This is a genomic window from Exiguobacterium sp. B2(2022) (assembly GCF_028823655.1).
In the GTDB taxonomy this organism is placed as follows: domain Bacteria; phylum Bacillota; class Bacilli; order Exiguobacteriales; family Exiguobacteriaceae; genus Exiguobacterium; species Exiguobacterium aestuarii_A.
The window spans coordinates 1-44,994 of sequence record NZ_JAPEHX010000017.1 but is presented as its reverse complement, the minus strand read 5'-3'; the positions used below and the strand labels follow the sequence as shown (position 1 = coordinate 44,994).

Annotated in this window: 39 protein-coding genes, 1 pseudogene and 2 riboswitches; of the genes and pseudogenes, 33 read left to right on the top strand and 7 right to left on the bottom strand. The window is 49.2% G+C overall.

The window, feature by feature from the left end; all coding sequences use genetic code 11:
* The coding region (locus ON063_RS05055) for a helix-turn-helix domain-containing protein (protein WP_274664438.1) at positions 1-229 on the bottom strand (229 nt) is incomplete at its 3' end.
* 133 nt (positions 230-362) lie between these two features.
* Between ON063_RS05055 and ON063_RS05050 the strand changes: the two are divergent.
* Positions 363-1,169 (top strand): annotated as a pseudogene (locus ON063_RS05050) (RNA-guided endonuclease TnpB family protein); the annotation flags it as partial.
* A gap of 161 nt (positions 1,170-1,330) precedes the next feature.
* Here ON063_RS05050 and ON063_RS05045 read toward each other — a convergent pair.
* Positions 1,331-1,540, bottom strand: coding sequence for an NUDIX domain-containing protein (locus tag ON063_RS05045; protein ID WP_274664437.1), 210 nt, complete (start codon positions 1,538-1,540; stop codon positions 1,331-1,333).
* Between the two features lie 147 nt (positions 1,541-1,687).
* A riboswitch (purine riboswitch) is annotated at positions 1,688-1,789 on the top strand.
* Between the two features lie 69 nt (positions 1,790-1,858).
* On the opposite strand from ON063_RS05045, the gene purE reads away from it, so the two are divergent.
* The 24 genes from purE (at position 1,859) to clpB (ending at position 32,413) form a co-directional block, all read left to right on the top strand.
* Positions 1,859-2,347 (top strand): 5-(carboxyamino)imidazole ribonucleotide mutase, encoded by a 489-nt coding sequence (purE, locus tag ON063_RS05040; RefSeq protein ID WP_274664436.1) that lies wholly within the window; start codon positions 1,859-1,861, stop codon positions 2,345-2,347.
* The gene (gene purK / locus ON063_RS05035; RefSeq protein WP_214747512.1) at positions 2,347-3,441 is read left to right on the top strand and encodes a 5-(carboxyamino)imidazole ribonucleotide synthase; all 1,095 of its coding nucleotides are present in this window, start codon (positions 2,347-2,349) and stop codon (positions 3,439-3,441) included. Before purE ends, purK begins: the two co-directional genes overlap by 1 nt.
* Positions 3,438-4,730 (top strand): adenylosuccinate lyase, encoded by a 1,293-nt coding sequence (purB, locus tag ON063_RS05030; RefSeq protein ID WP_214696700.1) that lies wholly within the window; start codon positions 3,438-3,440, stop codon positions 4,728-4,730. The genes purK and purB overlap by 4 nt, the downstream gene beginning before the upstream one ends.
* Positions 4,731-4,778: 48 nt before the next feature.
* Complete coding sequence (gene purC / locus ON063_RS05025; protein ID WP_147536348.1) at positions 4,779-5,483, top strand: phosphoribosylaminoimidazolesuccinocarboxamide synthase; 705 nt, start codon at positions 4,779-4,781, stop codon at positions 5,481-5,483.
* Entirely contained in the window at positions 5,480-5,722 is a 243-nt protein-coding gene (gene purS / locus ON063_RS05020; RefSeq protein ID WP_074032936.1) for a phosphoribosylformylglycinamidine synthase subunit PurS, read from the top strand. Before purC ends, purS begins: the two co-directional genes overlap by 4 nt.
* Positions 5,719-6,399: a phosphoribosylformylglycinamidine synthase subunit PurQ gene (gene purQ, locus ON063_RS05015; protein WP_274664435.1), complete on the top strand. Its 681-nt coding sequence runs from the start codon at positions 5,719-5,721 to the stop codon at positions 6,397-6,399. Before purS ends, purQ begins: the two co-directional genes overlap by 4 nt.
* Complete coding sequence (gene purL / locus ON063_RS05010) at positions 6,383-8,602, top strand: phosphoribosylformylglycinamidine synthase subunit PurL (RefSeq protein WP_274664434.1); 2,220 nt, start codon at positions 6,383-6,385, stop codon at positions 8,600-8,602. Before purQ ends, purL begins: the two co-directional genes overlap by 17 nt.
* Positions 8,578-9,987: an amidophosphoribosyltransferase gene (purF, locus tag ON063_RS05005; protein WP_214758269.1), complete on the top strand. Its 1,410-nt coding sequence runs from the start codon at positions 8,578-8,580 to the stop codon at positions 9,985-9,987. The genes purL and purF overlap by 25 nt, the downstream gene beginning before the upstream one ends.
* 12 nt (positions 9,988-9,999) lie before the next feature.
* Positions 10,000-11,034 (top strand): phosphoribosylformylglycinamidine cyclo-ligase, encoded by a 1,035-nt coding sequence (gene purM, locus ON063_RS05000; RefSeq protein WP_274664433.1) that lies wholly within the window; start codon positions 10,000-10,002, stop codon positions 11,032-11,034.
* Positions 11,031-11,609: a phosphoribosylglycinamide formyltransferase gene (gene purN / locus ON063_RS04995; RefSeq protein ID WP_274664432.1), complete on the top strand. Its 579-nt coding sequence runs from the start codon at positions 11,031-11,033 to the stop codon at positions 11,607-11,609. Before purM ends, purN begins: the two co-directional genes overlap by 4 nt.
* Positions 11,606-13,126 carry a bifunctional phosphoribosylaminoimidazolecarboxamide formyltransferase/IMP cyclohydrolase gene (purH, locus tag ON063_RS04990; protein WP_274664431.1) on the top strand — a complete coding sequence of 507 codons (1,521 nt, stop codon included), beginning with the start codon at positions 11,606-11,608 and terminating at the stop codon, positions 13,124-13,126. Before purN ends, purH begins: the two co-directional genes overlap by 4 nt.
* 14 nt (positions 13,127-13,140) lie before the next feature.
* Positions 13,141-14,394: a phosphoribosylamine--glycine ligase gene (gene purD, locus ON063_RS04985; protein ID WP_274664430.1), complete on the top strand. Its 1,254-nt coding sequence runs from the start codon at positions 13,141-13,143 to the stop codon at positions 14,392-14,394.
* 90 nt (positions 14,395-14,484) lie between these two features.
* Positions 14,485-16,770 (top strand): bifunctional diguanylate cyclase/phosphodiesterase, encoded by a 2,286-nt coding sequence (locus tag ON063_RS04980; RefSeq protein WP_274664429.1) that lies wholly within the window; start codon positions 14,485-14,487, stop codon positions 16,768-16,770.
* 181 nt (positions 16,771-16,951) lie between these two features.
* Positions 16,952-18,694 (top strand): adenine deaminase C-terminal domain-containing protein, encoded by a 1,743-nt coding sequence (locus ON063_RS04975; protein WP_274664428.1) that lies wholly within the window; start codon positions 16,952-16,954, stop codon positions 18,692-18,694.
* A 67-nt stretch (positions 18,695-18,761) separates the two neighbouring features.
* On the top strand, positions 18,762-19,067 hold the full coding sequence (locus ON063_RS04970) for a YerC/YecD family TrpR-related protein (protein WP_026826878.1): 306 nt from the start codon (positions 18,762-18,764) through the stop codon (positions 19,065-19,067).
* 35 nt (positions 19,068-19,102) lie between these two features.
* A complete protein-coding gene (locus ON063_RS04965; RefSeq protein ID WP_214696732.1) occupies positions 19,103-20,485 on the top strand; it encodes a TrkH family potassium uptake protein in 1,383 nt (460 codons plus the stop codon).
* A 12-nt stretch (positions 20,486-20,497) separates the two neighbouring features.
* Positions 20,498-20,731 (top strand): hypothetical protein, encoded by a 234-nt coding sequence (locus ON063_RS04960; RefSeq protein ID WP_214696733.1) that lies wholly within the window; start codon positions 20,498-20,500, stop codon positions 20,729-20,731.
* An 88-nt stretch (positions 20,732-20,819) separates the two neighbouring features.
* Complete coding sequence (locus ON063_RS04955; protein ID WP_274664427.1) at positions 20,820-21,500, top strand: heptaprenylglyceryl phosphate synthase; 681 nt, start codon at positions 20,820-20,822, stop codon at positions 21,498-21,500.
* Between the two features lie 38 nt (positions 21,501-21,538).
* Positions 21,539-23,755: a DNA helicase PcrA gene (pcrA, locus tag ON063_RS04950; protein WP_214747472.1), complete on the top strand. Its 2,217-nt coding sequence runs from the start codon at positions 21,539-21,541 to the stop codon at positions 23,753-23,755.
* 9 nt (positions 23,756-23,764) lie between these two features.
* Positions 23,765-25,759: an NAD-dependent DNA ligase LigA gene (gene ligA / locus ON063_RS04945; protein WP_274664426.1), complete on the top strand. Its 1,995-nt coding sequence runs from the start codon at positions 23,765-23,767 to the stop codon at positions 25,757-25,759.
* Between the two features lie 253 nt (positions 25,760-26,012).
* A complete protein-coding gene (locus tag ON063_RS04940; protein WP_274664425.1) occupies positions 26,013-27,488 on the top strand; it encodes an LPXTG cell wall anchor domain-containing protein in 1,476 nt (491 codons plus the stop codon).
* A gap of 131 nt (positions 27,489-27,619) precedes the next feature.
* Entirely contained in the window at positions 27,620-28,792 is a 1,173-nt protein-coding gene (locus tag ON063_RS04935; RefSeq protein ID WP_214696743.1) for a CamS family sex pheromone protein, read from the top strand.
* A 140-nt stretch (positions 28,793-28,932) separates the two neighbouring features.
* The gene (locus tag ON063_RS04930) at positions 28,933-29,802 is read left to right on the top strand and encodes a DnaJ C-terminal domain-containing protein (RefSeq protein ID WP_214696751.1); all 870 of its coding nucleotides are present in this window, start codon (positions 28,933-28,935) and stop codon (positions 29,800-29,802) included.
* Between the two features lie 19 nt (positions 29,803-29,821).
* The gene (gene clpB, locus ON063_RS04925) at positions 29,822-32,413 is read left to right on the top strand and encodes an ATP-dependent chaperone ClpB (protein WP_274664424.1); all 2,592 of its coding nucleotides are present in this window, start codon (positions 29,822-29,824) and stop codon (positions 32,411-32,413) included.
* Positions 32,414-32,444: 31 nt separating this feature from the next.
* Here clpB and ON063_RS04920 read toward each other — a convergent pair whose 3' ends face one another.
* The 3 genes from ON063_RS04920 to hemG form a co-directional block, all read right to left on the bottom strand.
* Positions 32,445-32,747, bottom strand: a complete 303-nt coding sequence (locus ON063_RS04920; RefSeq protein ID WP_274664423.1) for a hypothetical protein — start codon at positions 32,745-32,747, stop codon at positions 32,445-32,447.
* A 72-nt stretch (positions 32,748-32,819) separates the two neighbouring features.
* A complete protein-coding gene (locus ON063_RS04915) occupies positions 32,820-33,902 on the bottom strand; it encodes a TIGR04053 family radical SAM/SPASM domain-containing protein (RefSeq protein ID WP_274664422.1) in 1,083 nt (360 codons plus the stop codon).
* Positions 33,899-35,263, bottom strand: coding sequence for a protoporphyrinogen oxidase (gene hemG, locus ON063_RS04910; protein WP_274664421.1), 1,365 nt, complete (start codon positions 35,261-35,263; stop codon positions 33,899-33,901). Before hemG ends, ON063_RS04915 begins: the two co-directional genes overlap by 4 nt.
* Before the next feature lie 115 nt (positions 35,264-35,378).
* On the opposite strand from hemG, the gene ON063_RS04905 reads away from it, so the two are divergent.
* Both ON063_RS04905 and glsA read left to right on the top strand, forming a co-directional pair.
* Positions 35,379-35,543, top strand: coding sequence for a hypothetical protein (locus ON063_RS04905; protein ID WP_214785764.1), 165 nt, complete (start codon positions 35,379-35,381; stop codon positions 35,541-35,543).
* A gap of 48 nt (positions 35,544-35,591) precedes the next feature.
* Entirely contained in the window at positions 35,592-36,533 is a 942-nt protein-coding gene (glsA, locus tag ON063_RS04900; RefSeq protein ID WP_074032972.1) for a glutaminase A, read from the top strand.
* On the opposite strand, the gene ON063_RS04895 is transcribed toward glsA, so the two are convergent.
* On the bottom strand, positions 36,530-37,303 hold the full coding sequence (locus tag ON063_RS04895) for a CHAD domain-containing protein (protein ID WP_274664420.1): 774 nt from the start codon (positions 37,301-37,303) through the stop codon (positions 36,530-36,532). The two genes, glsA and ON063_RS04895, sit on opposite strands and share 4 nt — an antisense overlap.
* Positions 37,304-37,342: 39 nt before the next feature.
* Between ON063_RS04895 and ON063_RS04890 the strand changes: the two genes are divergently transcribed.
* The 4 genes from ON063_RS04890 to ON063_RS04875 all read left to right on the top strand — a co-directional run bounded on the left by ON063_RS04890 (position 37,343) and on the right by ON063_RS04875 (position 42,041).
* Positions 37,343-38,761: an MATE family efflux transporter gene (locus ON063_RS04890; RefSeq protein ID WP_274664419.1), complete on the top strand. Its 1,419-nt coding sequence runs from the start codon at positions 37,343-37,345 to the stop codon at positions 38,759-38,761.
* A 116-nt stretch (positions 38,762-38,877) separates the two neighbouring features.
* Positions 38,878-40,026: an N-acetylglucosamine-6-phosphate deacetylase gene (nagA, locus tag ON063_RS04885; RefSeq protein ID WP_274664418.1), complete on the top strand. Its 1,149-nt coding sequence runs from the start codon at positions 38,878-38,880 to the stop codon at positions 40,024-40,026.
* The gene (gene nagB, locus ON063_RS04880) at positions 40,023-40,787 is read left to right on the top strand and encodes a glucosamine-6-phosphate deaminase (RefSeq protein ID WP_214747440.1); all 765 of its coding nucleotides are present in this window, start codon (positions 40,023-40,025) and stop codon (positions 40,785-40,787) included. The genes nagA and nagB overlap by 4 nt, the downstream gene beginning before the upstream one ends.
* A gap of 150 nt (positions 40,788-40,937) precedes the next feature.
* A complete protein-coding gene (locus ON063_RS04875) occupies positions 40,938-42,041 on the top strand; it encodes an LCP family protein (RefSeq protein ID WP_274664417.1) in 1,104 nt (367 codons plus the stop codon).
* Between the two features lie 217 nt (positions 42,042-42,258).
* Here ON063_RS04875 and ON063_RS04870 read toward each other — a convergent pair whose 3' ends face one another.
* Entirely contained in the window at positions 42,259-42,987 is a 729-nt protein-coding gene (locus tag ON063_RS04870; protein WP_274664416.1) for a GntR family transcriptional regulator, read from the bottom strand.
* Between the two features lie 96 nt (positions 42,988-43,083).
* On the opposite strand from ON063_RS04870, the gene ON063_RS04865 reads away from it, so the two are divergent.
* Both ON063_RS04865 and ON063_RS04860 read left to right on the top strand, forming a co-directional pair.
* Positions 43,084-44,244: an alanyl-tRNA editing protein gene (locus ON063_RS04865; protein WP_274664415.1), complete on the top strand. Its 1,161-nt coding sequence runs from the start codon at positions 43,084-43,086 to the stop codon at positions 44,242-44,244.
* Complete coding sequence (locus ON063_RS04860) at positions 44,238-44,666, top strand: GNAT family N-acetyltransferase (protein WP_083600077.1); 429 nt, start codon at positions 44,238-44,240, stop codon at positions 44,664-44,666. The genes ON063_RS04865 and ON063_RS04860 overlap by 7 nt, the downstream gene beginning before the upstream one ends.
* A 77-nt stretch (positions 44,667-44,743) precedes the next feature.
* Positions 44,744-44,923: riboswitch (Lysine riboswitch) on the top strand.
* The last annotated feature ends 71 nt before the right edge of the window (positions 44,924-44,994 follow it).

The following is a 44,994-nucleotide window of genomic DNA, read 5'->3' as shown; positions in this document are numbered from 1 at the left end:
CCCGGATGATCGGATAGTAGGCGTCAATTACGGATTCACGGTTTCTTCTATCAGGCTTTCGGTAGCCATTGAGATATTTATTGACTGTCCTGCGGTCGACCCCCATTTCTCTAGCGAGTTGGCTCTTATTGATTTTCATGTTCATCGTCTCCATCATGTCGTTGAATTTCTGTAGGTCCGTTAGTTCGTTCACCTGGAACGTCGTGTCTACGTTTAATTGAATTTGCATAGTCGTTCACCTCGTGAACAAGTATGCGAGAAGGAGACAAAATTGTACATTCTTATCCCATCACTTTAGGACACATTAAAAGTATCATTTATACCTCGACACCGCGTTCGCGAAGTTCTTCGCCGGGACGGGCGGCTTCCCGGTCTTCAAATCGAGACGGCGGTCGCGCGCCTCCTACACGACGAACAACCAGCATGGCACGATCCGCATCGAGGCGGGCAAGGTTCGTCTGCCGAAGGTCGGGTTCGTGCGGTTCACACAACATCGCCCGTTCGAGGGCGTCATCCGGTCGGCGACGGTCTCGATGACCAAGACAGGCAAGTTCTTTATCTCCATCCTCGTCAAACAGGACGATGCACCATGGATCCCAGCCGAGAACAAGGTCGGGATCGATCTCGGTCTGGAACACTTCGCCGTCATGACGAACGACGCGATGGTATCGGAGAAAATCGAAAACCCACGTTTCCTTCGTAAGTCCGAGGCGAAGGTCAAGAAGGCGCAACGGGCGCTGTCGCGAAAGAAGATCGGGAGCAAGAACCGTGAGAAGACCAGGCTGATCCTTGCCAAGAGACACGAAAAGATTGCCAACCAACGCAAGGACTTCCTTCACAAACTGTCGAGACGGATCGTTGACGAGAACCAAGTCATCGTCGTGGAGACATTGAAATCGAAGCATATGATGCAAAACCACAAGGTCGCCAAATCGATTGCAGATGTCAGTTGGTACGAGTTCGTCCGTCAACTCGAATACAAATCAAACTTCTACGGACGGACACTCATCAAGGCAGACCCTTGGTACGCATCCACTCAAATCTGCTCCACTTGCGGCGTAAAGGGCGAGAAGAAGGCGATGGATGTCCGTGAATGGACGTGTGTCTGTGGCGCGCATCATGACCGTGACATCAACGCGAGCATCAACCTGTTGATGTTGGCCGACTGACAATCCTTCAGGGCAGGGACTGCCCGACGAGCTTGGTCCATAACCGTGGCTGGTAGGAGCACGGTCTTCCCAAGAAGCTCCCCCTTCAATTTGTGAAGCAAATAAGTGGTGAGTAGTTCACAGTAACCATCTGGACCGGAAAAGACTTGAATGAATTCAAATTACTTAGCGAGAAGTCCAGTCTCTTCTTTTAATTCTCGCTTCCAACGTTTCTCGAGCTCCATCGATCCTCCTGGTAAACCCCAGTCAAGTGTATCCGATCTAAATTGCATAAGTACCTCTTGTTTTTGATTGATGACTAAAATGGTCGCTCCAACGCTGATGATTGGACGGTTGCCAATCACTTCCCGAAGACTCGATATGTAATTCATCTAACTCCCCCTTTTCTAATAGAATACAGGATATGCAAAGAAGTTTCTCATCACACCCAAAAAGCGAACGATAAATATTCAGACAATTAAAATGTTCGCAGTTTATTGACATGTTTTCAAAGAACAAGGTACGATAGGCGTGTGAGATAGGAAAAATAAATAGTGCTCCATATAATCGCAAGGAAATGGCTTGCAAGTTTCTACCTGATCACCGATTCTGATCAGACTATGGGGTGTAGCTGACGTGTATTTGTCATGCCTATACCCTAAACTGATTGCTCGGTTTAGGGATTTCTTTTTGTAAGGGGGACATTTGGAATGAACGTAGTAGTTGGAGTAATCATGGGTAGTTCATCTGACTGGGAGACGATGAAACATACATGTGACATGTTAGATGAGTTACAGATTCCATATGAAAAACAAGTCGTATCAGCTCACCGTACACCAGACCTTATGTTCGAATATGCTGAAGAGGCACGAGGCAGAGGCATTCAAGTAATCATTGCGGGTGCTGGTGGAGCAGCCCACCTCCCTGGAATGGTAGCTGCGAAAACGACACTTCCTGTCATCGGTGTCCCAGTTCAGTCTAAAGCTCTCAATGGAATGGATTCGCTACTCTCGATTGTTCAGATGCCTGCAGGAATTCCAGTAGCAACTGTTGCGATTGGTAAATCGGGAGCGACAAATGCAGGATTACTTGCTGCTCAAATTCTTAGCATTCACTCCACAGACATTACAAATCGACTTGATGCATTTCGGGAGAAGAAACAAGAGATGGCGATGCGAGGAACGGAGGAGTTGGTCTGATGAGAATCGGAATTTTAGGTGGAGGACAACTTGGACGGATGATGTCTCTTAGTGCGAGTGCAATGGGGTATACGACACTTTGTCTCGATCCAAACCCACATGCACCGACTGCTCAAGTGGCAGATTCCATTGTTGCCTCATTTGATGATGTCGACGCCGCAAAGAAACTCGCCGACCGTTCTGACATCGTGACATACGAATTTGAGAATATCGACACAGAGATGATTGCTGCGATTGAAGAAAAATGTCCACAAGGAATGGATGTATTGAAAGCGACGCAACATCGCATCTTAGAAAAACAAATGATTGAATCTGCGGGACTACGAGTCGCACCTTATGTTTCAGTCCGTACCGTTCGAGATGTTCGGGAGGCGAAAGAGAAGCTTGGGTTGCCATTTGTCGTCAAAACGTGTCGCTTTGGCTATGACGGAAAAGGGCAAACAGTCATTCGGACGGAACAGGATGTTCAGGCATTCATTGAACAGTTCACGGAACAAGAATATGTCGCTGAAGCTTGGTTGCCGTTTGAAAAAGAGATCTCGGTCATTGTGACACGTGGAGAAGAAGAAACGTCGACGTTCCCAATCAGTGAAAATATTCATCATAACAACATTCTACATCTATCCATCGTACCGGCTCGTGTCGCTGATGAGATTCAAGAAGATGCGAGACATCTCGCACTTCAACTCGCAGACCACATCGGGTTGATGGGAACACTCGCTGTCGAGTTGTTTGTCATGCCAGATGGTCGCCTTTACGTAAACGAACTCGCACCACGTCCACATAATTCTGGACATTACACGATCGATGCATGTGAGACCTCACAATTTGAACAACACATTCGAGCCGTTACAGGGATGCGTCTCGGACGAACGACACTGACCACTCCGGTCGTCATGGTCAATCTTCTCGGCGAACATATGCAACGACTCAATGTCAAAGCATTGCCATCGAATGTTAAACTACATCTGTATGGAAAAGATGAAGCGAAGACGGGTCGCAAGATGGGACACTTGAATGTTCTCGGTGACACAGTCGAGGATGCGCTTCATACCATCGAACAACTGGCAATTTGGAAGGAGACCGTTTTATGATTTCACGCTATACCCGCCCAGAGATGGCGAACATTTGGACCGATCAAAACAAGTTCGAGGCTTGGTTAAAAGTTGAGCTTTACGCGTGTGAGGCTTGGAGTGAACTTGGAATTATCCCGAAAGAAGATGTACAAGTCCTTTGGGACAAAGCATCGTTTGATGTTGATCGTATTTTAGAAATTGAACAAGAGACGCGTCACGATGTGATTGCGTTCACGCGTGCCGTTTCTGAGACACTCGGGGAAGAGAAGAAGTGGGTACACTACGGATTGACGTCGACGGATGTCGTCGATACGGCGCTCTCGTACTTAATCAAGCAGGCGAATGATATTTTAGAAGCCGATTTAGATCGCTTCATCGGCATTCTTGCAGAAAAAGCAAAAGCACATAAATATGACATCATGATGGGACGTACACACGGTGTGCACGCAGAGCCGACAACGTTCGGTTTGAAGCTTGCCCTTTGGTATGAAGAAATGAAGCGGAACAAGAAACGTTTCATGGCAGCACGCGAAACGATTGAGTTTGGGAAAATGAGCGGAGCCGTCGGGACGTTTGCGAATATCGACCCGTTCATCGAATCATATGTGTGTGACAAACTCGGTATCCAAGCTGCACCGATCTCGACACAGACGCTCCAACGGGACCGCCATGCCGAGTACATGTCGACGCTCGCATTGATTGCGACATCGATTGAAAAGATGGCTACCGAGATTCGTGGTCTCCAAAAGACAGAGACACGTGAAGTGGAAGAGTTCTTCGCAAAAGGGCAAAAAGGATCGTCGGCGATGCCGCATAAACGAAACCCAATCGGTTCTGAAAACATGACGGGTCTTGCGCGTGTCATTCGCGGTCATATGATGACGGCTTACGAAAACGTTCCGCTTTGGCATGAGCGTGACATCTCGCACTCGTCAGCAGAACGCATCATTATTCCGGATGCGACGATTCTTCTCAACTATATGTTGAATCGCTTCGGCAATATTGTGAAGAATTTGACGGTCTTCCCAGATAACATGCGTCGCAACATGGACCGTACGTTCGGGATTATCTTCTCGCAACGTATTCTGCTCGGTCTCATCGAGAAAGGCTGGTCGCGTGAAGCGGCATATGACGCGGTTCAACCGAAGGCGATGCAAGCGTGGGAAGAAGAGACGATGTTCCGAACATTGATTGAAGAGGACAAAGAAATGGGCGCACTCTTTACGAGTGAAGAGCTCGATGAATTGTTCGACCCGCGTTATCATGTACGCCGTGTCGATACAATTTTTGAACGCTGTGGTTTGTAATCGTTGAGGGGCGACATGCCCCTCTCACTTTTAAGGGGGACGGTTCAGATGAAAGCAATTTATGAAGGCAAGGCGAAAGCGTTATTTGAGACAGAAGAAGCGGGTGTGCTTCGCGTGTATTACAAAGACGATGCGACAGCATTCAATGGAGAGAAGAAAGAGTCGATTGATGGGAAGGGGATCCTGAACAACGCCATCACGACGCAGTTGTTCGAATTGATGCATGACAACAAGATTCCGACGCACTTTATCAAACGAATCTCAGAGCGAGAACAGTTGGTACGCCGTGTCGACATCATTCCATTAGAAGTAGTCGTTCGAAACGTAGCGGCTGGAAGCCTGGCGAAACGACTCGGTTGGGAAGAAGGGACACCGCTCCTTGCACCGATTGTCGAATTCTACTATAAAGATGATGCGCTCGGGGATCCGCTCCTTACAGAAGACCATATCCGTTTGTTGCAAGTCGCTACACATAAAGAAGTCGAAACATTGCGACAACTCGGCCTTTGGGTAAACGACGTATTACTCGATTTCTTCGGTCAACATGGCATTGACGTGATTGATTTCAAACTAGAATTCGGGAAAGTGGACGGAACCATCATCTTAGCGGATGAGATTTCACCAGACACGTGCCGACTGTGGGACAAAGAGACAAAACAAAAGTTGGATAAGGACGTATTCCGTCGCGATTTAGGTTCTTTGACTGAGACGTATGGACAATTGTTAACACGCATAGGGGGAAATGGACAATGAAAAAAGTAAACGTGTATGTGACATTACGTGAAAGTGTACTCGACCCACAAGGAGTAGCTGTGAAAGGCGGACTCGAGCATCTTGGATTTGCTGGAATTGAATCGGTTCGCATCGGGAAAGTCATCGAACTTCAGGTCGCTGACGAAACGACAGAAGACATGGTCAAAGAGATGTGTGAGAAATTACTCGTCAACACGGTCATTGAGAATTATGAAATCGAGATGGGGGTACTTGCATGAAGTTCGCGGTCATCGTCTTTCCAGGATCAAACTGTGACCTCGACATGTATCACGCGGTAAAAGACGTGCTCGGGGAAGAAGCGGAATACGTGTTCCATACAGAAACCTCACTTGAAGGGTTCGATGGGGTGCTCTTACCAGGTGGCTTCTCATATGGAGATTACTTGCGTTGCGGGTCAATCGCTCAATTTTCACCGATTATGGCTGAGGTAAAACGTTTCGCAGAAGAAGGACGTCCGGTGCTTGGGGTATGTAACGGATTCCAAGTACTTGTCGAAGCGGGACTCCTCCCTGGTGTGTTGATGCGAAATCGTGATTTGAAATTCATGTGTAAGACCGTCGAACTCGTCGTCGAAAATAACGAGACGATGTTCACAAGTGACTATGCGGCACAGGAAACGATTCGCGTGCCAATCGCACACGGTGAGGGCAACTACTACTGTGACGACGCGACACTCGAGACATTGAAGGCAAATGGTCAGATTGCGTTCACCTATAAAGAGAACCCGAACGGATCGGTCGAACAGATTGCCGGCATCACGAACGAAGCAGGAAACGTACTCGGCATGATGCCACACCCAGAGCGTGCGGTCGAAGCATTGCTCGGTGGAGAAGACGGTAAACGGTTATTCACGTCAATTGTAAAATGGGGGGCACGACATGTTACTTACAACTGAACCGACAGCTACGCAAATCCGCGATGAAAAGATTTATGCCACGATGGGATTATCGGACGACGAATATGCACTCGTCGTCTCACTGCTTGGCCGGGAGCCAAACTATACAGAAATCGGTCTCTTCTCGGTCATGTGGTCTGAACACTGTTCGTACAAAAACTCGAAACCTGTGCTCCGGAAGTTTCCTACAACCGGAAAGCACGTCTTACAAGGACCAGGAGAAGGGGCGGGAATCGTCGATATCGGAGACGGTCAAGCTGTCGCCTTTAAAATCGAGAGTCATAACCACCCGTCAGCGATTGAACCTTATCAAGGAGCGGCGACTGGGGTGGGCGGAATCATCCGTGACATCTTCTCGATGGGGGCCCGTCCGATTGCATTATTGAACTCACTCCGTTTCGGAGATTTGAACGAATCACGTGTGAAACATTTATTCGGTCATGTCGTATCAGGCATTGCCGGCTACGGAAACTGTGTCGGTATCCCGACTGTCGGCGGCGAAGTCGCATTTGACCCGGCCTACTCAGGAAATCCTCTCGTCAACGCGATGTGTGTTGGTTTCATCCGTCATGAAGATATTCAAAAAGGAATCGCAGAAGGTGTCGGAAACTCGGTCATGTATGTCGGAGCGACGACGGGACGCGACGGAATCCATGGTGCCACATTCGCCTCTGAAGAACTCGGGGAAGACGCGGACGAGAAACGTCCAGCCGTACAAGTCGGAGACCCGTTCATGGAGAAGTTATTGATTGAAGCGTGTCTCGAAGTCATCAAACACCCGGCGCTCGTCGGGATTCAAGACATGGGGGCAGCTGGATTGACCTCTTCTTCAGCGGAGATGGCCTCGAAAGCCGGTATGGGGATCGAGATGAACTTAGACCTCGTCCCGCAACGTGAGACAGGCATGACGCCTTACGAGATGATGCTATCGGAATCACAAGAGCGGATGCTTCTCGTTGTCAAAGCCGGACATGAAGACGAGATTGAAGCGATCGTGACGAAGTGGGGACTTCATGCGATCAAGGTCGGCGAGGTCATCGAAGAGAAAGTGCTTCGCCTCGTTCACCAAGGAGAAGTTGCAGCAGAGGTACCGGTCGACGCGCTCGCAGAAGACGCTCCTGTCTATCATAAACCTTCAAAAGTACCAGCCTACTACGAAGCTTTCCAAGCCATGAGTTCTGTAACACCAATCGTCGAAGATGTGATGGCGACTTGGAAAGACGTTCTTGCGATGCCGAGCATCGCCTCGAAACGTTGGGTGTATGAGCAATACGACCATATGGTTCAAACATCGACAGTCGTCGCACCGGGCAGTGATGCTGCAGTTATTCGCATTCGTGAGACGGAGAAGTCGCTCGCGATGACGACCGACTGTAACGCGAAATACGTCTATCTCGACCCGCGTGTCGGTGGGGCAATCGCTGTCGCCGAGGCGGCACGTAACATTGTCGCGAGTGGTGCAGAGCCTCTTGCTTTGACGGACTGTCTCAACTTCGGCAGCCCGGATAAACCGGAAGGGTTCTGGCAACTCGACCAAGCCGTTGAAGGAATGGCGGAAGCGTGCCGGACGCTCGATACACCTGTCATTGGTGGAAACGTATCGTTGTACAACGAATCGAACGGACAAGCCATTTATCCGACACCGGTCGTTGGAATGGTCGGTCTCATTGAGAAGCCAGAGCATATTACGACATCGTTTGCGAAACAAGCCGGAGACGTCGTCTTCTTACTTGGAGAGACAAAAGCAGAATTTGGTGGCAGTGCCCTTCAAATGCTTCAAGACGGAAAAGTGAGAGGACATGCGCCGACACTCGACCTTCAGGAAGAGCGTCAGACGCAGAAAGCATTACTTCAAGCGATTCGTGACGGTCTTGTCACGGCAGCACACGATGTGTCAGAAGGTGGTCTTGCGGCAGCGTTACCAGAACTCGTTTTCGGAACAGGGTTCGGTGTCGACGTCACAATCGATACAGAACTCGTCACTGCACTATTTAGTGAATCCCAGTCACGCTTCCTCGTGACAGTCGACCAAACAAAAGCAGAGGCATTCGCGAGCATGACGAACGGAACGGCAATCGGTACAGTCACAGAAGCGGCAACTGTGGTTGTTCGTGCAAGCGATCGCTTGATTGAAATGGATGTGCAAGAGTTGGAACGTGTATGGGAAGGAGCTATTCCATGTTATATGACATCCGAGGCATGAACGAGGAATGTGGCGTCTTCGGTGTGTTCGGTCACATCGAAGCGTCACACCTTGCCTACTACGGACTTCACAGTTTGCAACACCGTGGCCAAGAGGGAACGGGAATCGTAACGGCGGACGGAGAGCGTCTCCACGCGAAACGTGGACTCGGGCTCGTCACCGAAGTATTTGACGAAACGTCTCTCGACGCACTCACCGGGAATCATGCAATCGGTCACGTACGCTATTCGACAGCGGGCGGCAACACGCTCGAGAATGTTCAACCGCTCCATTTCAAGTCGTTGACAGGGGACTTGGCGATGGCGCATAACGGAAACCTTGTGAATGCGACTGAGTTGAAACATATGCTCGAAGCGGAAGGTGCGATCTTCCAAACGACGTCTGACACGGAAGTCGTGGCCCATCTCATTAAGCGGAGTCGCGGTAATTCATTGAAAGAACGCATTGCGGATAGCTTGGCTCGTCTCGTTGGAGCATTCGCCTTCTTATTTTTGACAGAAGATGCCCTATACGTCGGAGTCGACGTTCATGGGTTACGTCCCTTGTCACTCGGGCAGACGGAAGACGGTGCGTACGTTTTCGCATCAGAGACATGTGCGTTTGACGTCGTTGGAGCAACGTATGTCCGAGACGTTGAACCAGGCGAATTACTCATGATTACGAATGAGGGCATCACATCTGAACGTTTCAGTGAAGCGGCAGTTCGTGCGATGTGTTCGATGGAATACATTTACTTCTCACGTCCGGACTCGATCATCGACGGCATCAACGTGCATACGGCGCGTAAAGCCATGGGGAAAAAGATGTTCGAAGAAGCGCCGGTCGAAGCGGATGTCGTGACGGGGGTACCGGACTCGAGTATTTCCGCGGCAATCGGTTATGCCGAAGCGAGTGGAATCCCATACGAGATGGGACTTATTAAGAACCGTTACGTCGGACGGACATTCATTCAACCTTCTCAGGAATTACGGGAGCGCGGCGTGAAGATGAAACTGTCGGCGTTACGCGGTGTCGTGAATGGGAAGCGGGTCATCATGGTTGATGATTCCATCGTCCGAGGAACGACGAGCCGCCGAATCGTCACTTTGCTTCGAGAGGCAGGCGCGACGGAAGTGCATGTGCGCATCACGTCACCGCCAATCAAGCATCCATGCTATTACGGAATCGATACATCAACGAAGGAAGAGTTAATTGCGGCAACCAAATCCGTTGAAGAAATTAGAGAAGAGATTGGTGCCGATTCACTAGCGTTTCTCACATTGGATGGAACGGTCGAAGCCATCGATCGTCCATTTGAAGGAGCGCTACGCGGGCAGTGTGCTGCATGCTTCACGGGACTTTATCCGACTGAACTTGCAGAACTCGTGACAGAGACAAAGGCTTAAGGGGGAAAACCGATGAGCGTTAGATACGAACAAGCGGGTGTGAATTTAGAAGCAGGGTACGAGGCCGTATCCCGTATGAAACGTCATGTTGCCCGGACGATGCGTCCAGAAGTAATGACAGGACTCGGTAGTTTCGGGGCGATGATTGATCTCGGCTCGATGAACATGAAACATCCGATTCTCGTGAGTGGGACGGATGGGGTCGGGACGAAGCTGAAGTTGGCTTTCGCGCTCGACCAACATGACACGATTGGAATTGATTGCGTCGCGATGTGCGTCAACGATTGCCTCGTTCATGGAGCAGAACCGCTCTATTTCCTCGACTATATTGCGACAGGAAAAGCAGAACCGGCTAAACTTGAGCGCATCGTTGCCGGAGTCGCTGAAGGATGTGTCCAAGCCGGTTGTGCCCTCGTCGGAGGAGAAACTGCTGAGATGCCTGGAATGTACCCGGATGGGGAGTATGACATTGCCGGGTTTGCGGTCGGGGTCGTCGAGAAAGAGCACTTACTCGACGGTTCTACGATTCAGGATGGAGATGTCGTTCTAGGGCTTGCTTCTTCAGGTGTTCATTCAAACGGTTTTTCTCTTGTACGTCATATCGTCGAAGCGCAAGGTCTTCACTATACGGATGAAATTGCGATGCTCGATACGACACTTGGGAACGCGTTGCTTCTTCCGACACGCATTTACGCTGAAGCGGCAAAAGCAGCGATTTCGACAGGTAAAGTACAAGGAATGGCACACATCACAGGCGGTGGCTTCTATGAGAATGTCCCTCGTATGTTACCGGAAGGACTCGGGATCACGTTCGATGCATCGAGTTGGCCAAGTCTTCCTGTGTTCGATTGGCTCGAACAAGTCGGAAACATCTCGAAACAGGAAATGTTCAATGTCTTCAACATGGGCATTGGTTATATGATTACGGTACGTGCAGAAGATGTGGAACTGGTCGAAGCGGCGCTCGAACGTGTTGGTGAGACAGCGCATCGAATCGGGAAAGTCGAGAGTCGTCCAGGAATCCGAATCTCAGGAGTGGACCAATGAAACGATTTGCCATCTTTGCATCAGGGTCGGGGAGTAACGCAGAAGCCATTTGGCAGGCGATTGCCGATGGACAATTGTCAGCCGAATGCGTGCTACTCGTCACGGACAAACCAGAAGCGACGGTTCTCGACCGTGCGGAGCGTCACGGAATTCCGAGTTTTTCCTTCACACCGAAAACGTATGCGTCTAAAGAGGAGTTCGAGGAAGAAATCCTCGTCCTTCTCGATTCGCTTCGTGTGGACTATATTGTGTTAGCAGGGTATATGCGCTTGATCGGAAATGTGTTACTATCCGCATATCCGAACCGAATCATAAACATTCATCCTTCGCTCTTGCCTGCGTTTCCGGGGAAAGACGCGATTGGTCAGGCGCTTGACGCAAACGTGTCGACGAGTGGCGTGACGGTTCATTATGTGGATGCGGGGATGGACACGGGTCCGATCATCGCACAAGCGTCAGTCGAGATTGAAGGATGCGACCGAACTGAAGCGACACGACGCATTCAAGCGATTGAACATCAACTGTATCCGCGCGTATTACAACAAGTGTTGAATCAACAGGAGGTTTTCAAGTGAGAGCATTATTAAGTGTTTCTGATAAAACAGGAATTGTGGAACTAGCAACTGTCCTACATGAGGCGGGCATCGAACTCATCTCGACAGGAGGGACCGAGGCGGCACTCCAGAAAGCCGGTTTACCGGTCAAAAACATCTCTGAGGTGACATCGTTCCCAGAAATGTTAGATGGTCGTGTCAAGACGTTACACCCACTCGTTCACGGCGGATTGCTCGGACGTCGCGACCTCGATACACATGTCGCTCAAATGAAAGACCATGATATCGAACCAATCGATTACGTGGTCGTCAATCTTTATCCGTTTAAAGAGACGATTGCAAAAGAAAATACGACGTACGAAGAAGCGATTGAAAATATCGATATCGGTGGACCGAGCATGTTGCGTTCAGCTGCAAAAAACCATGCGAGCGTCACGGTCGTCGTTGATCCGAATGACTATACACTCGTTGCAGATGAAGTACGTAAAGGTGGCACATCATTTGAGACACGCCAACGTCTCGCCACGAAAGCGTTCCGTCATACGGCTGCTTATGACGCATTGATCGCCGATTATTTAGGGCGTCAAATCGGGGAAACCTTCCCAGAACAGTTGACGGTCACGTATGAAAAAGTTCAAGACCTTCGTTATGGAGAAAACCCGCACCAACAAGCAGCGTTCTATAAGACGCCATTGTATGATGGGATGACACTCGCGAATGCGACACAACTCCACGGGAAAGAGCTTTCGTATAACAACATTCAAGATACGAACGCAGCGCTTGAAGCACTCAGTGAGTTGAACGAACCGGCTGCTGTCGTCGTCAAACATATGAACCCATGTGGTGTCGCAGTAGGACGGACGATTTCTCAGGCGTTCGAACGTGCACATGCGGCTGACCCGGTCTCTATTTTTGGTGGGATCGTTGCCTTGAACCGCGAAGTCGATGTAGAAACGGCAGATGCCCTTCGTAACATCTTTTTAGAGATCATTATTGCTCCATCCTTTAGTGAGGCAGCACTTGAACGATTGAAAGAGAAAAAGAACCTTCGTCTGTTAACGTTGGATATGGGTCAAATGACAGGGATGCGCTTAACAGCTGTCGCTGGAGGATTGCTCGTACAAGATGGGGACGACATGACACTCGATGATGCGGCTTGCCAAATCGTGACGGACCGTCGCCCGACAGCATCAGAATGGGAAGATTTAAAACTCGCATGGCGCGTCGTCAAACACGTGAAATCAAACGCCATTGTCGTAGCGAAAGATGAGACGACGATTGGGATTGGAGCGGGGCAGATGAACCGCGTCGGAGCAGCAAAAATCGCTTTCGAACAAGCGGGTGAGCGTGCGACAGGCGCAGCGCTTGGAAGTGACGCGTTCTTCCCAATGGCAGACACAGTCGAAGCGGCAGCAGCGGCAGGCATTACAGCCATCATTCAACCAGGTGGGTCGATCCGCGATGCCGAATCGATTGAAGCAGCAAACCGTCACGGCATTACGATGGTATTCACATCGGTCAGACATTTCAAACACTGAGAGGGGTTCGCGTCATGAACGTAATGGTCATCGGTCGAGGAGGACGCGAGCATGCGCTCGCTTGGAAATTAAAACAAGACGGACATCACGTCTTCGTTGCACCAGGTAACGCCTTCATGGAAGGCATGACATGTGTGTCGATCAATGAGACAGACGTCGAGGCACTTGCTCAGTTCGCAGAAGAAACGAATATCGAGTGGACAATTGTCGGACCGGAATCTTCTTTGATGGCAGGGGTCGTCAATACGTTCCGTGCTAAAGGACTAAACATCTTCGGACCGACGAAAGCAGCGGCCCTACTTGAAGGAAGTAAGGCGTTCGCAAAAGAGGTCATGATGGAGGCGGGCATCCCGACAGCAGCGTATGAAGCGTTCACGGATGCAGAATCGGCGCTCTCCTATATTGAGAAGCTTGGAGCACCGCTCGTCGTTAAAGCAGACGGCCTTGCCGCTGGAAAAGGTGTCACGGTCGCGTTCACAGTGGAAGAGGCAAAAGCCGCAGTGCGTGATATTTTCACGACGGATAAATTCGGACAACAGTCACAGGTCGTCATTGAAGAGTTCCTTGACGGGGAAGAATTTTCACTCATGGCGTTCGTCTCGGGAGAGCGTGTCATTCCAATGATTACGTCACAAGATCATAAACGTGCCTATGACGGTGACAAGGGACCGAACACAGGTGGTATGGGCGCCTACAGTCCGATGCCGCATTTGTCAGAAGACGTGTATGACGAAGCGGTGAAGACGGTTCTCGAACCGCTCGCTCAAACGATGGTCAAACGAGGAACTCCGTTTGAAGGATTCTTATACGCCGGACTGATCTTGACATCGAGCGGACCAAAAGTGATTGAATTTAATGCTCGCTTCGGTGACCCGGAAACAGAAGTTATTTTGCCGAATTTGAAATCACCGCTCCTCGACGTGATTCAAACGGTCATCCGCCAAGAACCTTATTCGATTGAATGGGTCGACGGCTATACAATGGGTGTCGTCATCGCAGCGAAAGGTTATCCGGACCGACCTGTCACCGGGCAAGTACTGTCTGGTTTTGATGCGCTCCCGCAGGACGTTCTCGTCTTCCATGCTGGAACTGCACAGCAAGACGGTCAAGTCGTGGGAAGCGGTGGTCGCTTGCTCGTTGTCACCGCGACGAAACCGACGCTACTTGAAGCGAAGACAGCCGTTTATGAAGCCATCGCACAACTCGATTTGCCGGATACGTTCCACCGGACAGATATCGGGTCGCGAGCGTTCACACAGATTATTTGAAGGATGGGTCAACCCATCCTTTTTTTCATGCGAAAAAAAGGGAATCCCGATATCCTGTTCTACAATAATAAAGTAGCTTGAGGAAAGAGGGTGGTCGACCTGCGTGTTCAAACAAAACTATTCATTGCGATTGCCGTTAACATCGTACTTTTCATTGGCGTCATTCTATTTGTCATCAAACCGTATTTCGTAGAGAAGAGCATTGAACAGGACAAGGCGATGACCCACGATCAAATCGAGAGCGTGACAGAAGTATTCGCCAATCATCGAAGCATGCTCGAGCGCATCCTTGTCGATTGGTCGGTCTGGACAAACGCCTACGATTTCGTTCAAAACAAAAATGAGTCGTTTATTGAAAACAATATGGGAAAAGAAACGCTCGACAATCTTGAGGTTGGGGCGATGATTTTCCTCAACGACAATCGAGAAGTCGTCTACTCCGAATTCAATCAATTTTATGAGTTGGACAGTAAGAATGAGAAGAATGATTTCATAAATGAACTGGTGCGTTACGTAAACTCGTCTGGCGTCACACAAAGTGCGGTATATGGTACAGACTTCGGCCCCGTCGTGTTCATGAGCCATCCAATCGTAAAGAGTGATGGAACTGGGGAACCTGGGGGTACGCTCGTCCTCATTCAAAAAATTGGTCCAGACTTCATGGCGGCGATGAGCGTACAGGCAAAAACGAAACTTTCTATCAGTCCACTCTCGCATCAACGATTGACGATTGAGCAAGACAATCAGTTTGCCCGTGTCTCGTTACCACTGCAGTCGGTCTATCAAGATGCGAACTGGGAAGTCAATTTTTCGGTGAAGCGTACGTATTATTCAAACACACAGACGATGTTAGAAACGGGCATGCTTGGACTTCTCGTTCTCGGTCTCGGACTATTGTTGACCTTGTTTTGGACAGTGAATCAAATCGTCACGAAACGGTTAATGGACATCGTTAAAGAATTGAAGTGGATCACGAAAGAGCGAAACAGTCGCTTACGAATCCGATTGAATCCACGTCAACAGGATGAAATCGAAGAGATGGCAGTCAGTATAAATGAAGTGCTAGATGCACTTGAACAGACACAGAAAGAATCGTTGACGCGTGCCTTTCGAGATTCTCTGACTCGCCTTCCGAACCGCTTGGCCGTTGAAGACATGTTTATGAACTTGCCGAACACGTCCTACTCGATCGGAGTGATGGGGATTGACCTCGACAACTTCCGACGAATCAACGATCAGTTCGGTCAACGGACGGGTGATGCGATGTTATCTTTCTTTGCGTCTCGATTGATGTTTTACAAAGAGGATGGTTTTGTTGCCCGAATCGGAGCTGATGAATTCATCATGATTCACCCTGGATGGGCGACCGAAGAGTTAGTGATCGTTGCGAATCAATTGGTGAAAGATTTGAGAGAGTGGGGCTTAAAGCAAGGCATGAATCATCTGACGTTAAGTATCGGAATTGATGAGTTGGAACCTTCCCATCATTCCTATGAGGTCATGATGGCACGTCTCGATGTCGTCTTACACGAAGTTAAAGCATCAGGTAAGGACAAGATCCTCTCTTATCAGGACATCGAAGACGGGAGCCATTACTTGCAGGCGCTCGAGATGGAAAGAGATTTGCGATATGCGCTGCGTCACGACGAATTCGAATTGTATTATCAACCAATCGTCTCACCAAAACCGTTTCAAGTGAGAGGAGTAGAAGCGTTAATTCGTTGGCATCATCCTCAAAAAGGATTCGTCTCCCCAGGTGTCTTCATTCCCGTTGCCGAACAACTTGGGCTCATTTCGGATGTGGGAAGATGGGTACTTGTAAAAGCCATCACGGAGATTCAAGACTATGCGGAACGCTTTGATTTATTTTTGTCTGTCAATGTGTCGAAACGCCAGATTTTAGATGGGTCATTTTTAGAGGCACTAGAAGAAACGCTCACCAAAACGAGCTTCCCACCTCATCGATTGCATGTAGAAATTACAGAAAGCGAGGTCGGTGGGAATGTGTATGAACTCCAACAGTTCATTCAAGCGTTGAAGACGATCGGTGTCAAAATATCACTCGATGATTTCGGCGTCGGCACATCATCGCTATCTTACCTTCAATCGCTACGTCTCGATATTATTAAAATTGACCAGAACTTCGTCAAGGGGATTCCGGAGAACAAATTTGATCGAGCGTTATTAGAAGGATTGTATCAAACGTTCCACACACTCGGCCTTGATATCGTCACGGAAGGGGTCGAACGACCAGAACAACTGGCTTTCGTATTAGAATATAGTGGTTCACTCATCCAGGGATATCATTACAGTAAACCGATTCCGGTAGAACAGCTGCATCACTATTTACGCAAAACGGTCATGACTCAAATTTGATGTAGGCGACTCTTCGTGCGGAGAGCCGCCTTTTTTGTGAAAAATATATGTGAAATTTGTTACAATAGGGAACATAACTTGCGACCCTTTCAGAGAAAAGGTAAACTTGAAACAGGGAAAGAAAACGCTTTCAAAACTATTTCTTAATAGCATTGAAAGGGAAAAGGGAGGATTGGGTTCGATGCCAACAAAAAGAACGGCGCGGGCACCGTGGTCGAAAGTGATGATTCGCTCGCAACTTGAAGTCGTAGATCGAGTACGACCACCTTCGCTCGTTTTACAGAACGCGACGTATTTGAACGTATATGTGAAACAATGGAAAACAGCGAACATTTGGATTGAGGGAGACCGAATTGTCTATGTCGGTCCAGATCTACCAGAATCGGCGGTCGAAACGGTTGATGTGTCAGGGAAATATATTGTGCCTGGTTATATCGAACCACACGCTCACCCATTTCAATTGTACAATCCGGCGACGTTGTCTAAGTATGCAGGAGAGCGCGGAACGACGACGCTCGTCAATGACAACATGCTCCTTTTTTTACAAGAAAAAGAGCAAGCGTTTGCGCAGCTTGAAGCGATTCAACAGTTGCCAACGAGCACATATTGGTGGGCACGACTCGACACGCAGACCGAGCTCGACCGAGAGAGTGTCGCCGTCGATTCAGAACGAATTCATGAATGGTTCAATCATCCGGACGTCGTGATGGCCGGTGAACTGACAGCATGGCCGCGCGCTCTTAAAGGCGATGATGAGATGCTCCAGTGGATGCTTGACGCAGAGACGTGCGGTCTACCGGTCGAAGGGCACTTTCCAGGTGCCTCACCAAAGACATTGACTAAAATGGCGTTGATGGGTGTACACAGCGACCATGAGGCGATGACAGCGGAAGAGGCGCTCAACCGACTCGAATTAGGCTACACGACGACGCTTCGTCATTCCTCGATTCGACCAGACTTACCAGGGATGATTCGTGATCTGCTTACGAACGGATTAACCGCGTTCGATCATCTCATGGTGACAACGGACGGTTCGACTCCCGGCTTTTATGAAGACGGGATGCAGGACGCTCTCGTTCGCATCTTAATAGAAGAAGAGTTACCGGCAATCGAAGCGTATCGCATCGTGTCGCACAACGTGGCGCGTCATTTCGATCTCGATCATATTCTCGGTTCGATTGCACCAGGACGCATCGCACACTTGAATATTCTTGACTCAATCGAAGAACCTCGCCCGTCGGCTGTCATCGCGAAAGGACAATGGATTTACCGAGATGGTGTGTCCTTGTTCCCGAACGAATTGGTGGAAGCGGTACTCGATAAGATGCCGTCGACTGACGTCTCGATTGAATTGACACCACAAGACTTGTCATTCAGCATGCCCGTCGGTCTCGACATGGTCAACTCGGTCATCATGAAACTGTTTAAAATCAAGCACGATACAGGGCAGGACGAATTGCCACGCGATGAGGACGAGTCGTTTTTGATGTTGCTTGATAAGGAAGGGAAATGGCGACTAAACACGGTACTGAAAGGATTTGCGAAAGATTTTGGTGGTCTCGTCAGTTCGTATTCGATCAGTGGGGACTATTTGATTTTAGGAAAATGTAAACAGGATATGTTACTAGCGTTCGAGCGGATGAATGAACTCGGAGGAGGCATCGTCCTTGTCGACAGAGGAGAAATCGTTGCTGAAATCCCATTACCGCTCTGTGGCATGACGTCGACAGAGCCGCTTGAGACGCTCATCGGTCAAGAGAAACAACTGCGTAACGAACTTGTGGCACGAGGGTATCAGTTCGAAGATCCGATTTACACGTTACTGTTTTTAGCATCCACACACTTGCCGTACGTTCGGGCGACTCCACTCGGAATTTATGAAGTGATGAAAAAACAAGTACTATTTCCTGCGATTTTGCGATGAATAGTTGAGTCCGAGCCGCCCCTGCTTTAGAATGATAAAGAAGTATGAGTAGAGAGGATGCTTGCGGATGCAACTCGATAAATTACGAGGTCGAGAGCTTGATCAATTGTTTGAGGCAATTTTGAAGCTCGATACACTCGAAGACTGTTATCAATTATTCGAAGATTTAGCGACTGTTAATGAAATTCAAGCACTTGCACAACGACTAGAAGTGGCACGTCAAATACGTGAAGGCAATACGTATCATAAAATTGAGGACGCAACAGGTGCCTCAACGGCTACGATTTCTCGTGTGAAACGTTGCTTGAACTATGGGACAGGCGGATATGATCTCGCTCTTGAACGTCTACAACAAACAAAAGGTGACTCGTAAGAGTCATCTTGTTTTTGATGGAGGGGAGGGGCGAGATGCAACAAAAATTCATGAAGCGGAACTTACAATTGTTCTTTCGAAATTTAACACCAGTCCAAACACTCGTGTTGATCTATAGTGCGGCAGCCGTTTTATCCGTGTTGCTCCTCGCCTTACCGATCGCCCACAAACCGGGTGTGACGATTACGTTTACGGACCTCGTCTTCTTTGCGGTGAGCTGTGTCAGTGTCACCGGCCTCACACCGATTGTGGTCACTGATACATTTTCAACGTTTGGTTTGTTTATCATCTTGTTTATCGTTCAGGTGAGCGGTGTCGGGTTGATCAGTTTGCATGTGATCATGTGGATTTTGCTTGGAAAGCGGATTGGGTTTCGGGAACGCCAACTGATTTTACGTGACCAAAACCAGACGTCGATGTCAGGGATTGTTAAATACATCACGGAAATCGTCATCACCGTTATCGCCATCGAGGCGGTCGGTGCCGTCTTACTCGGTGTCCATTACTTAAATTATTTTGATACCGCCGGAGAAGCCTTCTTACAAGGCTTGTTCGGGTCGGTCAGTGCGACGACGAACGCCGGTTTTGATATTACCGGAAGCTCGCTCGCGCCATTCCGAGAAGATCCATTTGTCATCTTCACGCAAATCGCGCTCATGACCGGTGGTGCCATCGGATTCCCGGTTCTTGTGGAGATTCGGACCTACTTGGTGAGTCGCATCACACGGAAGCGTCATACGTTCCCGAGTCGATTCTCTTTGTTCACGAAGTTGACGGTCTCGACATTCTTTATTTTGATTGCTGTCGGAACAGTCGGCTTATTCATCTTTGAATACAACAATGCCTTCAAAGATTTGCCGCTCTGGCTGTCTCTTTCGGACTCGTTATTCCAGTCTGTGACGACACGTAACGGTGGACTATCGACAGTCGATGTCAACTTGTTCTCGGAAGCGAGCATGTTACTCTTATCAATCCTCATGTTTATCGGGGCCTCTCCATCGTCTGTCGGTGGGGGGATTCGGACGACGACGTTTGCCGTGGCCGTTCTTGGTGTCGTCGCGTTCATTCGTGGAGACTCATCGATCAAGATTTTCGGGCGTGAGATTGTCCTCGAGGATATTTGGAAAGCGTTCGTCATCATTACGGTGTCGCTTGCCGTCTTATTATCCGGAGTCATGGTCATGGCTTACTTCGAAGATGCCTCATTGACACGAATCTTATTTGAGGCCTGTTCCGCGTTCGGGACGACTGGACTATCTGTCGGTCTCTCTTCCGAGTTCAGTAACGTCGGAAAATGGGTGCTGACGATTCTCATGTTCATCGGTCGAATCGGGGTCATTGCCTTCATTCTCATCTTGCAACGGAGACAACCGAAGCGGATGTATAACTATCCGAAAGAATCAATCATCTTAGGATAAGGAGATTGTCATATGAAAGCCTTTTGGATTAATTTTGGATACGTCTTTATCGTTCCTGTCTTGCCGTTCATCGCGGTCGTCAATGGGACAGCACTCTGTTCGCCAGACTCGCCATTACTTGATATTCCAGTGCTCGGATTCTTTTTAGCGAATCCGCTCTGGTTTGTCCCAGTATATGCGCTATTCGCACTGCTTGTTGCGAAATGGTTGACGGAACGGGAACGGAATCGTACGGCACGTTCGTGACTTGCTTCGGCAAGTCTTTTTTATTGGAGAGATGCACGTCACGTAAAAAATCGATACACTAGAGAAGGATTCGATGGGAGGGGAAGAATTGAAATTTCAGTCATGGCGGCACGTATTTAAACTAGATCCGAATAAACATCTCGACGAGGATGCGCTCCAGGCGCTTATCCACTCCGGCACTGATGCCTTTCTCATAGGCGGGACGGACGGTGTTGATGCAGAAAATACATTTGCGCTTTTCGCGAGAGTCCGAGATGCCAGGTTACCGGTCGCGCTTGAAATCAGTCAACCGAGCCAGGTCATCGATGGATTCAATCACTATTTTGTACCGACCGTGCTGAACGCCGGAACGCCGGAATGGATTGTGGGACATCATGCACGCGCATTCGAGCGTTACGGACACTTCTTTGATTCCCGTCATATCACGGCACAAGGCTACCTCGTCTTAAATCCAGACGCAAAAGTGGCGCACGTGACGGAGTCAACATGCGACTTATCGTTAGAACAAGCCGTGGCGTATGCCGAGGTCGGGCATCATTTGTTCCGTCTCCCTTCCCTCTATATTGAATATAGTGGACGACTCGGCAATGTCGATGTCGTGAAAGAAATTCGATTGGCGCTACCAGACGCACACCTCTTTTATGGGGGGGGCATCGATGGGGCAGAGTCGGCTCGGTTGATGGGAGCGTACGCCGATACGGTTGTCGTCGGCAATATCATTTATGAAGACTTAGCAGGGGCACTTGCGACTGTGCAAGCACTCCGATAAAATAAGAACAAACGTTTGGAATAAGGAAGGAAACGATTATGTATAATCTTAGCGAAGAATTAGTCAAAGGTATGAACCCGGAACAAGCAGAAGCGGTCAAACATACGGATGGTCCTCTGTTGATCATGGCGGGTGCGGGGTCTGGTAAAACGCGTGTTTTGACGCACCGCGTTGCCTATTTGATGGCGGCGAAGCAAGTGGCACCGTGGAACATTTTAGCGATCACATTCACGAATAAGGCGGCACGGGAGATGAAAGACCGGATTGCGCGCCTCGTCGGTGGGGTCGCCGAAGACATTTGGATTTCCACGTTCCACTCGATGTGTGTCCGTATTTTACGACGCGATATCGATCGTATCCGATACGACCGGAGCTTTTCGATTTTAGATGCCTCGGACCAATTGACAGCCATCAAACAAGTGTTGAAAGAGTTGAATCTCGACCCGAAAAAGTATGAACCGCGTACACTTCTCGGGATGATCTCGAACCATAAGAACGAATTGCGGACGGCAAAGGACGCAGCAGCCCTTGTCGGCAACAATCCATATGAACGAATCATCTCTGATGTCTACACGGCATACGAGAAAAAATTGAAACAAAATAACGTGCTCGACTTCGATGATTTGATCATGAAGACAATCCACTTATTCCAAGAAGCACCGGATGTGTTGGCATTTTATCAAAAGAAATTCAAATACATTCACGTCGATGAGTATCAAGATACGAACCGTGCCCAGTACACGCTCGTCAAACTTCTTGCGCAGGCGCATGAAAACTTATGTGTCGTCGGGGACTCGGATCAGTCGATTTATCGTTGGCGTGGTGCTGATATCGCCAATATCTTGACGTTCGAGAAAGACTATCCGAGCGCCCACGTCATCTTACTCGAACAAAACTATCGCTCGACGAAGCGAATTTTGGAAGCAGCGAACGGCGTGATCAAAAACAACGCTTCCCGTAAAGATAAAAACTTATGGACTGAAAATGCTGAAGGGGAGAAGCTGTTGCTTCACGTCGCATCCGATGACCGTGACGAGGCATTCTTCATCATGAACCAGATGAAGGAACTGAAAATGGAAGGGATGGACTACGGTCAAATGGCGGTCCTTTACCGGACGAACGCCCAGTCACGTGGTCTCGAGGAAATGCTCCTTAAATCGAACATCCCGTATAAAATGGTCGGCGGGACAAAGTTCTATGAGCGAAAAGAAATCAAGGACGTCTTGGCATACTTGCGCTTGATCGCGAACCCAGACGAGGACATCTCATTCGTTCGTGTCGTCAATGAGCCGAAGCGAGGCATCGGTGCCGCGACGATTGATAAATTAGGCGACTTTGCGGATATGCAGGGCGTCTCGCTCATGGATGCGATTCGTGACATCGAACTGTCGGGGATTGCTCCACGTACGGCGACGAAACTTGCAGATTTCCGTCAGATGATGATGGATTTGCGACAAATGGCAGACTATCTCTCGATTTCAGAACTCGTCGAAGAAGTATTGAAGAAGACAGGGTATGAGGAGATGCTCAAAATCGAGAAGACACTCGAAGCAGAAAGTCGACTCGAGAACTTGCAGGAATTCCTGTCGGTCGCCCAAAACTTTGAGAAAGAAAGTGATGAACAGACGCTCGTCGCTTTCCTCACTGATTTGACGCTCGTATCTGATCTCGATTCGCTTGATGAAGTCGACGAGTCGCATCAAGTCACATTGATGACGTTGCACTCGGCCAAAGGGCTCGAGTTCCCGGTCGTCTTCTTGATCGGAATGGAAGAAGGTCTCTTCCCGCATAGTCGTGCATTGAACGATGAGGAAGAGATGGAAGAAGAACGTCGTCTCGCATACGTCGGGATCACACGTGCCGAGAAGCGTCTGTATTTGACGCGTGCCCAGTCACGGATGTTGTACGGTCGTTTCCAAAACAACCCGGAATCAAGGTTCTTGCATGAATTACCGGAAACATTGTTGGAGCGGTCCGGTAAGGCGAGAAAGCCGATGCCATGGAACCCTGTCGAGTCACCAGGGAAGTTGCCGGTGAACGGCTTCAGTTCAAAACCGAAACCGAAACTTGCGCAATCATCTGGTGCCGAAACAGTCGGCTGGAACGTCGGCGACAAAGCGAATCATAAAAAATGGGGACAAGGCACGGTCGTGCAAACGCGTGGAGAAGGCGACCAACTCGAAGTGGATATCGCATTCCCAGAAGTCGGGATCAAGCGTCTATTGGCCAAGTTTGCCCCAATCGAAAAAGCGTGAGGTGAAGACATGGAGATGGCAGAGCGTGTAGAAGAACTACGCAAATCGTTAAATCAATATGGATATGAATATTATGTACTTGACCGTCCGAGTGTACCAGACTCAGAGTACGACCGATTGATGAACGAGTTGATTCAAATCGAAACAGACTATCCTGAACTTCGGACTCCGGACTCTCCGACGCAACGCGTCGGAGGCGCTCCGCTCGACGCGTTCGTCAAAGTAACGCATGACACACCGATGCTTTCACTCGGCAACGTCTTCTCGAAAGAGGAACTCGTGGAGTGGGTGGAGCGTATCGAGAAAGACCTTGGCTACACACCAACTTTCGTAGCTGAATTGAAATTTGATGGGCTTGCCGTCTCTTTGAAATATGAGGACGGTCGTCTCGTACGTGGCGCGACACGTGGAGACGGTACGACCGGTGAAGACATCACCCAAAACTTGAAAACGATTCGTGCCATCCCCCTTCGTCTACAGGAGGACGTGACGTTTGAAGTACGGGGCGAGGCATATATGCCGAAGCGTTCATTCGAACAATTGAATGACGAACGGGAGCGAGTCGGTGAACCATTGTTCGCCAACCCGAGAAACGCGGCGGCCGGGTCACTTCGACAACTCGACTCCAAAATTGCCGCATCGAGAAACTTGGCATTTTTCGCCTACGGTTTGGTGTCGCAAGACGATCTCGTCGCCTCACACGATGAGTCACTCGATTATTTGAAGCGACTCGGCGTCGCTGTAAGTGGAGACTATACGACGTGCAAGACGGCGGATGAACTATGGGACTACATCGAGACATCCGTGACGAAGCGCAGCGAACTCCCGTATGAAATCGATGGGATCGTCATCAAAGTGGCAGGGTACGAAGAACAAGAACAACTCGGCTTTACAGCGAAAAGTCCGCGCTGGGCCGTCGCGTATAAGTTCCCGGCAGAAGAAGTCGTGACGACAATCGAGGACGTCGACTTCAGTGTCGGTCGCACCGGAAAAGTCACACCGCGGGCGCGATTTGCCCCAGTTTCTGTTGCGGGGTCTACCGTGACGTATGCGACGCTTCACAATGAAGATTTTATAAAAGAAAAAGACCTTCATATCGGTGACCGCGTCGTGATCAAAAAAGCAGGGGATGTCATCCCAGCCGTCGTCTCGGCGCTCGCGAGTGAACGTAGCGGGGAAGAACGGGCAATCGAGTTCCCGACCCATTGTCCGGCGTGCGGTTCTGAATTGATTCGACTAGAAGGTGAGGCTGATCATCGCTGTGTCAACCCGGAGTGTCCGGCCCAACTGCTCGAAGGTCTGATTCATTTCGTCTCACGTCAAGCGATGAACATCGACGGACTCGGTGAGAAGGTGATCACGCAACTCCATGAAGCGGGACTCGTCCATAACGTGGCCGACTTGTATCGCCTGAACCGAGACGATTTACTCGGACTCGAGCGTATGGGCGAGACGTCGGTGACGAACTTGCTTTCGGCGATTGAACAGTCGAAGCAAAATTCGCTCGAACGCGTGCTCTTCGCCCTAGGGATTCGTCTTGTCGGGCAAAAGGCCGCCTCTTTGATTGCGGAGCGCTTTGAGACGATGGAAGCCATCATCGAGGCGACGGTGGAAGAGTTGACGTCAATCGATGGCATCGGAACGAAGATGGCCGAGTCGATCGTCCTTTACTTCGAAAAACCGGAAGCACGTGAACTCGTCAAAGAACTTTCGGAATCGGGTGTGAATCTTTCCTTCAAAGGAACGAAACGACCAACAACGGAAGGGGCACCGCTCTCTGGTAAAACGGTCGTATTGACTGGGAAATTACATGAGATGACCCGCGGTGAGGCCGGGAAGCAGCTTGAACTTCTCGGTGCAAGTGTGACGGGGAGTGTGAGTAAAAATACAGACTTACTCGTGGCTGGTGAAAAGGCTGGTTCAAAACTGACGAAAGCCGAATCGTTAGGCATCGAAGTTTGGGATGAGGCGAAACTTCTCGATTTTTTAAATGAACACGCATAAGACGTTCCGCTTCGGCGAACGTCTTTTTTTCACGTTCGTTTTGTAAAATTTTATGAGATTGAACAGGTTCGCACAAGCGTTCGGAGGGTATAGAGTAACTAAATCAAAATGCTAATATATTTTTGCGGGAGAACCCTTTGACACCATGACTTTCACACACACATCCCTCTCATTCCTCTACGTGGTGAAATTCGTCATCGGGCCAACATCGATGCGTACGCTTATTGCTCACCTTAGAGGAGGGATTGACATCATGACACATAACATCCAACGCTTCCTTGCGCTATTCACCATCCTCATGCTTCTATCCACACTGATGCCCACCAATCTCGCACATGCAGATACGACCACGTTCCGATATATTCAACTGAACCTAACGGACGAAGAAGTCGAAACATTATATGAAGCAAGTCTCGTTTACGAAGACATCACATATTATGGGGTACGTGAATCTGCTGACATTTGGCGCTTTATGATTGATGCAGAAACGGTCGATGACTCATTAATTGACTTGGTCACTCTTTATAATGCTGAAGGTGTTCCGTACACGTTTATCCCGAATACCATCACGGAAGCGTATCCCGTCGAAGTGGAGGAACCACCTGTTGTGACTGAACCAGATGAACCAGAAGAGGTAACACCCCCAGTGGAAACAGAACCAGAGCCGGTCGTGGAAGAACCGATGACTGAACCGATGTTGCCGGTGCTCGCTTTAGAAGCACAGAACATCGCCGGGGTCGACAAGGCCGTTGTCGGAGGAGAAATATCGTATACGTTCATTGTAGAGAATACAGGAGACACGCCGATGACGGTGACAGAACTTTCTCATGAGTATGTGAGCGGAGACATCGATCATCAATCAATCGAATCGTTCAATCAACACGTATTTGATCGTTTGCATAAATTAATAGGAGAAGACGGTCTCTTGCCGGGGGAGCGGGTGGAAGTGACAGCAATCTTGTCCGTTCCGTCTGATTATTCAATCCACACACACCCTGAGATCGGCAGTCTGTTTCGTGTGACGGGAGTGGACGAATATGACCGTGTCGTCACAGCAGAAAGTCAACAAATCGTGCTCTTGCAACAACCTGCTTTTACAGTGTCAGGAACGAGCGAGTTGACGACCATTCAGCCTGGGGAACCTGTCCGATACACCTATACAGTGACGAATACCTCTAACGTCACCTTGTTCTTGTCTGATGTGACACTCACATGGCCGAGCGGCGCCTTGACATATGAGGAACAACAGATGGCAAATGAACGATTCATGAAGCAGGTTCAATCGATTCCTCAATTCCTCAACGGATTTGGACCGGAAGAAGTCGTCACGTTTTCATTTGAACTCCCGCTTCTCCCGTCCTATGACGTCCGAGCTGGAGCGGAATTGGTTCAACAGGCAACATTTAAGCTCTATGTGACCGAAGGGGTGACCGTCACTCGCTCTGTCGATGTGCCGGTTGCAGTAAAACAACCTGTTCCGATCAAAGAGGACGAACCGAAACACGTTCCTGAGAAAGAAGCGAAAATCGAGACACCAGTTGTGAAGGTTGTCGTGAAAGAGCGAGAGGCTCCCCCGGTGCAACTCGAAGATGAAGTCGACACGTATTCGCAAGATGTGCTCCCGATGACAGGAGAGACGAACGAAACGTGGCATGCGATGCTTGGACTCCTCTTGTTTGCATCTGGACTCCTCTTGATGATTCGTCGGAAGCACCCATCTACCAAATAACGATTGTGTATCCCTCCTTGTCTGATAGGAGGGATTTCTTCTGATTCCGCTTCGATACTTTTTTCGTGGAACGATTTTGTTATAATGAACAAAGTGAAATAGGAAACGATGTTCAAAGGAGCTAGACATAGATGAAATGGAAACAACTCGTCATCCCGACAATGGCCTCTGCGCTTTTGTTAAGTGGATGTTCAATGAAAATCCCGATGGGTGAAGAAGAAGCGACACCAACCGGCGAAGAAACAGCAGCAGAAGGTGTCACACAAACGATCGAAGCACGTGACTCTTATTATCAAATGGTCATTCCGTTCAAAGCGGCAGCAGCGCGAGGACTTGCCCAGCGCCAAGTGAGCTCGTCATTAGAACTTGAAGAGGTCGAACTCGGTCTCATGCGCCACTCGACAGACGCGTTTGACCCAGACAAATTCGCCTATCAGGAAGGACAGCTTCTGAATGCGGAAGATGTCTCTACTTTACTTGGACGTAAAGGTGGTAGTGACGAAGGATTAACGCCATTAAACCCGGCGTATGCGGACGGGAAGGCGGAAGTTGAGGACGACAAGTTTGTCGATGCGAACAAGAAGTCACCTCTTTATTTGGCATCAATCGTAGAACAGAACTATATGACGAAAGCGGATAGCGGATATCAGCTTGGCGGTGTGTCGTTCGCGCTCATTTTAAATCGTGAGTATGTCTTCCAGGCACCGAACTACGGACCGACCTACACGGTGAAACTCGACCAGAAGAAAGTAATCGCAGAAGGTGAACGAATGGCGAACGAACTTGTCGCCCAGTTACGGAAGCGAGAAGATTTTAAAGATTTGGATATAAACGTCGCACTCTATATGAAGTCGACCCAAGGTTCACCGACTCCGGGGAACTATATCAAATCAGCCTTTGTCGGAACGGATGATCAGGTCGCAACCGGTGACTGGAAAGCCATCGATGAGAAGTACTACTACTTCCCATCTGCGACAGCAACGAATGATGTCCGTGAGGACGCTCAGAAATTTACGCTGTTCAGTGACCGGATTGCCGACCTCTTCCCAGACTATAGCGGGATGATTGGAAAAGGCTTTTATCAAAACGGTGACTTGTCACGACTTGAAATCGATATCCCCATCCAATTCTATAGTCGCGCTGAGCTCGTCGGATTTACACAACACGTGGTCGGCTTGCTCGAAAACCGCTGGGAATATAGCCGGAACGTGCCGGTTCGCATCAACGTGACGTCGCTTGGTGGAGACCCTGAAGTGACGATTGTGTTTGAGGACGGCATGGATAGCCCGAAAGTATACTTCTAATCGAGAAGAGGTTCGTTTTTTGAAACGAATCTCTTCTTTTTTTCGTATGAAAAGTGAAAGGATTATCTTTGACCTTATTTGACCAATTGAGTAGAATAGAGTTAACAGAAACGGGAAAGGGATAGGTGAGGTGAATCCATATGGCTAAAAACTATTACGACGAGCTCGGTGTCTCAAAAGGAGCAACCGAACAAGAGATTAAACGTGCATACCGTAAATTGGCGAAACAGTACCATCCGGACGTCAATAAAGACCCTGGCGCACAAGAACGATTCAAGTCGGTCCAGGAAGCATTTGACGTATTGAGCGACCCAGAGAAAAAGGCGAATTATGATCGATACGGTAGCCCGGATGGACCGTCGTTCGGACAAGGATTCGGTGGCGGTGGAGAGACTTACGGGGAAGGCTCGTCACAATTCGAAGATCTATTCCGACAATTCGGAGGCGGATCACGTACGACCTCGCGGACTTTCGGATTTGAAGATATGTTCGGAAGCTTCTTTGACCAAGCAGTCGAGGAAGATTTGGATGAGACTGTTCGTGTCAACATCCCGCTCAGTCAATTGACGAAAGAATCAAAAGTGAGCCTTCGCCTTCAGACTGGCACGGTGAACGTCAAGATTCCACAAGGTGCCTATGAAGGTCAAAAATTGCGGTTAAAAGGAAAAGGAAGTCGTGTCGGACAATCGGGGAACCGAGGAGATGTATACGTCGAGCTTCATTTTGCGGATGACGATACGTATCGTCGTGAAGGAGAGCATATCGTGACAGTGAAACGATTGCGTCCGCTCGACTTTTTAGACGGAGCGAGTGTCATCATTGCCACGCTCGACGGAGGACGCGTGAAGTTGAAAGTGAAACCAGGAAGCCGTCCGGGACAACGGATGCGGATTCCGGGTCGCGGTGTTATGACCGGCTCGAAGGTGCGGTCGGACTTATTCGTCCAACTCGAGGTCGACCTGCCTCTTGATGAGACGTACCGTTCTGTTTATGAGCAAATCGAACGTTAATGGATAAGGAGGAATCGTGATGGACTTTAATCGTTTTACAGATAAAGCACATGAATGCATTGTCAGTTCACAGGCGTTAGCGAAACAATATCATCATAGTGAAATCAATGAGTGGCACGTCTTGGCGTCCATGATTTCACAGACGGACGGGATCGCACCGTTGCTGTTTCAAAAAATGGAAATCAACGTGTCTGAGATTGAAGGCGAAGTCGCGCTTTCTTTAAGAAATGCACCAAAACTTCAAAATCCGACGACACCGATGATTTCGGCTTCTTTGCTGAACGTACTAACGACTGCGGAGCGGGAAGCGACAGGGATGAACGATGAATACGTATCGGTCGAACATATTTTACTCGGCATCTTGTTGAACAGTAGTCAGGCACAGGCGATGCTCGAGCGAAAAGGGGTCACAGAAGACCGACTCCGTGAGGCGCTCGTCGCCGTACGAGGTAATCGTCGGATCACGTCGAAGTCGCCTGAAGCGACGTATGACGTCTTGACGAAATACGGACGAGACCTCATTCAAGAAGTGAAGACTGGGAAAATCGATCCGGTCATCGGACGCGATAGCGAGATTCGTCGCGTCATCCGGATTTTGAGTCGGAAAACGAAAAACAACCCGGTCCTCATCGGGGAACCAGGTGTCGGGAAGACGGCAATCGTCGAGGGACTCGCTCAGCGAATCGTCCGCGGTGACGTACCAGAGAGCTTGAAAGACAAAACGATTTTCAGTCTCGATATGAGCTCGCTTGTCGCTGGTGCGAAATATCGTGGTGAGTTTGAGGAACGTCTTCAAGCTGTCTTATCTGAAGTGAAAGAGGCGGAAGGTACAATCATCCTCTTCATCGATGAATTGCATACGATTGTCGGGGCAGGAAAGTCGGAAGGTTCGATGGATGCCGGGAACATGTTAAAACCGATGCTCGCCCGAGGTGAGCTGCACTGTATCGGTGCGACAACGCTAGATGAGTATCGCCAATATATCGAAAAAGACCCTGCTCTTGAGCGGCGTTTCCAACAAGTGCTCGTCGCTGAACCGGACGTTGAGGATACGGTCTCAATCTTGCGTGGCTTAAAAGAACGCTTCGAGATTCACCACGGGGTACGCATCCACGATAACGCCCTTGTCGCAGCGGCTGTCTTGTCAAATCGTTATATCACGGACCGCTTCATGCCGGACAAGGCGATTGATCTTGTCGACGAGTCGTGTGCGATGATTCGGACAGAGATGGAATCGATGCCGGCTGAACTCGATGAGTTGGTTCGTCGGGTCATGCAACTTGAAATCGAAGAGGCGGCGCTTAAGAAAGAGAGCGATGCAGCTTCCATGAAACGTCTCGAAGCACTCCAACAAGAATTGGCATCGCTCCGTGAACAGTCTGACTCGTTACGTCTCCGCTGGGAGAATGAGAAAGAGTCGACGCACCGCGTGCAGCAAATCCGTGGAGACCTTGAAAAGGTACGCCTCGAGTTACAAGAAGCAGAAAGTCGCTATGACTTGAACCGGGCTTCGGAACTGAAATATGGACGAATCCCAGAGCTCGAGCGAGAGCTAGAAGAAGCGGAACAGTTGGCGAGTTCGGTGACACGCGAACTCGTGCGGGAAGAAGTGACAGAAGAAGAAATCGCTGAGGTCGTCTCAAAATGGACCGGCATCCCGGTGACGAAACTGACAGAAGGAGAGCGAGATAAACTGCTCAACTTAGAAGCGGTTTTACACAAGCGTGTCTTCGGTCAAGATGACGCGATTCGTTTAGTCAGTGATGCGGTCATTCGTGCTCGCGCCGGAATCAAAGATCCGAACCGTCCAATCGGTTCCTTCCTCTTCCTTGGGCCGACTGGGGTCGGGAAAACGGAACTCGGGAAGGCACTCGCAGAAGCGATGTTTGATTCGGAAGACCATATCGTTCGACTCGATATGAGTGAATATATGGAGAAACATGCCGTATCACGACTTGTCGGTGCACCTCCTGGCTATATCGGATATGAGGAAGGCGGCCAGTTGACGGAAGCGGTTCGCCGTAACCCGTACTCGGTTCTCTTACTCGATGAGGTAGAGAAGGCACATCCGGACGTCTTCAACATCTTGTTGCAATTGCTCGATGACGGTCGATTGACCGATTCGCACGGGCGCATCGTCGATTTTAAAAATACAATCGTCATCATGACGTCGAACATCGGGGCAGACATTTTGCTCGAAGCAGCGAGAGATGGTGTGATTGATGAAGATGAGGAGCGTCAAGTACTCGAGAAGCTCCGCCGCCATTTCCGTCCTGAGTTCTTGAACCGGGTCGATGAAACGATTCTGTTCCATCCGCTCACGAAAGATCAAATCGGTCAAATCGTCGAGAAAGCGGTCGGACGAATGAGCGAACGACTCACGACGCGCTCGATTCAGATCGAGATCACAGACGCAGCGAAAACGTTCGTCGCCGATGAGGCGTACGAACCTCAATTTGGTGCCCGTCCAATCAACCGTTACGTACAACGGACGATTGAGACGAAACTTGCCCGAAGCATCTTAGCCGGAGATGTCGAAGATGGTCAAACGGTCGTCATCGATGTCGAGAACGGGGAATTGACGTTACGTCCATCGACGGTCAATGCATAAGGAAAGAGGAATCCAAAATCGGATTCCTCTTTTATGTACGTTGATGTTTTCGTCGCAAAAGCAGAAAACTGACACCTATAAAAATGAGATAGAGCACCGTTCCGAAAAATAAGTTGAGTACCCACGGGATTGTTCCCATAAATGTGGCGCGGGTCGCTTCCTGAAACCAGAGCAGTAACCAAAAGAATAAGCCAAGACTCGTTGCAAGTAGCGTATAAAACCCCAACAAGCCTTGTTTCGTCCATCGCTTAATTCCAAATCCCAATAAAGTCGTAACGACAAAAATCGCACCTAGCCCAATATAAAACAATCCATCGATTGGTAATGACTGCACCTACATGACTCCCTTCTCACCATCAGATTCATATAGTCTCATCTTACACTGTGAGGAAATAAATGGGAATCTTTATTGTGAAACGAGAGGACGTTCTGGCTGATAGATGCAGTACGGTTCTGCCTCCTTATAATCACCAGTAACCGCATAGGCTCTGGCCCGCGAACCACCACATAGATAACGATATTCGCAATATCCGCACTTTCCGTGATGACTATCCGGATCACGCAACGCTTTGAAGATCGGATGATGACGATAAATATCGGCGAGTGGTGTCGTTCTGACATTCCCGCAAAGAATCGGTAAAAATCCAGAAGGTTGGACGTCACCTGTGTGCGAGATAAAGACAAATCCGTTCCCGTCATTCGTTCCGCGAGGGGCCTTCGCCAAATCATCATGGGGATGTCCGATGGGAGGAAGTCCTTCTGCTTTTCGCCGCTGATTTTCTTGTCGTGCCAACCGTCGATAAAACTGGGCTTCCGTCGTCGAGATGATGAACGGCGCCGTCTCTTGTAACGAGAACGCCCACTTCAGCACCTCTTCATGTCGTTCGGGAGAGATGGGTTGTAATAGGGATCCTCGCCCGGTCGGCACAAGGAAAAAGAGCGTCCAGACTGATACGCCGAGGGACTCCACGAGTTTTGCCATCTCAGGTAAGCAATCGACGTTATATTCGGTCACCGTCGTGTTGATTTGGAACGACATGCCTTCTTCTCGGAAGTAGGAGATTCCTCGGATGGTACGGTCGAAACTGCCGCGTGTTCCTCTAAAGTAATCGTGTGTCTGTGCATCCGGACCGTCGATGGAAAACGCCCAACGTGACAACCCGGCAGCTTTTGCCCGTTTCACAGCGTCACGGGTAACGCGGGGTGTGGCAGAGGGTGTCATTGAGACACGCATCCCGAGAGATGAGGCGTACGCGGTCAATTCAAACAAATCTTCGCGCATGAGGGGGTCCCCACCTGTGAAGACGAGAATTGGATTGTTCATCGCGTGAATATCACGAATGAGTGCCTTCCCTTCTTCTGTATCGAGTTCATTTTCGTATCGGTGAAACTGAGCCTCAGCCCGGCAATGGACACAGGAGAGGGCGCAAGCACGTGTCACTTCCCAAATGACGATAAACGGGTTCTCGTTATAATCGATGTGTTTCATACTGTCACCAACTGCTTCAATTTCAGGTTGTCGACCGCTTGTTTTGCAGAATCAACACAGTCTGGTAAACCAACCCCATGGAGAATGGCGCCACACGCCTCGACTCCGTTCCACTTCGCGAGTACTTCTTCAAAGGCGCGGACATCTTGTTTATGTCCGACCTCATATTGGGGCATCGTCTGAACATGGCGTTCGACTTTCGTGAAGAGTGGTGTCCCGACTTGTTGAATACGGCGGAGCTCATGCAAAGCGAATGTCGCGATCGTATCATCCTCTTCGTGCAACAAGGATGAGACATAATCAGAACCGATGTACATCCGAATCAACGCTTTCCCTTCAGGTGCCATATGTGGCCACTTCTTATGCATCCAACTGCAAGCGGTCAAGGCGTTGCCTTCCGACTTGGCGATGACGTAACCTGTCCCGTCTAGCGCCTCGACCTCTGATTCGTCGAATGCGGCAAGAACGGTCATGGAGGACGTTCGCTTACGAGTCGACAAACGCTCGGCTTCCGGAAAACCGAGCAGCGGCCCGAGCATGTTTGGGGAAGTCGCAAGAATGATCCCGTCAAACTGCTCGACCGTTCCATCCGCCAATGTGATTTCATGCGGTCTTACGGACTTGACGATTGTCTTCAGGACGAGCCGGTCAATGGAAGGACGGAGCGCTTCGACGAGTGCACCGAGTCCTTGATTGATGGATAAAAACTTTCCGGTCTCTGACGGCTTCACCCCAGCCTGAGAAGGGGGCGTGAGTGCTTTCATACCGAGAATCAGACTGCGAGTTTTTTGTTCAATCGTGATAAACTGAGGGAAAGTAGACTCGATGCTCATATCGTCGAGCGTTCCGTTATAAATCCCGGACAGAAGAGGCTCGATCATCGTGTCGACGACTTCTGATCCGAGTCTCGTCCGAAAGAAGCGGTCGAGCGAGATGTCCTCTCCTTCATACACACGCGGAATGACAAGGTCGAGTCCGGCACGAAATTTCCCTCTCCACGTAAAGAGATCCGTTTTTACCATCGGCCAAAACTTGGTCGGAATACCCATGACCGATCCGGCTGGCATTTGTCTCAGTTGTTGACGTACGTAAATATAAGAGGTCCCGGTTTTAGAGCGAACGAGTTGGTCCTCAAGGCCGAGGTCGGTAATGAGAGACGTCAAGGTCGGCTTACGCGCCATATAACCGTCGGGGCCGGTCTCTAACGTAAATCCATCTCGATAGATGGTTTTGATTTTTCCACCGAGACGGTCTTGTGCCTCGAACAGTGTGACGTGTGCACCGGCTTCTTTAGCATAATGTGCTGCGGCCAGCCCGGCGATGCCACCTCCGATAATTGCGATCTGATTCAATCGATTCACCCATTTCTATAAAGTTCTTGTCGTATTAACGGTACCGAGAATATAGACGCAGACATAGGATAAGTGTCACGGAGTTCTAGACAAATTTGTCACGAATTCGAAAGGGGACGATGAAATGATGGTTTTCATCATTGTCGCGACGGTCATCGTGTCAGGTGTGGTTGGTTTTATTGTGACGATGAATCGGCATGGGGAAAAGTTGGTCGGGGACGAAGAAAGTCCACCGATGATTTGGGCGGACGAAGAGTGGTATAAAGAAGATGGACCGCCAGACGGGTAATATGATAAGATGACCCGGTTGAAATTTGATGGAACATGAGGTGATCGAATGAATGTACTCGAACAACAATTGAACCACTTGATTGATGAGTGTCGTCCGTATACGGCTCAGGGGAAAGTGGCGGACTACATCCCAGAACTGGCGCATGTGAAAAACGATTTACTCGGGGTGGCGATTTGTTTGCCGGACGGTACGTATATTCACGCTGGGGACGTTCATCACAAGTTTACGATTCAAAGTGTATCGAAGGCGCTGACGCTTTGTTATGTGCTGATGGAATTTGGGGAAGACTATGTGTTTTCAAAAGTGGGGATGGAACCGACGGGTGATGCGTTCAACTCGATTGCGAAACTCGAGGAAACGGTCCCGTCAAAACCACTGAATCCGATGATCAATGCAGGGGCGTTAGCGGTGACGAGTATGATTTTAGGGGAGACGGCGGACTTAAAGATTTATCAGTTCCGCCAATTTTTAGCGACCTTGTTGAATCGACCCGTAGAGGAGATTACGTACGATGAAAAAGTCGCTCGCTCTGAATACGAGACGACCGACTTGAATCGCGCACTCCTCTATTTCATGCGCCATCATGGAATTGTAGAAGGAGACGTCGATGAGATTATCGACGTATATACGAAACAGTGTGCCATTGAAATCGATTGTTTTGACTTGGCGCGAATCGGACGTGTCTTCGCAGGGAACGGGGAAGACCCGGAGACAGGTGAAGAATTGATTCCACGTCGAGTCGTCCGGATCGTCAAAGCCATCATGACGACATGTGGCATGTACGATGCATCAGGCGAGTTCGCCGTCCGTGTCGGTCTTCCCGGAAAGAGTGGGGTGTCGGGTGCGATTTTAGCAGTCGGGAACCACGAACTGGATTTGAATAACGTTGGGTTTGGCATCTTCGGTCCGGCGCTTGATTCAAAAGGGAATTCGATCGCGGGGATGAAGTTGCTCGAACTATTGATTGAACGGTATACATCGCGTTAAATTGATAGGTGCTCCACGGATTCATCAAGTTCCTGCTGTAAGACTTCAATTTTTTTGTCGTACGGGGATTGCAGGTCGGTAGGAGGGGTGAAGGCCAGCCAACGCTTCAACAGTTGATCATGGTCATTCATCTCACCGAGTTCGGTTTGCATCTTTTTTAACGTACGGACGGTGTCGATTGACGCGTCCGACTCGTAATTTAACAAATATTCATGCAAGTATCGTTCACGTTTCACGGCTAAGCGAACCTTATGGAGCGCTTCGATTTGTTCTTTTCCACTCGATTGTTCATGATAGATGCGAATTCGTTGTTTGCGTTCGCTTTTCGCCTTTTCTAACATCGGAGAGGCGTTCGTTTTTTTAAACGCACGAAATAACGGTCCGCCGATGAAACGACGGATTTGTTGGTCGAGTGAGGGAGTCATCTTTTCACTGACTCGTGTCGAGAGAATGGTCCGTTCGATGGCCCGTTGTTTTTCCATGGTTTGTAGAAATACTTCGTCGAGCTCTGTTTTTACATCAAACTGTTCGATGAGGACATCGAGGTCACGCACATGACCGAGTGCCTCCATCAATTGTTTGAGTTGCCGGAACGTCGCGGGTTTCGTCTCAAAGATCTGCATGAACGTGATCAGCTTTCGTAAATGAACGCGGGCGCGATGAATGTCCTCGGAATTGTTGAACGAGAGGGCCTCGGTCACGTAATGGTTAAACGTGTTCCACGTTTCTAACAGCTCAAATTTAAGTTTTTCTGCATGCCGTTGATTCATGATATTGTTTCCTTTCTGAAAAAGAGATGAGGGTTGTCCATGTACCAAACACATTCATTAAACGAAAAAATCAAACTGTTCTTTACGATTTTCTTTCCAATCCTAGTCACGCAAGTGTCTTTTTATTTGATTAGCTTTTTTGATACTGTCATGTCCGGACGCGCAGGCGCCGTCGACTTGGCTGGTGTCGGAGTCGGTTCGAGTCTTTGGATGCCCGTTTACACCGGGCTTAGCGGAATATTGTTGGCAGTTGCTTCGAGTCTTTGGATGCCCGTTTACACCGGGCTTAGCGGAATATTGTTGGCAGTTGCCCCGATCGTGTCGCAAGCGCTCGGCGCGCGGGACCGTCAACAAATTCAACGTACGCTATTTCAAGGCATCTACTTAGCCATCATGCTCAGTGTGATCACGCTGACATTAGGGTCTTTCCTCGTGCCACTCGCGATCGAAGGGATGGGTCTTAGTACGGAAGGGAAGCGAATCGCGACCCAATACTTACTTGCGCTTGGTTTTGGTGTCTTGCCGATGTTCTTGTTCAACGTGCTTCGGACGCTTATGGATGCGCTTGGCAAGACGAGGGTCTCGATGATCCTCATACTATTAGGGTTACCCATTAATGTCGGATTAAATTACATCTTCATCTTTGGAAAACTCGGGATTCCGGCGTACGGTGGCGTCGGAGCAGGAATCGCCTCGAGCATCACCTATTGGTTGCTCTTTTTCATGGCATTCTTTTTCGTCCGAAACGGGAAACCTTTCCGCGAATACCAGTTTTTACGGACAACGGAGCGAATCGTCTGGCTCAGACAAAAAGAGTTGTTACAACTCGGGACACCAATCGGGCTAGCGATCTTCGCCGAGGTCAGCATCTTTGCGGCAGTCACACTACTGCTTAGCTCATACGGTGACCAAATCGTCGCGGCACACCAAGCGGCCATTAACTTTGCGTCGTTTGTGTACATGCTCCCGTTGTCGGCATCGAGCGCGTTGACGATTGTCGTCGGGTATGAACTTGGTGCGAAACGACTACAGGACGCCGTTCGATATGCGAAGATTGGGATTTCGCTTTGTCTAGGTGTCTCCATCTTCTCGGGTGCTTTCTTGTTTTGGCAAAATGAACGGGTCGCAGCCATTTATACGAATGACCCGACAGTCGTGGACCTTGCGGCACACTTCATGATTTTCGCCGTGTTCTTCCAGTTGTCAGATGCTGTCGCTGCACCGATTCAAGGAATTTTACGAGGGTTCAAAGACGTCAACATTACGTTGGTCCTCTCTCTCGTCGCCTATTGGGTCATCGGCTTACCACTCGGTTATGTGTTGGCGGAGCATGCTGGATTTGGACCGGATGGCTACTGGATTGGATTGATTGCCGGATTGGCTGCCGGAGCGGTCTTATTATTCCTCCGATTGGTGTGGATTGTCCGTCGCTTCGGTACGCTTCAGTCGACGTCATGATACAAAGGTTGTTCACAATTGTGAACAATCTTTTATTTATCAATAAATTGGTCTATACAACTATACTTTTATCGGATATGATAACATGGAGGAAAACAAAAAGGAGTGGTGAAGCGATGGGGACATTGATCAATGCTCATATCGTGTCAGCGGAACAAACGTGGGAGCGAGGATATATCAAGTGGAATGGTCAATCGATTGAAGAAATCGGATCGATGGAACAATTTAAGCAACGAGACGAGAGCGTCATCGATGTATCGGGTGCGCTCGTCACGCCTGGCCTCATCGATGTTCATATACACGGGGGATATGAAGTCGATACGATGGACGCGGACGAGTCACGGCTTCGTCAATTAAGTGAAGACATGCTTCAAGAGGGTGTCACGTCATTCTTTGCGACCACGATCACCCAGTCGAAAGAAGCGATTGAACGGGCGTTGACAGCAGTTCGGAACGTCATTGAGTCAGACGATACGACCATCGTTGGGATTCATTTAGAGGGGCCATTCGTCAATGTGGAGATGGCGGGTGCACAACCAGCAGAACATATCATTGACCCGGATGCGGAACAATTTCGAAAATGGCAACAGCTTGCCGGTGGTCATATCCGACTCGTCACGTATGCACCGGAACGACCGGGAGCCCGAGCATTTGAAGCAGCCCTTCGTGAATCGGGTGCGATTGGTTCAGCGGGACACACGAGTGCGACGTTTGAAGAGAATAAGCAGGCGGGCGTCAAACATGGAACACACCTATATAACCAGATGCGTGGCTTGCATCATCGGGAACCTGGAACGGTCGGATATTGTCTCTTAGAGAAAGGGGTCATGGCCGAAATCATTCCAGATGGGATTCACAGTCGTCCGGAGATGGTCGATTTTGCTTACCGCTTAAAAGGAGCGGATGAACTCGTCGTCATCACGGATGCGATGCGGGCGAAAGGTTTGCCTGACGGACAGTATGAACTTGGGGGTCAACCCGTCAGAGTAGAAGGAGGCGCTGCCCGTCTTGAAGCAGGAAATCTCGCTGGGAGTGTCTTGACGATGGATGCGGCGTTCCGAAATATTCAAGCGTATACGGGATGTACGCTGGAAGAAGCGGTCAAGATGACTTCGACGAATGCGGCAAAAGAATTCGGATTGACGACAAAGGGAGACATCAAATCGGGGTTTGATGCGGACCTTGTCGTTTGGGATGACAGTGCACATGTTCAAATGACAATCGTCAAAGGAAGCATTGCATATGAACGGGAGGAACAACGATGAACGTATTAGTCGCAAAGACAGCGAATGACGCGGAACGTATCGCCTATTCGCTCATTAAAGAAAGGATTTCAGGGAAGCATGACTTCGTACTCGGTCTCGCGACAGGCAGCACGCCGGTCGGGATGTATCAAATGTTTAAACAAGACGCGCTCGATTGTAGCCATGTGACGAGCGTCAATTTAGATGAATACATCGGTCTGTCACCAGAGCATCCACAAAGCTACAACCGCTTTATGAAAGATCGCTTGTTTGACGAAGTGCCGTTCAAACAAAGCCATCTCCCTCAAGGCGATGCGCCAGACCCTGAAGCGGAGGCGGCTCGCTACGAAGGACTCGTTCGGAAGCTTGGTGTCGACTTACAACTTCTTGGTATCGGGGAAAATGGTCACATCGCATTTAATGAACCGGGCACGGCGCTTGATGCGAAGACACATGTGACCGAACTCACCGAATCCACACGAGAGGCAAACCGTCGCTTTTTTGACCGATTGGAAGACGTGCCGACGCATGCGATCACAATGGGACTCGATACAATCATGAATGCGCGTGAGATTGTCCTGGTGGCGACGGGCGAGCGAAAAGCAGAGGCCGTACAACATATGATTGAAAGTGTACCGACGGTCGACTGGCCGGCGACGATCCTTCAAGCGCATCCAGGTGTGACGGTCGTACTCGACGAAGCGGCCGCATCGCGCTGTGCGGAAGCCCTTCAAGCACGAGGGCAAGAAGCAGCAACACGATTTTTCACCATTCGGGCTTAATCAACCTGCGGAGACATCTCCGTGGGTTTTTCTGTTTTCAACTGTGGGAAAATGTAAAGAAATGAATTTGTCATCAAAACGTTTTCGACAAATTTCACACTTTCCTCTATAATGAGTGAAGCTCATTACTTTGACTCGAAGGAGACCATTATGAATTCTAGAACACATACTCGTAGACAGCGCAAAGGTCCGTCTGCGTTTTATAAAGTCTTTAGTGCCCTTGTGCTGATTGCGATTATTGCTGGGTCTAGCATTTACGGTACCGCATTTTATAAAGCACACAACATGTTGTCCGGCACCCAAGTCACGCTAGAGGACGACCCGACGGTTGAACCGACTCGCTTTGACAAAGAAGATACGGAGTCGTTTTTGATTTTAGGGACAGACCTTTCTCCACAAAAGAAAGCGCGTGGAGAGTTTGGACGCTCGGATGTCATGATTGTCGTCATTCTGAACAAGAAAGAAAAGCAGACGACGATGCTCAGTATCCCGCGTGACTCGTACGTCAATATCGATTACACAGGATACAATATCCCTTATGGAAAGACGGGTCTTGATCAAGATAAGATCACACATGCCTACTATTTCGGTTCCATGGATGAATCGAACCCGAACAACGGGATGCGTATGGCAACAAACACGATTGAGGATTTGGTTGGCGTTGAAATCGACCATGTCGTCTCGCTCAACTTCCAAGGATTTGTGGATTTCATCGATGCAGTCGGTGGTGTTGAGATCAACGTTCCATTCTCATCACAACAAAACAGCTATGACGCTTCACGTGAGACCGTACAAATCGAAGAAGGACTTCAGCAACTTTCTGGTGAAGAGGCACTCGCCTATGTCCGTAACCGATATGATGACCCACGTGGAGACATCGGGCGTGGACAACGCCAGATGGAAGTCATTAATGCCGTGCTCGAACAGTCACTTGGCACGTCACTCATCAATAACTATGATAAGGTCTTGAAAGCCGTGGGCGACAACATGCAGACGACGCTCGGACCGAATGACTATATGCGTTTGATTGAAGATGTCGGTGCACTACACAATACGGTGCAATATCAATTGACAGGTGAAGGCGCCCGTGCAGATGACGGCCACTTCTACTATTTCTTGAATGAACCGCTTCTTGAAGAAGTACGCTATCGTGTGCAGCAAGCGGACGCAGGAAATCCTGTGGAGCCGATGACGGATACGGAATTAGAGTCTTACACGTTAGACCCGAGTGGGGTAACGTACGAAGCGCAATAAAGTTTGACTTACGAAAAATGCAAAACGCTCAGAATTCATTTTCTGAGCGTTTTTTATGTGGCAATGTATTTCAGGTCAGATTGCTTTTTTGTGTGGATTGCTTGAAAATTGATTTAGTCGATAATGTTCCCACTCAAAAATTTGGTTTCACAGTAAGGACAGCGATCTACATCCTCCACATCAGTGTCAGGGTCAAATCGTATTTCTGTTTCGTGCGTTATATGCGATCCATCGCAACGGTTAACGAATACGAGTCTCCACGAAAGAGCGAGCGACTATATTCAAACATGTCTCCGTTCTCGAGATAGGTTCGTTGATCGATCAGCAATACCGGTGCGTTTGGAGAAATAGTCAGCAGTTTCGCTTCCTCGGGACCGGCGCTGCGGGCTTCGAGTGTCTGTGTTGCATTTTTCAAACGTAAACCGTGCTGTTCGGCGTATGCATAAATGGAACCGGTCGCGTCTTCTTTCGTCAGGTCAGGCAATAAATGGACAGGAATGTAGGCGGTCTCGAGCGCGAGCGGATGGTCGTCTGCGAGTCGGAGCCGCTTCATTTCGTATACCGGTGTTTGATTCGGGATGCTCAGTTGTTGGGCGATTCGATCCGTTGCCGGGATGACCTCATAGGACAAAAGACGACTGAGTGGTCGCATGCCACGATGTTTGATTTCTTCAGAAAAACTAGTCAGTCCGGACAACGTCATGGCAATCTTTTGACTCGCGACGAATGTCCCTCGTCCTTTTTGACGGCTCAAATAACCGGCGTTGACGAGGTTCATGATTGCTTGACGAATCGTCATGCGACTGACATGAAACTGTTCGGAGAATTCACGTTCTGAAGGTAAGGTGTCTCCTGGCTTTAACAATCCGTCATCAATTTGTTGCTTTAAGTACGCTTCAATTTGATAATAAATAGGTAACGGAGATTGTTTATCGATTTCTAACATATCATTTCGCTCCTGACTGAGAAGATGTATGTTTCATTATAGACGAAATTAGACTAGTTGTCTGAACAGATTTATAGAGAGAAGGTGGAGGACAAGATGAATCAACATACAGTCAATACAATCGTGACCTCAGTAAGTGAGGATGGAAAAGGTCATTGGCATACACTCGAGAACAGTCCCTTTTATGCGGAAGGTGGGGGGCAACCGGCAGACCGGGGATGGATTGATTCGCACGACGTATTAGACGTGCAACTCAAGGAAGGTGAAGTGTGGCATCTGTTGTCAGCAGCATTACCTACCGGAACACCAGTAGTGGCTCGAATCAATGAACATGTGAGACGAGACCATTCCATCCAGCATACTTCCCAACACTTGTTAACGGCGATTTTAGAAGATCGTCATGACATTCGTACGCTCAGTTTTGGAATTGGAGAAGAAGATTCGTCCATTGAGATTGAGACGGCAGGGATGGACTGGGCTCAAGTTGAAGCACTTGAGCAAGAGATGCAGCAACTCATCTTTGAGAATCATCCCATCCATGTGTATGAAATCGCAGAAGAAAAAGTGGACCGGACGCGCTTACGGAAAGCGACCGATCGAACAGGGATGATTCGAATCGTCGAAATCGAAGGGCTTGATTATAACGCGTGCGGTGGGACACATGTGGAAACGACAGGGCAACTTGGTACGATTCATGTGACGACGCTCAAAAAAGTGAGAGGAAACATCCGCTTGACGTATGTAGCCGGTAATCGGGCGTTGAAAGCGACACAACGAGCACGAGAAGCGTTACGGACAATCCACCACACATTCTCGACGACGAATGAATCGGTGGCGGCGCGTGTGATTGAAGAACACACGATTCGTCTTGAACGTGAAAAAGAAATCAAGACGCTCGAAGAACGGATTGCAAAAGCGAAAGTGAAGGCAGTCTTACAAGAAGACAACTATGTAGCGTTACATGTGGGACGAACGGAAGCTGAAACGTTGACGACCGCAATTGTTGAACGAATCGCAGCGACCGGACGAATCGCGGTCGGAGCCAACTACAGTACGCAAAAATTATTTGTCATGCATGATGGGACTCATGATATAGCGGTCGGAACATTCCTCCGTGCGGCCCTTCAAGAGATGAAGATTGGTCGTGGTGGTGGGAACCATAAGCAGGCACAAGCACGATTCACTTCGGTCATGGAACTTGAACAAGGGATGGAAGAAATCGTGAGACGATTACAAGAGGGGGTCTTACCATGTTGACGATTCAATCGGGAAAAGAAGCCGAGTTGATCGAGCAGGCCAAGCAAGTACGGGAAATCGTATTCGTTCAGGAACAAGGAATCGATGCGAGTCTCGAATACGATGATTTAGATGATGTCTGTACGCACGTGGTCGGTCTCCTTGACGCGCAGCCGGTGACGACAGCACGTCTTCGCCCGGTAGACTCGACTGTCGGGAAAGTGGAGCGGGTGGCGACGATTCAGACGGCCCGAGGTCATGGATATGGAAAAGAGATCATGGACGAAGTCGAACGTGTCGCAAAACATCAAGGATTAAGTGAACTGCGCCTAGGTGCACAGTTAACGGCGCTTCCGTTCTACGAAAAACTCGGATACGAGGCGTTCGGAGATGAATTTTTAGATGCCAATATCCCACATCGTATGATGCGGAAAACGTGGTAACTCTTTTTTGAAATATCCCATTTTTCTAAAAAAAGGTTGGCAAGAAGATTTCGTTTTGTTATAACTAATACTAACAACTGACAGATAGAGGTTGCGAATGACATGAGTAAGCTTGGTTGAAACGGACGCACTCCGGACCGAGCCGAAAGGGGAAATTCGCCGAAGTCGACGTTCACGTGCGTGTGAACGAAGGCTGGGGTAGTCGTGAATAACGCCTACACTGCCATGGTCAACTACCATGGAGCGCTATCTACGGAACGATTCTTTAATCGTTTTTCAACTGCGCGTACAAGCGGCAGACCGTAGGGAGAGTGCTTCCTACCGGTCT

Excerpts from the sequence above, each read along its gene's own strand:
- ON063_RS05045 (WP_274664437.1), bottom strand. The coding sequence starts at position 1,540 with ATGAATTACATATCGAGTCTTCGGGAAGTGATTGGCAACCGTCCAATC.
- purE (WP_274664436.1), top strand. The coding sequence starts at position 1,859 with ATGAACGTAGTAGTTGGAGTAATCATGGGTAGTTCATCTGACTGGGAG.
- purK (WP_214747512.1), top strand. The coding sequence starts at position 2,347 with ATGAGAATCGGAATTTTAGGTGGAGGACAACTTGGACGGATGATGTCT.
- purB (WP_214696700.1), top strand. The coding sequence starts at position 3,438 with ATGATTTCACGCTATACCCGCCCAGAGATGGCGAACATTTGGACCGAT.
- purC (WP_147536348.1), top strand. The coding sequence starts at position 4,779 with ATGAAAGCAATTTATGAAGGCAAGGCGAAAGCGTTATTTGAGACAGAA.
- purS (WP_074032936.1), top strand. The coding sequence starts at position 5,480 with ATGAAAAAAGTAAACGTGTATGTGACATTACGTGAAAGTGTACTCGAC.
- purQ (WP_274664435.1), top strand. The coding sequence starts at position 5,719 with ATGAAGTTCGCGGTCATCGTCTTTCCAGGATCAAACTGTGACCTCGAC.
- purL (WP_274664434.1), top strand. The coding sequence starts at position 6,383 with ATGTTACTTACAACTGAACCGACAGCTACGCAAATCCGCGATGAAAAG.
- purF (WP_214758269.1), top strand. The coding sequence starts at position 8,578 with ATGTTATATGACATCCGAGGCATGAACGAGGAATGTGGCGTCTTCGGT.
- purM (WP_274664433.1), top strand. The coding sequence starts at position 10,000 with ATGAGCGTTAGATACGAACAAGCGGGTGTGAATTTAGAAGCAGGGTAC.
- purN (WP_274664432.1), top strand. The coding sequence starts at position 11,031 with ATGAAACGATTTGCCATCTTTGCATCAGGGTCGGGGAGTAACGCAGAA.
- purD (WP_274664430.1), top strand. The coding sequence starts at position 13,141 with ATGAACGTAATGGTCATCGGTCGAGGAGGACGCGAGCATGCGCTCGCT.
- ON063_RS04975 (WP_274664428.1), top strand. The coding sequence starts at position 16,952 with ATGCCAACAAAAAGAACGGCGCGGGCACCGTGGTCGAAAGTGATGATT.
- ON063_RS04970 (WP_026826878.1), top strand. The coding sequence starts at position 18,762 with ATGCAACTCGATAAATTACGAGGTCGAGAGCTTGATCAATTGTTTGAG.
- ON063_RS04965 (WP_214696732.1), top strand. The coding sequence starts at position 19,103 with ATGCAACAAAAATTCATGAAGCGGAACTTACAATTGTTCTTTCGAAAT.
- ON063_RS04960 (WP_214696733.1), top strand. The coding sequence starts at position 20,498 with ATGAAAGCCTTTTGGATTAATTTTGGATACGTCTTTATCGTTCCTGTC.
- pcrA (WP_214747472.1), top strand. The coding sequence starts at position 21,539 with ATGTATAATCTTAGCGAAGAATTAGTCAAAGGTATGAACCCGGAACAA.
- ligA (WP_274664426.1), top strand. The coding sequence starts at position 23,765 with ATGGAGATGGCAGAGCGTGTAGAAGAACTACGCAAATCGTTAAATCAA.
- ON063_RS04940 (WP_274664425.1), top strand. The coding sequence starts at position 26,013 with ATGACACATAACATCCAACGCTTCCTTGCGCTATTCACCATCCTCATG.
- ON063_RS04935 (WP_214696743.1), top strand. The coding sequence starts at position 27,620 with ATGAAATGGAAACAACTCGTCATCCCGACAATGGCCTCTGCGCTTTTG.
- ON063_RS04930 (WP_214696751.1), top strand. The coding sequence starts at position 28,933 with ATGGCTAAAAACTATTACGACGAGCTCGGTGTCTCAAAAGGAGCAACC.
- clpB (WP_274664424.1), top strand. The coding sequence starts at position 29,822 with ATGGACTTTAATCGTTTTACAGATAAAGCACATGAATGCATTGTCAGT.
- ON063_RS04915 (WP_274664422.1), bottom strand. The coding sequence starts at position 33,902 with ATGAAACACATCGATTATAACGAGAACCCGTTTATCGTCATTTGGGAA.
- ON063_RS04905 (WP_214785764.1), top strand. The coding sequence starts at position 35,379 with ATGATGGTTTTCATCATTGTCGCGACGGTCATCGTGTCAGGTGTGGTT.
- glsA (WP_074032972.1), top strand. The coding sequence starts at position 35,592 with ATGAATGTACTCGAACAACAATTGAACCACTTGATTGATGAGTGTCGT.
- ON063_RS04895 (WP_274664420.1), bottom strand. The coding sequence starts at position 37,303 with ATGAATCAACGGCATGCAGAAAAACTTAAATTTGAGCTGTTAGAAACG.
- ON063_RS04890 (WP_274664419.1), top strand. The coding sequence starts at position 37,343 with ATGTACCAAACACATTCATTAAACGAAAAAATCAAACTGTTCTTTACG.
- nagA (WP_274664418.1), top strand. The coding sequence starts at position 38,878 with ATGGGGACATTGATCAATGCTCATATCGTGTCAGCGGAACAAACGTGG.
- nagB (WP_214747440.1), top strand. The coding sequence starts at position 40,023 with ATGAACGTATTAGTCGCAAAGACAGCGAATGACGCGGAACGTATCGCC.
- ON063_RS04875 (WP_274664417.1), top strand. The coding sequence starts at position 40,938 with ATGAATTCTAGAACACATACTCGTAGACAGCGCAAAGGTCCGTCTGCG.
- ON063_RS04870 (WP_274664416.1), bottom strand. The coding sequence starts at position 42,987 with ATGTTAGAAATCGATAAACAATCTCCGTTACCTATTTATTATCAAATT.
- ON063_RS04865 (WP_274664415.1), top strand. The coding sequence starts at position 43,084 with ATGAATCAACATACAGTCAATACAATCGTGACCTCAGTAAGTGAGGAT.
- ON063_RS04860 (WP_083600077.1), top strand. The coding sequence starts at position 44,238 with ATGTTGACGATTCAATCGGGAAAAGAAGCCGAGTTGATCGAGCAGGCC.